The organism is Pseudonocardia ailaonensis (assembly GCF_039531635.1).
In the GTDB taxonomy this organism is placed as follows: Bacteria; Actinomycetota; Actinomycetes; order Mycobacteriales; family Pseudonocardiaceae; genus Pseudonocardia; species Pseudonocardia ailaonensis.
In genome coordinates this window covers 332,591-389,060 of the sequence record NZ_BAAAQK010000005.1, presented here as the reverse complement: position 1 = coordinate 389,060, position 56,470 = coordinate 332,591, and the positions used below count along the sequence as shown (strand labels likewise).

Below are 56,470 nucleotides of genomic sequence, written 5' to 3'. Positions count from 1 at the left end.
CGTCGTCGGTCCCGGAGAGCAGCGGGGAGAGGGTGACGACCGCGCGTCCGGTCGCGGTGGCGTGCGCGAGGACCTCGGCGAGGTCCCGGTAGGCCGAGGCGCCGACGTCGATCGGGGCGGCCCCGCCGGTGCCCGCCGCCAGCCACGAGGCCTCGAGGAACTCCTGGCCGGTGCGGACGAGATCGCGGCTGCGGGTGCGGATGCGCTCCGGATCGGCGATCAGGACGCGGCTGCCCGCGGGCAGCAGGTCGGTCAGCAGCTGCAGCTCACCGGCGACGAGCGCCGGGATCAGCGACTCCATGCCCTCGGTCGGGATGCCCTGCGCGAGGTGCTCGAGGACCTCGCGGAGCTGCGGGTTGTTCTCGTGCTCCTTCGCGAGCCGGGCCGCGCGCTCGCGCACCTCGGCGGTGAGCAGCAGTTCCCGGCAGGCCGGCGCGACGACCTCGGAGACCACCGGCTCCTCCATGGACCGCTGGTCGGCGACGGAGAAGGCGCGCAGCTCGGAGACCTCGTCGCCCCAGAACTCGATGCGGACGGGATGGTCCGCCGTGGGCACGAAGAGGTCCAGGATCCCGCCGCGCACCGCGAACTCACCGCGCGCCGTGACCATCTCGACGCGGGTGTAGGCCAGCTCGACCAGCCGCTCCAGCAGCGCCTCGAACTCGTACTCGGTGCCCACGCGCAGCGCGATCGGGTCCAGCGTGCCGAGGCCGGGGGCGATCGGCTGGATCAGGCTGCGCGCCGCGGCGGCGACGATCCGGGGCGGGTTGTCGCCGCTCAGCGCGCGGAACAGGGTGAGCCGGCGGCCCACGGTGTCCGGGCGCGGGGAGAGCCGCTCGTGGGGCAGGGTCTCCCAGCTCGGCAGGACGGCGATCTCGCCCTCCCCGATCTCCCGGGCCGCGGCGGCCAGCTCCTCGGCCTCCCGGTCCGTCGCGGTGACCGCCAGGACGGTGCCCCGGCGGGCGAGCGCGGCGGCCAGGAAGGGACGCAGGGCGGTGGGCCCCTCGACCTTCACCGCCGCGGCGGTGGGCGCGGCGGAGGCGTCGAGCGCCGCCTGCAACCCGGGATCGGCCAGGGCGGCGGTGAGCAGACCGGACAGTGGAGCAGCCACGACTTCAACCCTCGCAAGCGCACGCGGACAGACCCCTGCCCGGGACTGGTGGCCCGAAGGGGTCTCTTGCCCCCGACGATACCGCCGCCCCCTCCCACCCCCGCGAGTCGGCACTTCTCGTAGGCCGAAACACACATTCCCGACGAGTGCTCGGCTGTGCCGATGCTGCCGTCGGCCACGACATCCTGATGTTCAAGCCCCGCGGTGGTCATCAGGACCTCAGCGTCTGATGATCACGCAGAATTCGCCGTCAGGTCCTGATGATCACCGAGGTCCGAGGCCCGGGGAGCGGTTCCGGCTACGGGCGGGGCGGCAGGGGCGGGCGGGCCCGGCTCGGGCGGGTAGCGGGGTCCGGCGGGGTGACCGGAGGGTTCGTCTGCAACGCCTCCAGGGCCAGGGCGACCGCGCGGTCGAGCTGGGGGTCCGTGCCCGCGGCCCAGTCCTGCGGGCGCACCACGACCTCCACGTCCGGGTCCACGCCGTGGTTCTCCACGCCCCAGTGCAGGTCGTCGAACCAGAACGAGTAGCGCGGCTGGGTGACCCGGGTGCCGTCGACCAGGGAGTACCGGCTGTCGATGCCGATCACGCCGCCCCACGTCCGCACCCCGACGACCGGCCCCAGCCCCATCCGCTTGAACGCGGCGGTGACGATGTCGCCGTCCGAGCCCGCGTGCTCGTCGACCACCGCGACGATCGGGCCGCGCGGCGCGTCCTCCGGATAGGTCACCGGATGCCGGTGGCGCACCACGTCCCAGCCGATCACCTTGCGCGCCAGCTTCTCGATCACCAGCTGCGAGGTGTGGCCGCCGGAGTTGCCGCGGACGTCGAGCACCAGTCCGTCCCGGCGGGCCTCGCGGGCGAAGTCCCGGTGCAGCTGCGCCCAGCCGGAGGCGACCATGTCCGGCACGTGCAGGTACCCGAGCCTGCCCTCGGAGCGGTCCGCCACGAAGGCCCGGCGCCCCGCCACCCAGTCCTGGTACCGCAGCGCCTGCTCGCCCTCCAGCGGCCGCACCACCACCCGGCGGATCTCGCCGGACCCGGTGCGCACGGTGAGCTCGGTGAGCTCGTCCGCCGCGCCGAGCAGCAGCGGCGCCGGTCCCAGCTCGGGATCGACGGGCCGCCCACCCACCTCGAGCAGCACGTCCCCCTCCCGGACGTCGACGCCCGGATCGGCCAGCGGGCTTCGTGCGCTCGGCGCGGACGTCTCCGGCGGGAGGACCCGCGCGATCCGCCAACCGCCCTCGGCCGCCTCGAGGTCCGCGCCGAGGAAGCCCGGTCGGCCCGACCAGTCGCCCTTCGCCCCGGCCCCGACCACGTACGCGTGCGAGGAGCCCAGCTCGCCCTGCAGCTCCCACAGCAGGTCGACCAGGTCGTCCGTGCTGCCGACGGCGTCGACCAGGGGGCGGTAGCGGGCCAGCTCGCCGGCCCAGTCCACCCCCGCCATGTCCTCGACCCAGAAGTGGTCCCGCATGAGGCGCCCGGCCTCGTCGAACATCTGGCGCCACTCGGCCGCGGGATCGACGGTGACCGAGATCCGGTGGGTGTCGATCTCGAACTCGTCCGCGTCCCCCTCCGACGGCGCCGACGAGCCGGACCGGTCCGCGCGCAGCACCCGCAGCGTGCGCCGGTCCCGCACGACGAGCCGGTTCCCGTCCCCCGAGACGGCGTAGCCGCTGACCGGGTCCGCGATGACGTCGACCTTGCGGCGCTTGAGGTCGAACCGCTCCAGCACCGGCCGCGGGTCCTCGCCCTCGGCCCGCCCGTCGCCGAGCACGCCGGTCACGGGCACGCGCAGCCAGAGCAGGCCGTCCTTCGCCGCGCCGAGGCGGCGGTAGCGGCCCTCCGGCACGGGGACCGGGACGACGCGGGCGGTGAGGCCCTCAACGTCCACCACCGTCTCCGGCGGCGCGTCCTTCTTGTCCGGCTTCTCGGTTTTCTCGGCCTCCTCCTCGTCGTCCGGGGCCGGGAGGTCGTCCGGCTCCTCGTCCGCAGCCGAGACCGGCCGCCCGTCCGGGCTCGCCCCGAACGGCGACGGCGTGCGCGCCGCGAGCGGCACCAGGAAGGGCCGCCAGGAGGCGGGAAAAGTGAGGTCGAACGAGTGCTCGTCGTAGATCGGGTCGAAGCTGCGGCGGGACAGGAACGCGAGGAACTTCCCGTCCGCGGTGAACACCGGGTCGGTGTCGGTGAACCGCGGCTCGGTGACGGCCACGAGCTGGTCCGGCTGGTCGCCGGCCGCGAGCCGGACCAGCATGATCCTGGTCAGCTCCGGCTCCACCGGGTCCTCGTAGGCGAGCCAGCGGCCGTCCGGCGAGAAGCTCAGCCCGCCGATCTCCCCGGCGGCGCCGCGGGCCAGCTCGCGCAGGGCACCGGTGGCGGCGTCGAGGTGGAGCAGCCGGCCGTCGTGTGTGGCCAGCGCGGCTCCGGAACCGTCCGGCAGCGGGGCGAGCTCCTGCACCCGGCCGAGCTCGCCGGAGCCGTACCGGACGAGCGCGGCGGCCCCCTCCGCGTGCGGGTCGAGCGGCGAGATCGCGACGGCGTCCTCGCCCGTCGCGTCGTCCACCCAGATCGCACGGTCCTCGCCGAGCGGCTGCGCGAGCCGCGCGCGGACGCCCGGCTCGGCGAGCAGCGTGCGGGCGGGGCCGTCCCGGTGGGTCAGCCGGTGGACCGTGCCCCGGACGCCCACGACACTGCCGCGCCCGGTGCGGTCCGGCGCGGCGCCGGAGAGCCAGCGCGCGGTGGGCACCCGCTTCGGTTCGCGCGCGGTGCGCGGGCCACCGAGCCGGACGTCGATCCGCACCGGCTCCGAGTCCAGGTCCTCCAGCAGGTACAGCTCGCCCGCCGACTCGTGGACGACGCGGGTGCCGTCCGTGGCGGCGTGCCGCGCGTAGAAGGGTGGCGCGCCGGTGCCGGCGGATCCTGCAGAGCCACCGTGGTCCGTGTGCCGGCGCAGGTCGCCGAGGCTCTCGCGGTCGACCGAGTAGAGGTTGCCCCAGCCCTCGTGGTCGGACAGGAAGGCGATCCGCCCGCCCACCAGCATCGGCGAGTCCAGCTGGCCGTCCAGGTCGGACAGGATCCGCGCGAACTCACCCGAGCCCTCGGCGTCCCACCAGATCGTGCCGGCGGTGCCGCCGCGGTAGCGCTTCCACCAGGCCATCTCCCGGGACATGGTGCGGCCCAGCAGGACCCCCGGCTCGCCCGGCACGACCACGGACACCGGGCCGTACGGCAGCCGCTCGGGCCGGCCGCCCTCCGGGTCGATCGCGTAGGCCCAGGTGTTGGCGCCGGTGTGCTGCCCCGTGGCCGAAACGGCGAGCACCCGCCCGTCCGGCGTCCAGCCGACCGACCGCGTGCGCAGGTCGCCCCAGAAGGTCAGCCGCCGGGCGGCGCCGCCCTCGGCATCGGTCACCCGGACCTCGGGCGCCCCGTCCTTCCACGACGTCCACGCCACCCGGGTGCCGTCCGGGGAGAACCGGGGGCGCGCGGCGGGCACCCCGTCGGCGGTGAGCCGGACGGCGCGGCCGCCCGCCAGCGGCGCGGTCCACACGTCGTCCTCCGCCACGAAGACGACGGAGCTCTGACCGGCGGGCGAGGCGCCCGGATGGGGGAAGCGGAGGTAGCTGCGAGGCACCGGGCCACCGTATCCGGAGGGTCCGACAACCCCCGACGCGTGATCAGCGCGCGTACCGGACCGCGGCGCGCGCCTTCGCCTTCTCGGCCTCGATCTCACGGTCCTTGGGCGGCGCCGTGCTCACCAGGTCGTCGAGGAGGTGCCGGGTGACGTGGGCGATCTCCGCGACCGCCCGCTCGAACGCCTCGGCGTTCGCCTGCGACGGCCTGGTCGCCCCGCTGACCTTGCGGACGAACTGCAGCGCGGCGGCGTGCACCTCGTCCTCCGTGGCGGGCGGCTCGAAGTTGTGCAGCGTCCTGATGTTCCGGCACACGGCTCTCTCCCGGTCGACGGGCACCCGGCGCGGCACCCCTGCCCTCCGATGATGCCCGGAGAGCACCCCGGAGGCTCAGCGTGAGTACAGCAGGACCGCGACGCGGGTGACGAGCTCGCGCTGGGGCGCGCCGTACGCGGCGTCGAGCGGCCGGGACAGCGACTCCGGCAGCCCCTCGGGCTCGATGTACAGCACCCACAGCCGGGAATGGCCGGCGATCGCCGCCGACGGGTCCGCGACGTCCGGCTGGGCGTTGGTCGCCGGGATCGGGCTGCCCCACGGACGGGCCGGGGAGACGGGCTCGAGGACGGCCGGGTTCGCGGTCTGCTCCCAGTAGTAGGCGAAGGGCTCGCGGTGGTCCCGGGTCAGGATGATCCCGTCGCCCGGGCGGGCCTGCGCGGCGACCGACGCGACCGCGGCCCGCCAGTCGTCCTTGTCGCCACCGGAGTACCAGCCCAAGAGCGACACCACGGACGTCCCGACGAGGGCGGCGGCCACCACCCCGGTCACCAACGGCCGCCCGAACCGGACGAGCACCAGGGCGCAGCAGAGGAACACGCCGGGCATCGCCGGCAGCAGGTAGCGGCTCACGAGCATCGGCCGCACCAGCGACCCGGCCACCACGGCCAGCGGGAGCCCGATCGCCCAGAGCAGGGCGAGCAGGTTCAGGAACGACGGCCGCCGGCGCAGCACGAGCACGACGAATGCGGCGACGAGGACCCCGACGATCGCGAGCCCGACCGGACCGCTGTGCCCGGAGAGCAGGTACGCCGCCCCGGCCAGGTGGTAGGCGTCCGTCCCCGGCACCCAGTCCCACATCGACGGCGTGGGGGTGGTGAGCATCAGGAAGAGCTGCGGGCCGGCGATCACGACGGCGATCCCGACGGCCGTCAGCAGCCCGCGCCACGGGATCCGGGGCAGCGCCAGCGCCGCGGGCGCGACGGCCAGGGCCGCCACCACCGACATCGGATGGGTGTAGACCGTGAGGCCGGCGACGACGCCGTAGCCCACCCACCGCCCGAACCCGCCGTTCTGCACGGCGCGGACCAGCAGCAGCACCGCGACGGACACACCCAGGACGCCGAACGCGTAGGGCCGCGCCTCCTGCTGGTACTGGACGAGCGTGGTGCTGACCGCGAGCAGGCCCGCCGCGAGCGCGGCCACCCGCGGCCCGGCCAGCCGGCTCGCGATCAGCCACAGCACACCGACCGCGAGGGCGCCGGCGAGCGCCGACGGCAGCCGCAGCCACCACTCACCGGACCCGCCGATGCCCGTCCAGATCTTGAGGAACCCGTTGTAGGCGAACATGTGCGGGTCGCGGGTCGTGCTCAGCGTCCACAGCTCACCCCACGACAGGCGGGCGGCCATCGCGGAGAAGGCCTCGTCGTCCCAGAGGGGCTTGCCGCCCAGCGTGACCAGGCCGAGGACGAGGGACAGCAGCGTCAGGGCGACCGGGACCAGCCGGGCCCGGGGGGACGGGTCGTCCGCCCGGCGCAGCCCGCCGTCGCCCGGAGACGCCGACGACAGGGTCGGCGACGGCGCGATCTGCTCAGATCCGGGCAAGCCCCTCATCCCTCCGACTGCTGGCCCCGACGACTCCGCCACCCGCGACCGGAGCGGTTACGGGCGGTGTGTCACGGCACGCCCGATTGGGCGCCATTCGAGACGGGAGGCTACAGCCGGTACGCGGACCGGACGCAGCCGCGTACCTCGCCGGGGACGCCGCCGTGGTGTCAGTCCACCGGATCCGGCCCGGTGAGGGGCGCGACACCCAGCACCAGCTTGGACACGTGGAACGCCTCTGCGTAGCGGGCGTGGCACTGCACGCCACGGATCCGCGCGAGCCCCGCGAACGTCTCGTGGTCGAACCACGTCCGGTCCCGCTGGCTGCCGTAGTGCTCGTGCAGCTTCGCGATCTTCTCCCGCAGCACCGGCTCCGCCAGCGGGAGGAACGCCGACGGCTGCGCCAGGTCGCCCTCCCACTTCAGGATCTCGTAGCCCAGCGACAGGTGGTCGCGGAAGACCGTCGGGATGATCGTCGCCAGGGCCCGGTGGTCCTGGTGGGCGTCGTGCGGGGAGGGGCCCAGCACCAGGTCCGGCTCGCCGGCCCGGCGCAGGTCCTCGACCGACTGCTTGACCCGCTCCCACCGCACCGCGACCGACCCGTCCGGCAGGTCGTGCACGATCACCTCGAGCTTCGCGCCGGGGCAGAACGCCGTCAGCGCGGCCCGCTCCTCCTCCTCGCGCAGCGATCCCCCGCCGGTGAGGACCATGGCGGTGACCGTGACACCGGGATGTGCCCGGCACAGCTCGAGCAGCGTGCCGCCCGCACCGATCGCGATGTCGTTGCAGTGCGCGCCGATCAGCGTCATCCGGTCCAGGCGCTCGGGCAGCAGGCTCAGCACCGGGGGCCACCGTTCCGCCCGAGCACACGGTCGTTCCCGGAGTGGTTGAGCGGTCTGAGCACGCCGCCAGTCTTCCATGGACGGAGCCGGATCACCCCGACGTGTGCCGAGAGCGTCGCCGATCGGCGGGACTCCGCCCACCCGCGGCGCCGGCGGGCGGCTCCGGGCGCTCGGCGGCGACCCTCACATGTCAGGATGGAGGCACGATCCGCCGTGGTGTAACGGCAGCACCTCAGATTTTGGTTCTGATGGTCCAGGTTCGAATCCTGGCGGCGGAGCTGATCGGCGCTGCTACTGCTCGAGCGCCGCGTCCAGGGTGATCTCGACGCCCGTCAGGGCCTTGCTCACCGGGCAGCCCGCCTTCGCGTCCTGCGCCGCCTTCTCGAAACCGGCCGCGTCGAGACCGGTGACCTCGCCGCGGACGGTGAGGGCGATGCCGGTGAGCCGGAAGCCGCCCGCGGGATCCGGGCCGAGGCTCACGTCCGCCTTCACGTCCAGGGACTCCGTCGTGCCGCCTGCCTGGCCGATCAGGGCCGAGAGCTGCATCGCGTAGCAGGCGGAGTGGGCGGCCGCGATCAGCTCCTCGGGGCTGGTGGTGCCGCCCGCGTCGTCGGCCGCCCGCTTGGGGAAGCTGACGTCGTAGGTGCCGACCTTGCTGCTGGAGAGCTCGACCTGCCCGGAGCCCTCCTCGAGGGAGCCGTTCCAGGCGGTGCGTGCGGTACGAGTGGGCATGCGTGGCTCCCGGCGTCGTCGGATGGGTGCTCCGGGTGCAAGGAAGCCACTCGTGACCGGGCAGCACACCCGACCTCCGGGCCGGGTCGCCGACCGGTCGTCCCGGACCGGCGAACGGCGGTGGGACCCGTTCGGGTGCCCACGCCGTAGGATTCCGGTCCGGACGGCCGCGGGTGGCCCCGTCCCGCCCCGGACGTCGGACCCCGCTCGCGCAGAACCTCTCGAGGGAGCTCGCCCCATGCCCGACCGACACGCCCCGCTGGGCCGTCCTCCGCGCCCGGCGGCCTCGGTGGTGCTGGCCGCGGGTGAGGGCACCCGGATGCGCTCGGCGACACCGAAGGTGCTCCACGAGATCGGCGGCCGCAGCCTGCTGGGACACGCCGTGCACGCCGTCGCGGAGCTCGAGCCCGAGCACCTCGCGGTGGTCGTCGGGCACGGGCGCGAGGAGGTCACCGCGGCCCTGCTCGGCCTCGCCGACGAGGTGGCCCGCGAGGTGCACATCGCGGTCCAGGAGCAGCAGAACGGCACCGGGGACGCGGTGCGCTGCGGCCTCGCCGCGCTGCCGGGCGGGCTGACCGGCACCGTGCTCGTCACCTACGGGGACGTGCCCCTGCTCGACACCGCGACGCTGCGCGAGGTGCTCTCGTCCGGCGCGGCCGTCACCCTGCTCACCACCGACCTCGACGACCCGACCGGCTACGGCCGGATCGTGCGGTCCGAGAAGGGCGCCGACGGCGCCGCCCGGGTGACCGCCATCGTCGAGCAGAAGGACGCCTCGCCGGAGCAGCGCGCGATCACCGAGGTCAACTCGGGTGTCTACGCGTTCGACGCGGAGTTCCTCGCCGCGGGGCTGGGCAGGCTCGGCACGGACAACGCCCAGGGCGAGCTGTACCTGACCGACCTCGTCGCCCTCGCGGTGGCGGACGGGCTCGCGGTCGAGGCCGTGCGCACGGACGACCCCTGGCTCGTCGCCGGGGTGAACGACCGGGTCCAGCTCGCCGAGGTCCGCGCCGAGCTGAACCGCCGCGTGCTGCGCCGGCACATGCTGGCCGGGACCACGATCGTCGATCCGGCCTCGACCTGGGTGGACGTGCAGGTCCGGCTCGGCCGGGACGTCCTCGTCGAGCCGGGGACGCAGCTGCGCGGACGCACCACGGTCGCGGACGGCGCCGTGGTCGGCCCGGACACCACGCTCGTCGACGTCGAGATCGGCGAGGGCGCCTCGGTCGTCCGCACGCACGGATCGTCCGCGGTGATCGGCGCGGGGGCCAGCGTGGGGCCGTTCGCCTACCTGCGGCCCGGGGCGCGGCTCGGTGCGAAGGGCAAGATCGGCACCTTCGTCGAGGTGAAGAACGCGGACATCGGCGCGGGCTCGAAGGTGCCGCATCTCACCTACGTCGGCGACGCGTCGATCGGTGAGCAGAGCAACATCGGGGCGTCGTCGGTGTTCGTGAACTACGACGGCGTCCGCAAGCAGCGGACCGTCATCGGTTCGCACGTCAGGACCGGGTCGGACACGATGTTCATCGCCCCGGTGCAGGTCGGCGACGGGGCCTACACGGGCGCCGGCACCGTCCTCCGCGAGGACGTCCCACCGGGGGCGCTGGCGGTGTCGGGTGGGCCACAGCGCACCATCGAGGGGTGGGTCGTACGGAAGCGACCCGGCACGCCGGCGGCCGAGGCCGCCGAGCGGGCGACCGATGCAGCAGGCCAGGGAGGCTCAGCGCAGTGAGTGCCATGTCGGGTCAGCCGAAGAAGAACCTCATGTTCTTCGCCGGGAGGACGCACCCCGAGCTGGCCGAGCAGGTCGCCAAGCATCTGGACGTGACGGTCACCCCGCAGTCCGCCTACTCCTTCGCGAACGGCGAGATCTTCGTCCGGTTCGAGGAGTCGGTGCGCGGGTGCGACGCGTTCGTCCTGCAGGCCCACTCGGCACCGATCAACGACGCGATCATGGAGCAGCTGATCATGGTCGACGCGCTCAAGCGCGCCTCGGCCAAGCGGATCACCGTGGTCATGCCGTTCTGGGGCTACGCACGGCAGGACAAGAAGCACCGCGGCCGCGAGCCCATCACGGCGCGCCTGGTGGCGGACCTGTTCAAGACGGCGGGCGCGGACCGGATCATGACGGTCGACCTGCACACGTCCCAGATCCAGGGCTTCTTCGACGGCCCGGTGGACCACCTGTTCGCCCTCCCCGTGCTCGCCACGCACATCAAGGAGCACTACTCGGGCGAGGACCTCGCGGTCGTCTCGCCGGACTCCGGCCGTGTGCGACTGGCCGAGCGCTGGGCGGAGACCCTCGGCAACACCCCGCTGGCCTTCATCCACAAGACGCGCGACCCCCTCAAGCCCAACGAGGCGGTCGCGAACCGGGTGGTCGGCGAGATCCAGGGCCGCACCTGCGTGGTGATCGACGACATGATCGACACCGGTGGCACGGTCGCGAAGGCCGTCGAGGTGCTGCTGAAGGAGGGCGCGAAGGACGTGATCATCGCGGCCACCCACGGCGTCCTCTCCGGCCCGGCGGTGGAGCGGCTGTCGACCTGCGGGGCGCGCGAGGTGATCTTCACGGACACCCTGCCGATCCCCGACGACAAGCGCTTCCCGTCCATGACTGTGCTCTCGATCGCCCCCCTGCTCGCCGAGGCGATCCACCAGGTCTTCGACGACGGCTCGGTCACCAGCCTCTTCGACGGCAACGCGTAGTCATCTCCGCGCCACCCCGCGACACCCTCCGCGGTGATCATCAGGACCTCACCGCGAATTCTTCATGATCGAACAGCAGTCGGGCCCTGGTGATCACCTCTCGTGGTGATCACCAGGGCCCGAGTGCGTCCGTCAGACCTTCGTCCAGGTGCAGCCGCCGGAGAGCTTGGCGAACTCGCCCTGCTTGACGGTCACCGAGCCCGGGCCCTGCACGATCTCGTTGGCGATGATCGCGTCGAACTGGCCCGAGTCGTTCTTGTCGCGCTCCCAGTAGCACATCTTCATGATGCTGTCGGCGGGCGGACCGGCGGTCTTGTAGCGGCCGGCGGCCAGGTCGACGCCCACCTCGTAGGTGCCGTCGGAGGCCTCGGTCGCCGGGCCGGCCGGGGCCGCGGCCCGGGCGGCAGGGGCTGCGGCCTGCGCGGGCTCAGCCGGGCCCGCGGCCGCGCCGGCCGGCGTGGACGCCGCCGGCGCGGCGGTGGTGGCCGCCGTGGTGGTGCTGCCGGAGCCGGCGTGGCCGACGAGGAAGCCGATCAGGAAGCCGACGGCGACACCGGCGGCGACCAGCGGCCAGCGGCGGCGCTTCTTCCCGGCGTTGCCCTGCTCGGCGGACCCGGCGTGACGGCCCTGCATCGTCGAGGGCCACGGCTGCGCGGAGCCGGCCCCGGCACGGCCCGCGGCGGCGACCGCGGGGCGGGCCCCGGATCGGGCATCGGCGGCGGGACGGGCCGCCCCCGTCCCGGGCGCGGCGTCGAAGAGCGGCGCCGCGACCGGCACGGACGGGGACCACGTCCCCTGGCGCGACCATGCCGCGGCCGGCTCGGCGGCCCGCTGGGTGGGGACCACCGGGAAGATCTCGGTCACCGGCTCGATGTCGTCCTGCTGCGTGGTCATGGCGTTCCCCCGAATGCGCTGTCGTCGTGCGGACATTCGGCTCATCGCGCCGAGGCGGGAGGCCCATTAGCCACGCTCACGACCTTTCATCGATTCTGACGAGAATCGATCTCCGAGACCTCGAGCAGCAGCGCCTGGTCCGGGTGCAGCACCGGGCTCGCGAGGCCCGCGTGCTCCAGCGCCGCGCCCGTCACCACCACGCCCTCCGCGGCCCATCCCGGCAGGCCCGCGGGCGCATCGCCGATCACCAGCGGCCGCACCCGGTAGGACCGCTCCGGATCGAGCCCCCGGAAGCGCAGCGGCGGCGTGTGCGCGGTCGCCGAGGTGGCGGTCCGCACCAGCGCGATCAGGGCCCGAGACCGGTCCGGCGCGACCACGCCGTGGACCAGCAGGTCGTCGCCCGCCACGTCCATCCGCACCAGGTCCCCGCCCAGCAGCAACTCCCGATTGGCCTTCCACCAGGCGATCCACTCCTGCAGCCCGGCGAGCTCGGCCTCCGGCACCGCGGCCAGGTCCTGCTCGATCCCGAGGTGTCCGAACACCGCCGTCGCCGCGCGGAAGCCCAGATCGTGGACCCGGCCCGTCGAGTGGGAGCGCGCCGCGCCGATGTGGCTGCCGAGGTACTCGGGCGGGAGGAGCTGCGCGGTCCAGCGCAGCATCCGCTGACGCTCGTGCGGGTCGAGCTGGTCCGAGACCCACACCCGGTCCGTGCGCTCCAGGATCCCGAGGTCCACGCGCGCTCCGCCGGACGAGCACGACTCGATCCCCAGGCCCGGGTGCGCCGCGCGCAGCTCGTCGAGCAGCCGGTACAGCGCGAGCGTCTGGGCGTGCACCCCGGGCCGGCCGCCGGTCCCGCCCGCCTCCACGAGGTCGCGGTTGTGGTCCCACTTCAGGTACCCGATGTCGTACTCCGCGAGCAGGGCGAACAGCGCGTCCCGGATGTGGACGTACGCCCGGTCGAGGTCCAGGACCTGCTGGAACCGCGACTCCGGGGGCAGCTCGGAGCGCGCCGCCATGATCCACTCCGGGTGGACGCGGGCGAGGTCGGAGTCCGGGTTGACCATCTCCGGCTCCACCCACAGCCCGAACTCCATCCCGAGCGAGCGAACCCGGTCGACGAGCGGATGCAGCCCGTCCGGCCAGACCTCGGGGGACACCGTCCAGTCCCCCAGCCCGGCCCGGTCGTCCCGCCGTGCGCCGAACCAGCCGTCGTCCAGCACGAAGCGTTCGACGCCGAGCGCCGCCGCCCGCTCCGCGAGGTCGACCAGCCGGGCGGGATCGTGGTCGAACCAGACCGCCTCCCACACGTTGAGCGTGACCGGGCGGGGACGGCCGGTGCGCAGGTGCCGGTGGAAACGCGCGGCGAGCTCGTCGAGCCCGGTCCCGCAGGAGCCGTACAGCCAGGGCGAGGTGTAGGCCTCGCCGCGGCCGAGCCGGATCTCCCCCGGCAGCAGCAGCTCCCCGCCGCCGAGCACGCGCTCGCCGGAAGCGGCCTGCTCGGCGAGGTGTACGTGGTTGCCACTCCACGCCGTGTGGACGGCGAACACCTCGCCGCGGGCGAACCCGAAGCCGGGCGTCCCGGCGTGCAGCAGGAATGCGCTGTCCGCCCCGGTGCGGCCGCGCCGGTTCTCCCGCAGGTGCGTGCCGACGGTGAACGCGCGCCGCTGCGGAACCCGTTCGTGCTCGTGCCGCCCGGCGAAGTCGAGCAGCTCCGCGGCCTCGGCCGGGACGGGCAGGGCGAGCAGCAGCCCGCCCAGCTCATACGGCTCGTCGGCCAGGTTGGTCAGCGTGGCCCGGCAGCGCAGCAAGCCGCCCGCCAGCAGCTCGACGACGACGTCGAGGCCGAGGGCTGCGTCGTCGTCCCTGCTCTCGACGTCGAGGCGGCCCGCACCGGTGACGGCCTCGGTCACCTCGATCCCGTCGAGCAGCACCCGCCGGGGGGTGAACCGCGGCGCCCAGCCCCGCCCGGCCCGCGAGCCGAGGACGCCGGGCCGACCCGTCCAGCCGTCGTGCGGCTCCGGGAGCAGGGCGAGGCGCAGCGGGCGGTCCGGGGCGTTCGTGCCCGGCACCGGACGGCGGGCGTCGCGGAGCGCAGCGGGAGCGGTTCCGGCCAGGTCCGGTCCCCAATGGACGATCGCGGGGAGACCACCGTCGACGTCGACGACGACCGTCACCCCGCCCGCGGACAACACGATCACGGGTTCCTCCTGGCAGGATCGGGCCGGTGCTGCGGTTGGCGGACCACTGGATCTGGGACGCCTGGGCGGCCGACGACGGCGAGCGTCACCACCTGTTCTTCCTGCAGGCCCCGCGCTCGCTCGGCGATCCGGAGCGCCGCCACCTGCACGCCCGGGTCGGCCACGCCAGCTCGGCGGACCTGGTCCGCTGGGAGTACCACGGCGAGTGCCTCACGCCCGCGGTCACCGGTTTCGACGACCGCGCGATCTGGACCGGCTCGGTCGTGCGTGCCGCGGACCGCTGGTGGATGTTCTACTCGGCGATCTCGTGGGCGGGGCCGCGGATCGGCCAGCGCATCGGCGCGGCGACCTCCACGGACCTGCACACCTGGGAACGGCTGCCCGAGCCGCTCGTCACCCCGGATCCCCGCTGGTACGCGGGCGACGGCGACTCCTCGCCGACGTGGCGGGATCCCTTCGTCCTGCCCGGCCCGGAGGGCGGCTGGCACATGCTGCTGACCGCCGCCGCGGCCGGCACCGATCCGGCCGGGGCCGGGGTGATCGGCCATGCCACCAGCCCGGACCTGCGCACCTGGCGGGCGCAGCCGCCCCTGTCGGCGCCCGCCGGGTTCCGTCATCTCGAGGTCGCCCAGTCCGTCGTCGTCGGCGGACGACCGGTGCTCACCTTCACCTGCCATCCCGACGAGCAGGTGGCCCCACGGCCGTGGTGCACGTGGTCGGTCCCCGCCGACGGCCCGCTCGGGCCGTGGGACGTCGCCGCCGCGCGCCCCTTCGAGGCCGATCCGTGGCTCTTCGCGGCGCCGGTGGTCAGCGGCCGGGACGGCCGCGCGGTGATCCTCGGCTTCCGCAACCGCGAGGACGGCCTGCAGATCCACGACCCGATCGCGGTCACGCTCGACCGGGCGGGATACCTGGCGGCGCGCTGACCGAGCCGCGGGCGACGACGTCGCAGCTCAGCAGGGTCCTGGGCGGCAACGGCTCGCCGCCCAGCAGGCTGCGGACCGCCCACCGGCCCATGTCCTCGTACGGGAGCCGGACGGTGGCGAGCCCGGCCTCGGCGGCGAGCTCCGGCTCGTCGTCGTACCCCATGATCGAGACGTCGTGGGGCACCCGGAGTCCGGCCTCCGCGGCGGCGAGGCGCGCCCCCAGAGCCATCCGGTCGTTGCCGCAGAGCAGGCCGGTCGCGCCCTTGGCCAGCAGGTCGCGGGCCAGGGTCCGGCCGCTGCCGAGCCGGTAGTCGCCGTAGCGGACCATGCCCTCGTCGACCTCGACGCCGGCCTCGCGCATGGCGCGGCGGAAGCCCGCGACCCGCTCGGTGGTCGCCCACATCCCGCGCACCCCGGCGAGGACGCCGATCCGGCGGTGGCCGTGGTCGAGGAGGTTCCGGGCCGCGGCGTGGCCGCCGCCCTGCTCGTCCGGCAGCACGCAGGGCGGGCCGGAGACCACCGGGAAGCAGTTGACGAGCAGGATCGGCGTGCCGTCGCGGACCTCGGGCAGCGCGACGCGCCGGGTCCCCGAGACGGCGACGACGATCGCGTCGACCTGCCGCCCGAGCAGCTCGTCGAACGCGAGCCGGAAGCCACCGCGGGTCCCGTACGCGTTCGTGACCAGCAACGACTGGCCGAGGGCCTGCGCCTCGGCGTGCGCCCCGGCCATGGTCCCGACCGGCGGCGGGGTGCGCGGGACCTCCCCCAGGACGAGCCCGATGATCCCGTTGCGGTCCGAACGCAGCGCCCGGGCGGCGCTGTTCGGGCGGTAGCCCAGCTCGGCGGCGGCCTCCCGGACCCGGCGCGCGGTGTCCGGCGCGACGCCCGGCCGCCCGTTGAGCACGTACGAGGCCGCTGCCCCGGACACGCCGGCCAGCCGGCCGACGTCCTGCAGGGTCGGTCGCGAACGCCGGATTTGTCCGGATCCTTCCACAGCACCACCGTATCGCCGCGCAACTTCAGCTTGACGGTCCTCACTCCGACGAGGATCGTCCCGAGCTTAAGCGTAAAAGTGAATGGGGTCACACCCGCAAAGGGGCGGAGGCAGCTCGTGACCGCGAACGTCATGGTCATCGTCGAGAGACAGTTCGACTTCCCGCGACCGGAGGTCTTCCGCGCCTGGACCGAGCCCGCGGAGATGGCCGCGTGGCGCGGCAGCCCGGGCTGGCACGTCGAACAGGAGTCGGTGACCTCCGAGCTGCAGCTCGGGGGGCGCCACCACCACGTCAAGGTCCGGGACAACGACCCGTCGACCCGGGTCACCACGGACGCGGTGTTCACCGAATGGTTCGAGCCGGACGTCTTCGTGGCCCGCCAGCGGATCACCGGCGATCCCGGCATCGACCCCGATCAGCCCCTGGAGCTGCGTGTGGAGTTCACGAGGATGGGCCGCGAGGGAACGCTGGTCCGGATCATCCAGGGCCCCTACGACGCGGAGGTCGCCGGCTACCACTCGCGGGGCTGGGAGCTCGAGCTCGAACGGCTGCAGGACTTCATGACGAGGACGAGCGCATGAACACCGCCGAGATCAAGGCGGCGGTCGTGCACGCCGCCGTCGTGCGCGAGAAGCCGCTGATGAACATGCGGCAGATCCTGCTGATGAACCTGGGGTTCTTCGGGATCCAGTACAGCTTCGGGATGCAGCAGACCGCGGTCAACCCGATCTACAGCTTCCTCGGGGCCAGCCCGGACAGCCTGCCGCTGCTCAACCTGGCGGGCCCGATCACCGGCCTGCTGATCCAGCCGCTGATCGGCGCGATGTCCGACCGGACCTGGAGCTCGCGGTTCGGCCGCCGCAAGCCGTTCTTCCTGGTCGGCGCGATCGGCTGCAGCATCTGCCTGTTCTTCTTCCCGTTCGTGGCGGCGGTCTGGATGGCCGTGCTGCTGATGTGGCTGCTCGATGCCAGCAACAACACCGCGATGGAGCCCTACCGGGCGTTCATCGCCGACCGCCTGCCGCCCTCGCAGCTGGCCAAGGGCTTCCTGGCGCAGAGCTTCTTCACCGGGCTCGGCATCACCCTCGCCAACATCTCACTGTTCGTCTTCCAGACGCTGATCACCGGCGCCACCACCGCCGGCATCCCGTACTGGGTCGTCGGCTCGTTCATCCTCGGCGCGATCTGCTCGATCGGCACGGTGCTCGTCTCGGTGATCAGCACCAAGGAGCTGCCGCCGAGCGACGAGGAGCTGGCCCGGTTGCGGGCGAAGAAGACCGAGCGGGGCGGGGCGCTCAAGGAGATCTGGGAAGCGATCGTCGAGATGCCGCCGGAGCTGCGCAAGCTCGCGTTGGTCTACCTCTTCCAGTGGTACGCCATGGCCTGCTACTGGCAGTACATCTCGCTGTCCATCGCGAAGTCGATCTATAACGTGACCTCGGAGGACCCGGGCTACGACGAGGCCGTGTCGTGGACCGGCCTGGTCAACGGCTGGTACAACATCGTCACGTTCCTGGTGGCGTTCCCGCTGGTGGCGATCGCTCGCCGGCGCGGGGCCAAGTGGGTGCACATCGGCGCGCTGCTCTGCGCCACCGTCGGGCTGCTGATCTTCCCGCACCTGACGAACAAGTACCTGCTGTTCATCCCGATCATCGGGCTCGGCATCGCGTGGGCGTCGATCATGGGGGTGCCGTACATCATGGCCGTGCGCATGATCCCGTCGTCGCGCTACGGCGTCTACATGGGCATCATCAACATGATGATCGTCGTCCCGATGCTCATCCAGACGCTCACCTTCGGGCCGATCTTCAAGCACGTGCTGGGCGACGACCCGAACAACGCCATCACCTTCTCCGCGATCTTCCTGGGGCTCGCCGCCGTGGCGATGCTCTGGATTCGGGAGCCCCGCATAGTCCGGGACGTCGACGCCGTCCTCGAGATGCCCGCCGGGGCCACGTCATGACGGGCGACTACCGCACGATCGTCGTCGGCACCGACGGCTCGCTGCTGGCGGCCCCGACGGTGGCCCGGGCCGCCCGGATCGCCGTGCACGACGGCGCCGGCCTGGTGGTCGTCTGCGCGTACGGCGAGCTGAGCCGGCGGCAGGAGGCCCGCAACGTCGCCACCCTGGGCGGGGACACCCGCATCGGGTTGGTGACGGGCCGGGGCGCGGCCGACGAGGCCGTCGCGGCAGCCGTGGAGGTGGCCCGGGAACAACGGGCGACGGTCACCGCGGCGCTGCTGGTCGAGGGCGAGCCGGCGGCCGCGCTGCTGGAGACGGCGCGGGAGCGGGCGGCGGACCTCATCGTCGTCGGGGCGCTGCGGGACACGAGCATCGCGGACCGGCTGCTCGGGACCGTCGCGGGCGAGGTGGTGCGGCGGGCGGCGTGCGAGGTGCTCGTCGTCCGGCCGGGCACCGGCTGAACGGACCCGGCGCGGCCAGGCCCGGGGGCTCGCGTACCCTTGGACCATTCCGCGGCGAGGGCGGGTGCACGACTGGCCCGCCGTCATCGACGCAGGACGGCCCTCCCGGCTGCCTCCTCGCCGCGCGCAGGGAAACCGCAGTTCCGAGGAGAGAGACCCACCGTGGCCCAGTCCAAGATCGCCGCCGAGACCCGGACCGAGTTCGGCAAGGGCGCCGCGCGCCGCACCCGCCGCGCGGGCAAGATCCCCGCCGTCCTGTACGGGCACGGCACCGACCCGCAGCACCTCTCGCTGCCGTCGCTCGAGTTCGCCGCCGTCGTCCGTGAGCAGGGCCGCAACGCGATCCTCGAGATCGACATCGCCGGCAAGCCGCAGCTCGCGCTGACCAAGACCGTCACCTTCCACCCGCTGCGCCCGTACGTGGAGCACGTGGACCTGCTGGTGATCCGCCGCGGCGAGAAGGTCGTCGTCGAGATCCAGGTGATCGTCGAGGGCGACGCCCAGCCGGGCTCGCTGGTCACCCAGGAGCTCAACACGATCGAGGTCGAGGCGGATGCGCTGAACATCCCCGAGAACGTGGTCGTCTCCGTCGAGGGCATCGCGATCGGCACCCAGATCCTCGCGAGCGACGTCGTCCTCCCCGAGGGCGTCGAGCTGCGCACGGAGCCGGAGTACCTGGTCGCCAACGTCGTCCCGGCCCCGACCGAGGCCGACATCGAGGCCACCGAGGACGCCGAGGGCGCCGGTGTGGTCGAGGACGCCCCGGAGAGCGCCGAGGAGCCCGCCGCCGAGGCGGAGACCTCCTCCGAGGACTGACCGATGGCACCGGGTGCCGGGACCGCCCTCGTGGTCGGGCTCGGCAATCCCGGGCCCGGCTACGCCGACACCCGGCACAACATCGGGTTCGGCGTCGTCGAGCTGCTGGCGGCGCGGGCCGGGGCCCGGTTCTCGCTGCACAAGCGGTCCAACTCCGAGATCGCCGAGGGCCGGCTCGCCGGCCGCAAGATCGTGCTGGCCAAGCCCCGCACGTACATGAACGAGTCCGGCGGCCCCGTCGCCGGGCTCGTCCGGTACTTCTCGGTCCCGGTCGAGGACCTGATCGTCGCCCACGACGACCTGGACCTCGGCTTCGGCGTGATCCGGCTGAAGCGGGGCGGGGGCGAGGGCGGGCACAACGGCCTGCGCTCGATCACCCGCTCGCTCGGCAGCAAGGAGTACCTGCGGGTCCGCTTCGGCATCGGCCGCCCGCCCGGCCGTCAGGATCCCGCGGACTACGTGCTCAAGAACTTCTCGGGCGCGGAGCGCAAGGAGCTGGAGTTCGGGATCGACCTGGCCGCGGACGCCACCGAGGCGCTCCTGGACGTGGGCCTCGAACCGACCCAGAACCGCTTCCACGCCCTCTCCGGCTGACCCGGCGAACGGCACTCTCGCTCACACCTACTGAGCGAGAGTGCCGTTCGTGCATTCGGGGCCGGTGTGAGCGAGCGGCGCGCCGGCTCACCAGGTATGAGCGACGGTGCCGTTCGCTCAGGTCTGCAGGAGGGCCGCGGTGGCGGCGCGGCGGAGCTTGCCCGAAGGGGTCTTCGGGAGGGTGCCGGGTGGGAACACCTCGACCCTGGCCGGCCGGACCCCGACCGCCGAGACGACCCGGCTGGTCACGTCCTTGCGGATCACCGCGGCCTCCGCCTCGTCGTCGGCCTTGCGGGACTCGACGGCCACCGCGAACGACTCGCGCCGCTGCCGCTGCCCCGCCATCAGCCGGACGGCGACGGCGTTGCCCGCGCGCACCCCGTCGGCCTCCGCGGCGGCCCGCTCGATGTCCGTCGGGTAGATGTTGCGGCCGCCCATGATGATCACGTCCTTGGTGCGCCCGCACACCACCACCTGGCCGTCCTCCACCAGGTAGCCCTCGTCGCCGGTGTCGAACCAGCCGTCCGCGTCCTGTGTGGACACCGGGCCGTCGACGGTGAGGTAGCCGGGCGTCACGGACTCGCCGCGCAGCTGGATCGCGCCCACCCCGCGCATCCCGAGCACCTGGCCGTCGTCGCCGACGATCCGGGCCTCGATGCCCGGCAGCGGCGGGCCGAGCAGCGGGAAGGACCGGCCGGAACCGGGGACGGCGCGGCGGCCGGACTCCAGCTCGTCCGGGTCGATGTCGTCCACGGCCAGTCCGGTCTCGACCGGCGCGAACGCCACGCCGAGCGCCGTCTCGGCCATGCCGTAGGCACAGAGGACGGACTCGGGGCGCAGCCCGAACTGGGCTCCGGCGTCGAGAAAGGACTGCACCGCAACGGGATCGACGGGCTCGGCGCCGTTCAAAGCGATGCGCAGCGTGGACAGGTCGAGATCCGTGGCGCGCGCGAGCTGCCGGGCGAGGACGGCGTAGGCGAAGTTGGGTGCGGCCGTGACGGTCCCGCCGTGCCGGCTGATCAGCTCGGCCCAGACCAGTGGGCGGGACAGGAAGTCCAGCGGCGTGACGATCACGCACTCCAGCCCGGAGACCATCGGGATGGTCAGGAAGCCGACCATGCCCATGTCGTGGAAGAGCGGCAGCCACGAGATCATCACGTCCTGCCCGACCACCAGGCGAGCCGCCTCGCGCATCGCGGTGATGTTCGCGTGCAGGTTGCCGTGGGTGATTCGCACGGCCTTGGGCTCGGCGGTCGATCCGCTCGTGAGCTGCAGCAACGCGGTGTCGTCCTCGCCCGCCACGCTCGCGTCCGCGGTCACCGCCGCGGGATCGCCGGCGAGCTGTTCGACGATCCGGAACGGGATGCCGCGCTCGGTGAGCACCGGTGCGAGACCGTCGAAGGGGGCACCGAGGAGCACCATCCGGGCGTCGATCATGCCGAGGACCGTGACGGTCTCCTCGGCCCAGTGCATCAGGTCGGTGCGCGCGGTCGGCTGGTGCAGCATCGTCACGCTGGCCCCGGTGAGCCACACGCCCTGCGCCAGCGGGGCGATCGAGGCGGGCGCCCCGGCGAGCACCCCGACCGCGTCCCCCGGGCGGAGCCCCGGCACGGCCCCGTCCGGGCGACGGAGCGCGTCGGCGAACCCGCGGGCCCTCTCGTGCACCTCCGCCCAGGTGTGGTGCTCCGGCGCGGTCGGATCGCCCGTCGACATGCCGCGGGCGGTGGTGACGGATTCCAGCAGCGTCGCGAGGAACCGGGACATACCGCCACCCTACGCAGACCGCACGATCACCCCGCGAGTCGGCACTTTCAGGCCCGCGAGTCGGCACTTTCCGGAGGCTGAATGTGACGCCGGCGACGTCGCAGATGTGTGTTTCGGCCTACCGATAGTGCCGACTCGCGGGGGTGAGGGCGGGCGGCTCGCCGGGATCGGGGGCGGGCGTCCGGGAGTACGGTGGCGGCCGTGACCTCCTCCCGTGACTCGATCGCCGCGGCCGTCGAGGCCGTGATCCCGGGCGCCCGCGCCGACCTCGAGCGGCTGGTGCGGATCCCCAGCATCTGGGCCGATCCGGCGCACGCCGCGGACACCGAGGCGAGTGCCGCCGCCGTGGCCGAGCTCGCCGGGGCGCTGAACCCCGCGTCCGTGCAGATCATCCGGGCGGATGGTGGGGCGCCCGCCGTCGTCGCGCAGTGGCCCGCGCCCGAGGGTCAGCCGACCGTGCTGCTCTACGCGCACCACGACGTCCAGCCCACGGGTGGGGACGAGCAGTGGACCAGCCCGCCGTTCGAGCCCACCGGGCGCGACGGCCGGCTCTACGGCCGCGGCGCCGCGGACGACAAGGCCGGCGTGATGACCCACCTCGCGGTGCTGCGCGCCTACGAGGGGAGGCCGCCGGTCGGCGTCACGCTGTTCGTCGAGGGCGAGGAGGAGTCCGGCTCCCCCACCCTGCCGGCGCTGCTGGCCGAGCATCACGAGCTGCTCGCCGCGGACGTCATCGTGATCGCGGACTCCGCCAACCCGGCCGTCGACGTCCCCGCGTTGACCACGAGCCTGCGCGGGCTGGTGGACGTGGTCGTCGAGGTGTCGCTGCTCGAGCGCCCGCTGCACTCCGGCGTGTTCGGCGGCCCGGTCGGGGACGCGCTCACCGCGCTCACCCATGCCCTGGCCAGCCTGCACGACGAGAAGGGCGAGGTCGCTGTCGACGGCCTGCAGCGCAACGAGGGCACCGACGCGGCCGCGGTGACGATGCCCGAGGAGGCCTTCCGCGCGGAGGCCGGGCTCGTCGAGGGCGCGGAGCTGCTGGGCACCGGCACGCTGGCCGAGCGCGTGTGGCACAAGCCCGCGATCGCCGTCCTCGGGATCGACGCGCCGTCGGTCGCCGAGTCCGCGAACGTGCTGCTCCCGAAGGCCCGCGCGATGGTCAGCATGCGGCTCGCCCCCGGCGAGGACACCCTCGGCGCCCGCGAGAAGCTGTCCGCGCACCTGCGCGCGCACGTGCCGTGGGGTGCGAAGGTCGACATCACGCCGGGCAGCGGGGTGGCCGAACCCGTCGCACTCGACGCCACCGGCAGCGCCTACGACGCCGCCCGGCGCGCGTTCACGGAGGCCTACGGGAACACCACCGTCGAGACCGGGATCGGCGGCTCGATCCCCTTCATCGCCGAGTTCGCCCGGACCTTCCCCGGTGCCGCGGTGCTGGTCACGGGGGTCGGGGACCCGTCGAGCCGCTGGCACGGGATCGACGAGAGCCTGTCGCTGTCGATGTTCGCGACCGGTGTCCGGGCCGAGGCGTTCTTCCTCGAGGAGCTGCGCGTCACCGATATGTGACGATATATCGGTGGATGGTTCCGTCGCGACACGGCAGACTGGACCGATGCGGATCGGCGTGCTGGGACCGGTGGCGGCGTGGGATGCCACCGGGGCCGACGTCGCGCCCACCGGCCTGCGCCTGCGCGGCCTGCTGGCGCGGCTCGCCCTGAGCCCCGGCCGGACCGTGCCCGCGGACACCCTGGTCGACGACCTGTGGGGCGACGAGCCACCCGACGGCGCGGGCAACGCGCTGCAGTCCCTGGTCTCGCGGCTGCGCCGGGCGCTCGGGCCTGAGCTCGTGGCCACCGTGCCCGGCGGGTACCGGCTCCAGGTCGCCCCGGACGACGTCGACGCCGTCTGCGCCGAGCGCCGGCTCGCCGAGGCCCGCGCGGCCGATCCCACGACCGCCCGCCGGCTGGTCGGCGAGGCGCTGGCGCTGTGGCGCGGGCCCGCTCTGTCCGACGTCCGGCGGCTGCCCTTCGCCGACGCCGCGGCGGCGCGGCTCACCGACCAGCGGTCCGGCGCGATCGTGCGCGCGGCCGAGCTCGACCTCGCCGCCGGCCGGACCGGCCCGATCGGCCCGCTCACGGCCCTGCTCGACGAGCAGCCCCTCAACGAGAACGCCGCCGCGGCGCTCGCCCGGAGCCTGCACGCCGCGGGCCGGCAGGCGGACGCGCTGGCCGTCCTGGACCGGACCCGGGACCGGCTGGTCGACGAGCTGGGCGTGGATCCCGGCGAGGAGCTGCAAACCGCGCGGCTCGACGTCCTGCGCACCGCCCCCGCGCGCCCGGCCCGCGCGGGCGCACCGCACTCGTTGACCAGCTTCGTGGGCCGGGACGCGGACGTCACCCGGCTCCGCCAGGCCGTGGACGACGCCCGACTGGTCACCCTGGTCGGCCCAGGAGGGGCGGGGAAGACCCGGCTCGCCCGCGAGGCCGTCGGCGAGGTGCGGTACCCGGTCGTCGTCGCCGAGCTGGCGCCCCTCACGGGCGCCGAGCAGCTCGCGGACACCGTGCTCGCGGCCGTCGGCACGCCGGAGCTGCTGATCCGCACCGAGGACCGGGTCCAGGACGGGACCGAACGCCTCGCCGGTGCGATCGGGCGGCGCGAGCTGCTGGTCGTGCTGGACAACTGCGAGCACCTGATCGACGCCGCCGCCACGCTCGCCGCGACCCTGCTGGACCGCTGCCCCCACCTGCGGGTGATCGCCACCAGCCGCGAGCCGCTGTCCGTGCCCGGCGAGCGGCTTCATCCCGTCCAGGCACTCGACGACGTCGCCGCCGTGCGGTTGTTCACGGACCGCGCGGTGGCCGTCGATCCCACCTTCACGTCGGACGACGAGGTCCTGCGCGAGATCTGTCGCCGCCTCGACGGCCAGCCGCTGCCGATCGAGCTCGCCGCCGCCCGGCTGCGCACGCTCTCGCCCGAGGAGATCCTCGCCCGGCTCGACGACCGGTTCCGGCTGCTCACCACGGGTGCCCGCACCGTCCTGCCGCGACATCAGACCCTGCGCGCGGTCGTCGACTGGAGCTGGGACCTGCTCGACGAGGGCGAACGCGCGATCGCCCGCCGGCTCGCCACGTTCTCCGGCGGCGCCACCCTCGCCGCGGCCGAGGAGGTGTGCGGCGCGGGTGACCTGGACGTGTTCGAGCTGCTCACCGGGCTCGTCGACAAGTCGCTCGTGGTCGCCGTCCCCCAGCCGGACGGCGCGCCCACCCGCTACCGGATGCTGGAGACGATCCGCGAGTACGCGACCGAGCGGCTCGCGGAGTCCGGCGAGCGGGCGGCGACGGTCGCCGCGCATGCCGCCTGGGTCGTCGCGCTGGTGGAGGAGGCCGAGCCGAAGCTGAGGACGGTAGACCAGCTGCGGGCGGTGGGCGTCCTGCGGGCCGAGGCCGGCAACATCACCGGCGCCCTGCGCCGCGCGATCACCGAGGAGGACGTCGACACCGCCTACCGGGTCGCGGCCGGGATGTTCTGGTCCTGGCTGATCCGCGGGGCCGTCGACGAGTCCGTGACGTGGATCCGCGAGGTCGCACGCCTGGAGGGACCGGCGCCGCGGGACCCGCTGGCGAGGGTCACCGCGTTCCGGGCCCTCGAAGCCGTCGGGCGCGGGAGCGTCGAGGACGCGATCCGGCACGTCGCGGCCGCCCTCGAGCTCGCCGAGACGCTCCCGCGGCCGCGTCATCCGATCCTGGAGCTGATCGGGCCGGTCAGCGAGGCCTTCACCGTGGAGAACGACGGCCCGATGGTCGACGTGTCCGAGCACCACCCGGATCCCTGGGTGCGGGCCTTCGCCCTGCAGGTGCGCAGCGCGATCGCCGAGAACCTGGGCGAGATCGAGGCGCAGCGCAGCCACCTGCGCCGGGCCCACGCGCTGTTCTCGACGCTCGGCGACCGCTTCGGCCTCGGCGTCGCCCTGAACTCACTCGGCGAGCTGGAGGCCCTCGGGGGCAACTCCGAGGCCGCGATCACCGCCTACGAGGAGGCCATCGCCCTGGCCACCGAGCTCGCCAACGACGACGACCTGCCCCAGTTCATGATCCAGCGCGGCGGCCTCGCGATGCGCCTCGGCGACCTGGCGCTGGCCCGCAAGCTCCTCACCGAGGCGCTCGGGATGGTGCGCGAGGGAACCTTCGAGTCCGTCGAGATGGTGCACGTGTCGCTGGCGGAGCTGGAGCGGCGCGAGGGCGACCTCGACGCGGCCCGGCGGCGGCTGTCCCGGGTGGACCCGGTGCGCGGCGGCGGGATGGCGATCCCGCAACGCAAGGCGTTCTGCCTGGTGCAGCAGGCCCAGGTCGAGCTCGACGCCGGCGACCCGGCCGCGGCGTCGAAGTACCTGATGGACGCGGTGCGGTTCGCCGGCGAGAGCCGCGACGGCCCGGTCATCGGGGCGGTCGCGGAGGTCGCGGCCCGCTACCTGCTCCTCACCGGCGACGTGCCGGGGGCGGCGCGCGCCCTGGCCGTCGCCGAGGACCGGCGGGGGACCCTCGACCTGGGGAACCCGGACGTCGTCAGCACCGTGGAGACGGTCGGTGCGCTGCCCGCGCGGCCGGACCGGGACCGCCGGGCCGCGGAGCTCGACTGGCTGCTCGACGCCGTGACGCACGGGGCCGCGCCCGTCGGGTGACGGGCGCGGCCGGTATGCAGACGGACGAGTGCGGGTACTCCGTGCGGGGCGCCGGTGGCGTCCACCGCCCGCCGCCGGCCCCCACCTCCTCCTAGGTCCGGCGGCGGTACAGGAACACGGCGAGCGGGGCGAAGACCAGCGTGATCACCGCGGCGGAGATCAACGCCGTCAGCGCCGGGCCCGCGACCGGGCCGCCGAGCAGCAGCCCGCGCACGGCGTCGGCCGTCTTCGAGACGGGGTTGATGTTGACCCAGCCCCGCAGCCAGCCCGGCATGGTGCTGGCCGGCACGAACACGTTGCTGCCGAAGGTCAGCGGCAGCGAGATCATCGCGCCGATGCCCTGCACCGAACGGGGCTCCTTGACGACCATCGCCAGCGCCGTGAACACCCAGCAGAGGGCGAACGCGAAGGCCATCACCAGCAGCAGCGAGGCGACGATGGCGAGCGGACCCGCCGACGTCCGGAAACCCAGGATCGCGCCGAAGCCGAGCATGATCAGCCCGGAGGTGGCGTAGCGGGAGATGTCCGCGCCGATCGCGCCGATCAGCGGGGCCGACCGGGAGATCGGGAGGCTGCGGAAGCGGTCGAAGATGCCGGTGTGCAGGTCGTCGGCCAGCCCGGTGCCGGTGCCCGCCGAGGCGAAGATGACGGTCTGCACGAGCACGCCGGGCAGCGCGAACTGCAGGTAGGCGGAGGTGTCGCCGGCGATCGCGCCGCCGAATACGTACACGAACAGCAGCAGGAAGATGACCGGCTGCAGGGTGACGTCGATCAGGGCCTCGGGCGAGTGGATCGTCTTGACGATGCCGCGCCAGGCCAGCGTGAGGCCGTGGCGCAGGGTCGACGGCCCGTGCCTGGCTCCGGTTCTCGGAGCGGGTTCGGGCAGGGAGCTGGGGGCGGGAGCGGTGGTCGTGGTGGTGGCGGTCATGCCGCGACCTCCTCTTCTTCTGCGGGGCGGCCGGTGAGGGTGAGGAAGACGTCGTCGAGGCTGGGCAGGCGCAGCCCGAGCTCGGCGACGGGGATGCCGGCCTCGACCAGCCCATTGCCCAGGCCGTTGAGCAGCAGGGGATCGCCGGCGACGGTCAGCTCGCCGGTCGGGTCGATCGCCGGGGCCTCGGCCGTGAACTGGGTGAGCAGGGTCGCGACGGCGGCGACATCGGTCCGGTGCAGCGGCCGGACGTGCAGCAGCTGCCCGCCGATCTCGGCCTTCAGCGACGCCGGGGTCCCCGAGGCGATGATCCGGCCGTGGTCGAGGACGGTCAGGTCCTCGGCGAGCTGGTCGGCCTCCTCGAGGTACTGCGTGGTGAGCAGCACGGTGGTGCCCTCGGCGGCGAGCTCGCGGACCTGCTCCCACACCTCGTTGCGGTGCCGCGGGTCCAGGCCGGTGGTCGGCTCGTCGAGGAACAGCACCTCGGGGCGCCCGACGAGGCTCGCCGCCAGGTCGAGCCGGCGCCGCATGCCGCCGGAGTAGGTCTTGACCCGGCGCGACGCCGCCTCGGCGAGGCCGAAGCGCTCGATCAGCTCGTCGGCGCGGGCCTTGGCGTCGCGGCGCGAGAGGTCGAGGAGCCGGGCGATCAGCCGCAGGTTCTCGATGCCGGTCAGGGCGTCGTCGACGGCGGCGTACTGGCCGGTCAGCCCGATCAGGCCGCGGACCGAGGACGCGTCGGAGACGACGTCGTGCCCCAGCACCTCGGCCTTCCCGCCGTCGGGGCGGAGCAGGGTCGCGAGGATGCGGACGGTGGTGGTCTTGCCGGAGCCGTTGGGCCCCAGCAGGCCGAGGACGGATCCCCGGCGGACGGCCAGGTCGATCCCGGCCAGCGCGGTCGTGGAGCCGAAGGTCTTCACCAGACCCTCGACCCGGATGACGGTGTCGTTCATGCTGCCGAGACTGCAGGCCCCCGCTGCCATCGGGCTGACAGCGCCCTGTCATCCCTGTGCGCCCCCTGTCAGAGCGCTGTCACCGACCCCCAACTCGGGGTCAGGCCTCGGCGCGTTGGGCCGCCTCGAGCCACTCCAGTTCGACGGTTCCCTGTTCGGCCTCGACGCTCTTCAGCTCGGCGCCCAGCTCCATCAGCTTCGCCGGGTCGGTCGCGGCCTCGAGGAGCTTGGCGTGCAGCTGCTCGGCGCGCTTGGTCAGCTGCGTCATCTTCCGCTCGAGGCGGGACGCCTCCTTCTGGGCGGCCCGCTGGTCGGCCGCGCTGACCGTCTTCGGGGCCGGGCCGACCTGCGGCGCGCTGGTGTCCACGCCCGCGGCCGCCCGGCGGCGCAGGTACTCCTCGATCCCGCCGGGCAGGTGCGTGATCCTGCCGTCGCCGAAGAGCGCGACAACCGTGTCGCACACCCGCTCCGTGAGGTACCGGTCGTGGCTGACCACGATCAGCGTGCCCGGCCAGCCGTCGAGCAGGTCCTCGAGGTTGGTGAGGGTGTCGACGTCGAGATCGTTCGTCGGCTCGTCGAGCAGCAGGACGTTCGGCTCGGCCATGAGCAGCCGGGTGAGCTGCAGCCGGCGGCGCTCGCCACCCGAGAGCCGGCCGACGGGAGTCCACTGCCGCGCGGGCGGGAAGCCGAGGCGCTCGGCGACCTGCGAGGCCGTCATCTCCTCCTTGCCGAACCGCACGTACTTGGCCACGGCCTCGACCGCCTCCAGGACGCGCATGTCCTTGGGGAGGTCCACCAGGTCCTGGGTCAGCTGCGCGAGCTGCACCGTGGTGCCCTGCACGCGCTTCCCACCGTCGAGCGGGCGCTCGCCGGTCAGAGCCCGCAGCAGCGTGGTCTTCCCGGAACCGTTCACCCCGACGATCCCGATCCGGTCGCCCGGGCCGAGCCGCCAGGTCTGGTGGTCCAGCAGCGTGCGGTCCGCGATCGTGACGGTCGCGTCCTCGAGCTCCAGGACGGTGCGGCCCAACCGGTTCGTGGCGAAGTTCAACAGCTCGACGGAGTTCCGCGGCGGCGGCACGTCCGCGATCAGGGCCTCTGCGGCCTCGATCCGGTACCGGGGCTTCGACGTCCGGGCGGGCGGCCCGCGGCGCAGCCAGGCCAGCTCCTTGCGCGCCAGGTTCCGACGACGGGCCTCCGCCGCGTCGGCCTGCTTGGTGCGCTCCGCGCGGGCGTACACCCAGTCCTGGTAGCCGCCGAGGTAGCTCTCCACCTGCCCGTTCGCGACCTCCCAGGTCCGGGTGCAGACGGAGTCGAGGAACCAGCGGTCGTGCGTGACGACCACGACGCCGCAGCGCCGGGCGATCAGGTGCTCCGCGAGCCAGGTGACGCCCTCGATGTCGAGATGGTTCGTGGGCTCGTCGAGCACCACGAGATCGGGCTCGCCGAGCAGCGCGCGGGCCAGCGCGACCCGGCGCTTCTCCCCGCCGGACAGCCCGTCCGTCGACCGCTCCAGGTCCCGGATGCCCAAGCCGCCCAACACGTCCCGCGCCTTCGCGTCCGACGCCCACTCGTGGTCCGCCTCGTAGTGGGCGAGCACGATGTCGCGCACCGTGGAGCCGGGCGGGAAGTCGTCCCCCTGCGTGAGGTAGGCGAGCTTCAGGCCGCCGAGGCGGGAGACGCGGCCGTCGTTCGGCGCGCGGCGCCCGGACAGCACCTCCAGCAGCGTGGTCTTGCCGCCACCGTTGAGCCCCACGACGCCGACGCGCTCGCCGCGCTCCACACCGAGCGACACGGCGTCGAGCAGTACGCGCGACGCGTCCCCCGGCACGTGCGCGGTGACGCTCTCGAGGTTGACGAGGTTCTGGCCGGCCATCAGGACTCCACCTTCATGCTCGGGCAGGGGGCCAGGAGGATCCACCGGGCGCCGGTGGCGCGGGTGGCGGTTCGTCCGCGTCGACCACCCGCGCGCCGGGGACCGGGCCGTGGGCCACCCGGACCGTTCGGCAGACGCCGACGCCGGCGAGCTCGGCCGCGACCTCGACCGCGGACTCCGCGTCCGGGCAGAGGAACGCGCAGGTCGGCCCCGATCCGGAGACGATCCCGGCGAGCGCCCCGGCGTTGACCCCGGCGCGCAGGGTGCGGCGGAGGTCCGGCGCGAGGCTCACGGCGGCGGCCTGCAGGTCGTTGCCCAGCGACAGCGCGAGCTGGCGCGGATCGCCCTGGGCGAGCGCGCCGAGCACCGGCTCGACGGGCCGCTCGGGCGGCTCCTCGTCTCCCCGCAGCCGGTCGAGCTCGCCGAAGACGGTGGGGGTGGACAGCCCGCGGCGGGCCAGCGCGATCACCCAGTGCAGCGGGTGCCGGGAGAGCACCGGGACGATCTGCTCGCCCCGGCCCGTGCCCAGCGCCGTGCCGCCGTGGAGCGCGAACGTGACGTCGCTGCCCAGCTGCGCGGCCATCTCGCCGAGCTCGTCCCGGGAGAGGTCGAGCTTCCACAGCGTGGACAGCGCGACCAACGTGCCCGCGGCGTCGGCGCTGCCGCCGGCCATCCCGCCCGCGACCGGGATCCCCTTGCGCAGCACCACCCGGACGTCCGGATCGTGGCCGGAGTGCCGGGCCAGCAGGTCGACGGCGCGCCAGGCCAGGTTGGTGTCGTCGACGGGCACCTCGGAGACGCCCTCGCCGTGCACCTCCAGCCCCGGCTCGTCCGAGGCCGACACCGCCACCTCGTCGAACAGGCTCACCGCGTGGAAGACCGTGACCAGGTCGTGGAAGCCGTCCGGGCGCACGCCGCCGACCGCCAGATGGAGGTTGATCTTGGCGGGCACGCGGACGGTGACCGGGGGCCGGACGGCGGAGAGCACCACCCAACCCTACTGACCGCGATCGGGCCTCAGACTCACGGTGAAGGTGAGGGCCGCCACGAACCCGATGAGCAGCACCCCCGCGGGCAGCAGCAAGGCCTGCGACATCGCGGTGGTGAACTGGCCGTGCAGCGCGGGCGGGATGGACGAGATGGTCTCCCCGGCCGGTGCGCCGGCCCCTCCCCCGAGCTCCGCGGTGATCCGCGACTGCATGAGCACCGCGATCCCGGCGCTGCCCAGTACCGCACCAATCTGGCGGGTGGTGTTGTAGATGCCGGCGCCCCCGCCCGCCTGCTGGGGCGGCAAGTTGCGGTTGGCCGTGGTCGCCAGCGGGCCCCAGACGAACGCGCTGCCGATGCCGAGCAGCGCGATCGGCAGCTCGAGGGTCCAGATCGCGGCACTCGGCTTCATCACGGCGGCCAGCCACACCAGGGACACGGCCCACGCGAGCAGGCCGAAGCCCGCGATCCACCGGGGGTGCGCCCGGTCGGTCAGCCGGCCGACGAAGGGCGCCAGGATCCCGGAGAACACCGCCATCGGGATCAGCAGCAGCGCCGAGCGGGTGGGGGTGAGCCCGAGCACGCCCTGCGAGTAGAAGGTGATCGGGAAGGACATGGCGGTCACGCTGAACCCGACCGTCGTGATCGCGATGTTGGACAGGCTGAAGTTGCGGTCCCGGAACAGCGACAGGGACATCAGCGGCTCGACCCGGTTGCGCTTCTGCCACCACACGAAGGCGGCGAGCACCAGGACGCCGGCGGCGATCATCGCCCACACCCCGACGGCCCAGTCGTAGCTCTGCCCCTCCTGGATGCCGAAGACCAGCAGGAACATGCCGACCGCGGACAGCCCCACGCCGATCCAGTCGAACCGCCGCACGTGCGTCGGCAGGGCCGGCACGAGCCGCAGCGCCAGCACGAAGGCGATCACGCCGATGGGGACGTTGATGAAGAAGATCCACTCCCAGCCGAGCCCGTCGACCAGGACACCGCCCAGGATCGGGCCCACCAGCGTGGCGACGCCCGCGACCGCGCCCCACAGGCTCATCGCCTGGCCGCGCTTGTTCGGCGGGAACGTCCGGGTGATCACGGCCATGGTCTGCGGCGTCATCATCGAGGCGCCGAGGCCCTGCACCGCGCGGGCGGCGACCAGCATCCCGATCGACGTGGTCAGCCCGCACCACAGCGAGGCGAGGGTGAACACCGTGAGCCCGACGAGGTAGATCCGCAGCGGGCCGAACCGGTCCCCGAGCCGGCCGGTGATCAGCAGCGGCACGGCGTAGGCCAGCAGGTACGCGCTGGTCACCCACACCACGGAGTCGACGCTCGCGCCCAGGTCCGCCTGGATGGCCGGCGTGGCGATGGACACGATCGTCATGTCGATGAGGATCATGAAGAAGCCCACCACCAGCGCCCAGAGCGCGGGCCAGGGACTGGGGGTGGACGTCTCCGTCCGGATGCCGCTCTCGCTGACGGCCATGAGTCACCTCATCGGGTTCGGTTCGCCGCGAAAGCGTAAGCCCGACCCCCGACAGTTTCCGCCCGGGTTGTCTACGGGCGCGCGGCCGCGATCCGCGCGAACGCCCCGACGTCGATCGTCTCCGCCCGCGCCATCGGGTCCACCCCGGCCGCGCGCAGGGTCTCCTCGGCGGCCGCGGCGGAGCCCGCCCAGCCCGCCAACGCCGGGCGCAGCGCCTTGCGCCGCTGCGCGAAGGCCGCGTCGACCAGCGCGAACACCGCGGCCCGGTCCGCGCCCGGTGGTGGTTCGCGGCGGGTGAAGGCGAGCAGCCCGGAGTCCACGTTCGGGACCGGCCAGAACACCGCACGCGGCACCGGCCCTGCCTTGCGGGCGGCGGCGAACCAGGCGAGCTTGACGCTCGGCACCCCGTAGGTCTTGCTCCCGGGCCCCGCGGCGAGGCGGTCGACGACCTCCTGCTGCATCATCACGAGCCCCTTCTCCAGGCTCGGCAGGGCCGTGAGCAGGCTCAACAGCACCGGGACGCCGACGTTGTACGGCAGGTTGGCCACGACGGCGGTGGGCGCGGGATCCAGGCTCGCGACCTTCATCGCGTCCAGGTTGGTGACGGTCAGCCGGTCGGTGAGCGCCGGCGCGAACTCCGCCACCGTGCCGGGCAGGGCCGCGGCCAGCGCCGGGTCGATCTCCACCGCGTGCACGTGCGCGGCCACGGGCAGCAGGGCCAGCGTGAGCGAGCCCAGGCCCGGCCCGACCTCCACCACCACGTCGTCCGGGGTGAGATCGGCGGCCTTCACGATCCGCCGGACGGTGTTGGGGTCGTGCACGAAGTTCTGCCCGAGCCGCTTGGTCGGGCGGATCCCGAACCGCTCGGCCAGCGCCCGAACCTCGGCGGGACCGAGGAGGCGGGAGGTTTCGGGCGTGCTCACGCCCACATCATCCCCGCTGGTCTCGACGCCACCCCCGGCACCCGGTAATACGGATGCATGAACGAGCGGACGGCCGTGATCTTCGACTTCGGCGGCGTGGTCACCACGTCGCCGTTCGAGGCCTTCAACCGGATGGAGGCCGAGCGCGGCCTGCCCCACGACCTCGTCCGCCGGATCAACACCCTGAACCCGGACGGCAACGCCTGGGCCCTGTTCGAGCGGGCCGAGATCGACGCGGACACCTTCGACGTCGTGTTCGCCGAGGAGGCCCGCGCCCTCGGCTACGAGCTCCCCGGCCGGGACGTGCTCGCCCTGCTCTCCGGCGACCTCCGGCCGCGCGTGGTCGAGGCGATCGACCGGCTGCGCGCCGACGGCTATCGGCTCGGCTGCATCACCAACAACATGCCGACCGGGCACGGCGCCCAGATGTCCGCCACCGCCGCGAAGGCGCAGGCGATCGCGGACGTCATCGCACGGTTCGACCACGTCGTGGAGAGCAGCAAGGTCGGCGTGCGCAAGCCCGATCCGCGGATCTACGGCCTGGCGTGCGACGGCCTGGGCGTCCGGCCCGAGCAGTGCGTCTACCTCGACGACCTGGGCATCAACTGCAAGCCCGCCGCCGCGCTGGGCATGAGGGCGATCAAGGTGACCGGCGAGGACCAGCTGCTGCGGGACCTCGCCGCGGCCCTGACCTAACGCGGCAGGCCGAGCTTGCGCGCACAGGCGGGCCAGGCGCCGTAGCCGCCGCCCCGCGCGTCCCGCATCTTGGTCGCGACCGCGATCTGCTGCTCCCGGGTGGCCTGGTGCGGCAGCGGCGCGTACTGCGTGCCGCCGTAGGCCCGCCAGGTGGAGGCGTCGAACTGGATGCCGCCGTAGTAGCCGTTGCCGGTGTTGATGGCCCAGTTCCCGCCGGACTCGCACTGCGCGAGCTTGTCCCAGACCGCGCCGTCGGAGATCGCCGGGACCTCGGGCTTGGTGTCGTTCGTACCGATCTTGACGATCTTCGGCTTCGGCGGGGTGCTGACGCCGGCGCGGATCTGCTCCCGCCGGACCTCCTGGCCGTTCTGCACGTGCACCCGCATGATCACGGTCTGCTCGCCGGGCTTGCCCGGGTCCACGACCTGCTTCTGCCCACGGGGCAGGTCCGGGTCCTCGATCTCCTGCACCGGCGCGTCGGTCTTGCGGACCTCGACGACCTCGCCGACGCCGTTGCGCACGATCTGGACGGCCAGGCCGTCCGTGACGGGGGTGTCGCTGCTCGGCACGGACACGTCGTTCGGGCCGAGCGAGATGCCCTTGTCCGCGAGCAGGCCCGCAACCGTCCCGGCGTTGGTGGTCAGCTGTTGCGGGGCGCCGGTGCCGTCCGTGAGCGTGACGGCGCGGGTGACCTCGATGCGCACGTCCAGCCCGTTCATCGGGATGGCGGTGTCCGGCGCGAGCGACATCTGGATCGGCTTGACGTTCACGCCGAGGCCGGCGAGCGCGTCCTGCACCGACGACGCGGTGGTCCAGACGTTGCGGGTCTGGTCGCCCTCGGTGAGCGTCAGCATCCGGGCCCGGTTGACGATCACCTGGTCGCCGCTGGCCAGCCGGGTCGCCGGAGCGGGCTCGACGCGGTCCTGCGGCGAGGTCGAGACGCCGGCGGCCGCGAGGACGCCCTGCACGTCGCCCGCGAAGGTGTGCAGCGTGCGGTCGTGCCCGTCGACGGTCACGGTGATCGACTTGTCCATCGCGAGCGCGGAGGCGCTGCCGCCCACCAGGACGAGGAGCACCGCGAGGACGAGGGCCCGGCCGCCGACGCCGCCGGACCGGCGGGTGGTGGCCCTGCGGGGCTCGGGGAGCCGCCGGGCCGGCTTCGCGACCGGCTCGGCGATCGACTCGGCGGCCTCGGGCTGCCCGGCGAGTCCCGCGGGAACGTCGGGGACGTCGGGGAGGACCGGGATCGCCTCGGTCTCCGGCTCCACCAGGTCGACGACCGGGGCCGGGGCGGGAGCAGCAGCCGGGACGACGGGAAGGGCGCCGGTCTCCGGCTCGTCCACGGCGGGCAGGGCCACGACGGGAGCCGCGACGTCCGGGGCGGAGATCCGGCCGGTGTTCTCGGTGATCCGCGGCAGGTCACCGGTGGGGGTCTCGTCGAACCAGCGGCCCGGCTCCAGCGTCGGCGGGTCGAGCGCCGGGCGCTCCACCGGACCTGCGGGGTTCAGCCCGGTCCGGTCCAGCACCCAACGGTTCGCCGACGCCCGGTCGAGGGCCGCCCGGCCGGAGGCCGCGCCGTCGAGTGCCGCCCCGAGCCCAGTGCGCGTGAGGTCCCGCGGGACCTCACGCGGCACGACCGGCAGGGGCGCGGTGAAGGGCTCACCGGGGAGCGCCGGATCCGGCCCCTGCTCGCGGAGCTGCGCCTCGGCGTCCTCCCACCAGGAGCCCGGGACGTACTCCGCGGCCTCGTCCGACGCGTCGTCGGTGGCCTCGTCGTACTCGAGCCAGGGTCCCGCGGGAGCCCCGTCGACGGCCTCGGGCCGGTCGACGGGCTCCAGTCCGAGGCGCACTCGGACCGCGCGGCGTCGCGCGCGCGCAGAAACGTCGACCACTGGCATCCAGACGCTCGTCGGACCGGGCAGGAGGTGACGTCGCGACGGTGACCGTGCATCGGGGAGCACACGGTCACACGTCGCGCCGCCGATGCTGGGGAGCGGCCCCATCCCGGCTGGGCGATCACGGAACCGTAACGGGCTGCGACGTTCGGGGACGGCTCACGACACGCGGCCAGCGCCGAACGGCGCCGTCCCTACGCCGAGCGTGATCTCGTTCCGCCGGATGCGGGACGCGGATCGACGGGCGGTAGGCCCGAGAGGCCGAACACGCGCTCCGCGTTGCGCTCCGTGACCGACGCGAGCGTGTCCGCGTCCGACCCGCGGAGCTCCGCGAGCCCCCGCACCGTCCACGGCAGGCAGTACGGCTCGTTGGCGCGGCCCCGGTTCGGGTGCGGGGTGAGGAACGGCGCGTCCGTCTCGACCAGCACCAGCTCGTCCGGCGGCACCACGGCGGCCTCCCGCAGCGCCCGGGAGTTCTTGAACGTGACGGGCCCGGCGAAGGACAGCACGTAGCCGGCGTCGGCACACTCCCGGGCCATCGCGGCGTCGCCGGAGAAGCAGTGGAACACCACCGTCTCCGGGGCGCCCTCCTCGCGCAGGATCCGCAGGACGTCCGCGTGGGCGTCCCGGTCGTGGATCATCAGCGGCTTGCCGAGCCGCTTGGCGAGGTCGATGTGCCAGCGGAACGCGGCCTGCTGGGGTTCGGGCGGCGAGTAGTCCCAGTAGTAGTCCAGCCCGGTCTCCCCGACCGCCACCACGCGGGGATCGGCGGCGAGCCGCTCGATCTCGGCGAAATCGTCCTCGGTGACGGCGGCGGTGCGGGTCGGGTGCAGGGCGACGGCGGCGACCACGCGGGCGTCCCAGTGCGCCGCCTGCACGACCCAGCGGGCGGCCGGGAGGTCGTCGGCGACGGTGACCGCGCGGGTGACCCCGACGGCGGCGGCCCGGTCCATCGCCGCGGCCACATCGGACGCGTCGGTGCACCCGCACGCGTCGAGATGGGTGTGCGCGTCCACAGTGGGCGAACCCAGCGGCTCGGGCGGCTCCGGCCGCTCCCGCCGCGTCATACCCTCCCCCACCCACGCGTCATGGATCCATGACGCGCGAATCGGGGACCGGAAATCGCGTTATGGATCCATGACGCGAGCAGGGTGGCGCTCACTTCTGGATGGGGGCCCACTCCGGGCCGTCCTCGCCGAGGCTCGGGTCGAGCTTGGCGAACAGCGGGCTGGGCTTGCGCAGGGGCTTGCCCACGTCGATGGGACGGGACTCCCACACGGCCTGCTGCTCCGTGTAGTCGCCGGTCAGGACCGTGTAGTCCGGGCCGTCGCCCAGGTCCTCGACGGACTTGAGCTCCGGCTGCGCGGACCAGACACCCTCGCCGCCCAGCGCCTCGTGCACCTGCTGCGAGGCGTGCGGGAGGAACGGGGTGAGCAGCGTGTTCGCGTCGGACACCACCTGCAGCGCGGTGTGCAGGATCGTGTCCCGGCGGTCCGGGTCGTCCTTGCGCTTCCACGGCTCCTGATCGGAGATGTACTTGTTGGCGGCACCCACGACCCGCATGGCCTCGCTGATCGCCTGCTTGAACCGGTTGCGGCGCAACAGGTCCCCGACGGTGTCGAAGCTCGCCCGGGAGATTGCGAGCAGCGCGGCGTCGTCCGCGTGCGGCGCCACCGGCTTCGGGATCGCCCCGACGTTCTTGTGCGCCATGGAGACCGAGCGGTTCACCAGGTTGCCCCACTCGTTGGCCAGCTCGAAGTTCGTGCGCCGCACGAACTCCTCCCAGGTGAAGTCCGTGTCCTGGTTCTCCGGCCCGGCGACGGCGATGAAGTAGCGCAGCGCGTCCGGCCCGAACTCGCGCAGGAAGTCCCCCACGTAGATCACGGTGCCGCGCGAGGTGGAGAACTTCGAGCCGCTCATCGTGAGGTACTCCGACGACACGATCTCGTTGGGCAGGTTCAGCGTGCCGTAGGTGCCGGGCTCGCCGCCACGGTCGCCCTGACCGTTGTGCCCCAACAGGATCGCCGGCCACATCACCGAGTGGAAGGTGATGTTGTCCTTGCCCATGAAGTAGTAGCCCTGGGCGGCGGGATCGGTCCACCACTCCTTCCAGGCGTCCGGGTCCGGGCCGCGGCGCGCCCACTCGACCGACGCCGAGAGGTAGCCGATCACCGCGTCGAACCACACGTAGATGCGCTTGAGCGGATTGTCCGACCACCCGTCGAGCGGCACCGGGACGCCCCAGTCCAGGTCGCGGGTGATGGCGCGGGGCTTGAGGTCGTCGATCAGGTTCGCCGAGAACTTGAGGACGTTCGGCCGCCAGTCCGTGCGCGTGGACAGCCACTGCCCCAACGACTCCGAGAACGCCGGCAGGTCGAGGAAGAAGTGCTCGGTCTCGACGAACTTCGGCGTCTCGCCGTTGATGCGCGACCTCGGGTTGATCAGGTCCGCGGGGTCGAGCTGGTTGCCGCAGTTGTCGCACTGGTCGCCGCGCGCGCCGTCGTACCCGCAGATGGGGCAGGTGCCCTCGACGTAGCGGTCCGGCAGGGTGCGGCCGGTCGACGGGCTGATCGCGCCCATCTGCGTCTTCGAGACGATGTACCCGTTCTTGTACAGCGACCGGAAGATGTTCTGCGTGACCTCGTAGTGGTTCGTGGTCGTGGTGCGCGTGAACAGGTCGTAGGACAGGCCGAGCCCCTGCAGGTCCCGGGTGATCACGCCGTTGTACTTGTCCGCGAGCTGGCGCGGGGTGAGACCCTCGGCGTCCGCCTGCACCTGGATCGGCGTGCCGTGCTCGTCCGTGCCGCTGACCATGAGCACCCGGTCGCCCGTCATTCGCCGGAAGCGGCTGAAGACGTCGGAGGGCACACCGAAGCCGGAGACGTGGCCGATGTGCCGGGGGCCGTTGGCGTAGGGCCACGCCACGGCGGTCAGCACGGAGGAACTCATGTGACCAGCGTAGGCCGCGAGCGGAACGGGGTTTCCCCCGCCCGGGATGCTCCGTCCGGTCTACCGTGTCCCCCCATGGATCGAAGGGCGGCGCTGCTCGACGCCGGGCTGCAGCTGTGGGCGGACACCGGCTGGGCCGCCGTCACCGTCCCGGCGCTGTGCGCGGCCAGCGGACTGTCCGCGGACGACGTCACGGCCGAGTTCGACTCCGCCGAGGACCTCCTCTGCGAGGTCTTCGACGACGGCACGGAGGAGCGCGCCGCCGAGGTGCTCACGGCGATGGAGGCGGCCGGGACGAACCGGTTCGCGCAGATCAGGGCCGCGCTCGAGGCCGTCGCGACCTGCCTGGACCGGGACCCGCGGCACGCCGTCGTGCTGGTCGAGGCCGTCGGCTGCCCCGCCCTGCGGGCCCGGCGCCGGGCCGCCAACCGCGGGTTCGCCGCCGTGATCGGCGCCGAGACGCTGAGACTGCACAACCCGCCGTCGCCGGAGGAGGTCAGCGCCGCCGCGCAGTTCTGCCTGGGCGGCCTCGCCGAACTCGTCCTCGCCTGGCAGGACGCGGGCTCGCCCGTCGACCGCGAGCTGCTCGTGGAGCACGGCGCCAAGCTCTTCGAGGCCTCCCTGCTCGCCCGCTGACCGGCGCGCTCACGCGCCGGATTCGTCCGGGTTACCGTGGTCGGGTGAACGTGGAGGTCACTCCCCTGCCGGGGATCGGTGTGCGTAAGGACTTCGCGCTGCGCAACGGGCGGCGCATCGGCGTCGTGACGCATCGCGACGGCCGCACCGATCTCATCGTGTCCAAGTCCGACGACCCGGACGCCTGCCTCGCCGAGCTGCCGCTCACGGCGGACGAGGCCTCGGCGCTGGCCAACCTGCTCGGGGCCCCGCAGCTCGTGGCGCGGCTCGACGAGGAGCTCCCCGGGGTGCGCACCAAGCAGCTCCCGGTGCTCGAGGGCAGCCCCTACGACGGCCGCACGCTGGGCGACACCGCCCTGCGCACCCGGACGAGCGTGTCGGTGGTCGCGGTGATGCGCGCCGGCCACGCCCATCCGTCCCCCACGCCCGACTTCACCCTGACCGCCGGGGACCTGCTGGTCACCGTCGGCACGTCCGAGGGGCTCGACAACGCCGTCAAGATCCTCAAGAACGGATAGCCCGTGGACCACACCGCGCTCGAACTCCTCGAGCTCGGCGCCGTCTTCTTCGGGCTCGGCCTGCTGGGCAGGTTGGCGGGGCGGATCGGGCTCTCCCCGATCCCGCTGTACCTGATCGGTGGCCTCTGCTTCGGGCAGGGCGGGCTGATCCCGCTCGGCGACATCGGCGAGTTCACCTCGCTGGCCAGCGAGGTCGGCGTCGTCCTGCTGCTGTTGCTGCTCGGGCTGGAGTACTCGGCCGCCGAGCTGCTCACCGGGCTGAAGCGCTCGTGGATGGGCGGCATCGTCGACATCGTGCTCAACGCCGCACCCGGCGTGGCGGTGGCGCTGATCCTCGGCTGGGGTCCGGTCGGCGCGATGGTGATGGGCGGCGTGACGTACATCAGCTCGTCCGGGATCGTCGCCAAGGTGCTGTCCGACCTGGGCCGCCTCGGCAACCGCGAGACGCCGGTCGTGCTGTCGATCCTCGTGTTCGAGGACCTCGTGATGGCCCTCTACCTGCCCATCCTCACCGCGCTGCTGATCGGCGTGACGTTCCTCGGTGGGCTCGAGGCGGTCGGGATCTCGCTCGCGGTGATCGCCGTCGTCCTGGTCGTGGCGCTGCGCTACGGCCGGTACGTGTCGATGATCGTCGACTCGCCGGACCGCGAGGTCTTCCTGCTCAAGGTGCTCGGCGCGGCACTGCTGGTGGCCGGGTTCGCCTCGGCCCTGCAGGTGTCCGCGGCGGTCGGGGCCTTCCTGCTCGGCATCGCGATCTCCGGCTCCACCGCCCACAACGCGACCCGGCTCCTGGAGCCGCTGCGGGACCTGTTCGCGGCGGTGTTCTTCGTGGTCTTCGGGCTGAACACGGACCCCCGCGAGATCCCGCCGGTGCTGGCCTGGGCGGTCGTCCTGGCCCTGACCACCACCCTGACCAAGATCGCGACGGGCTGGTGGTCGGCGAAGCGGCAGGGCATCGGGAAGCTGGGCCGGGCCCGGGCCGGTGCGGCGCTGATCGCGCGCGGGGAGTTCTCCATCGTCATCGCCGGGCTGGCGGTGTCCTACGCGGCGGTGCCGGACGAGCTCGCCGCCCTGGCCACGGCCTACGTGCTGCTCATGGCGGTGCTCGGGCCGATCGCGGCGCGGTACGTCGAACCCGTGGCACGGGCCCTGCAACGCAGAACGGCCCCCAGCCCCGCAACCAGCTGACCCGTGAGTGGCGATAGTCGCCATAGCGATGATCGCCACTCACGACACGCTTCGCGAACGGTGTACGCTAAATAGGCGAACGCTGATCGCGAAGGAGGGACCATGTACGCGTCGAACGGTGCGGTGGAGATCGCCTACGACGACCTCGGGGGTGCCGGCGGCGAGCCGTTGCTGCTGGTCATGGGCCTGGGCGCCTCCCGGGTCTGGTGGCCGGCGGGGTTCGTGTCGGCGCTGGTGGCCGGCGGGTTCCATGTCGTCGCCTACGACCAGCGGGACTCGGGCGAGTCGACCCACTTCACGGACGCCCCGACCGTCAGCCCCCTCGCCGGACTGTTCCGGCGCAGGGCCGTCGCCTACACCGCCGAGGACATGACGGACGACGCGATCGCGGTCATGGACGCGGTCGGCTGGGACTCCGCGCACCTCTTCGGCCACTCGCTCGGCGGCCTGCTCACCCAGCGGATCGCGCTGCGGCACCCGGCCCGGGTTCGGACGATCACGGTGTCGGCCTCGATGCCGAGCGACACCCGGGGCCTCGCGCAGCTGCGGTACGTGCAGCTCAGGTTCGTGAAGTTCGCGGCGGGACTGGGCACGGAGGACCACGTGGCCTCGGGCGTCGCGCTGTCGCGGTACATCTCGTCGCCGGGCTATCCGTTCGACGAGGAGCACGCCCGGCAGGCCGTCGAGCGGGAGATCGCCGTGTCCGCCGGGATCCAGGACGCCGGGGCGCAGGGCCGGCAGACGGGGGCACCGTGGAGCGGGGGCCGGCTCCGCGAGATCGCGGCGCCGACGCTGGTCCTGCACGGGGAGCAGGATCCCGTGGTGCAGGCGTCGGCGGCCCGCACGACCGCCGCCGCGATCCCGGGAGCGAGGCTCGTGACCTTTCCCGGGGTGGGCCACGACCTCCCGGCCGCCCTCTGGCCGAGGATCACCGAGGAGATGAAGGCCCTGGTCAACACTCGTGAGTGGCAATAGTCGCCAGAGCGACCATTGCCACTCACGGGGACTGGAGGACGGCGTTGTACAGCTCCCGGGTGGAGACGCCCGCCGCCTTGGCCACCTCCGCGGCGGCGGCCTTGAGGCGCTCCCCGTCCGCGACCCGCTCCTGCACCGCCCCGACCAGCGACTCCAGGGACGGTGCGCCCGTGGACGCCGCGCCCGCCAGCACCACCGTGATCTCGCCCTTCACGCCGGCGTCCGCCCAGTCGGCCAGCTCCGGGAGGGAGCCCCGGCGGACCTCCTCGTAGGTCTTGGTCAGCTCCCGGCACACCGCCGCGGCGCGGTCGGGGCCCAGGATCTCGGCGCCGATCCGCAGTGTGTCGGCCAGCCGGTGCGGGGACTCGAAGAACACCGCCGTGCGTGGCTCGGCGGCGAGCTGGGTGAAGAACCGGCGCCGCTCGCCGTCCTTGCGCGGGGCGAAGCCCTCGAAGCAGAACCGGTCGCAGGGCAGTCCCGAGAGGACGAGCGCGGTGGTCACCGCGGACGGGCCCGGCAGGCACGTCATCGGCAGGTCCTCCGCGGCCGCGGCCGCCGCCAGCCGGAACCCGGGATCGGAGACCGACGGCATGCCCGCGTCCGTGACCACCAGGACCGTGCCGCCTTCGCGCACGGTTTCGAGCAGGCGGGGCATCCGGGCGATCTCGACCGAGTCGAAGTGGCTGACGATCTTCCCGGTGATGGTGACGTCCAGGGCGGCGGCGAGCGCACGGATCCGCCGGGTGTCCTCGGCGGCCACGACGTCCGCGGTGGCCAGCGCCTCGCGCAGCCGGGGTGAGGCGTCGCGGGCGTCGCCGAGCGGGGTGGCGGCGAGAACGAGCATGGGGCTGAGCCTACGATCGACCGGTGACCGTGCGGCGGGCCGACCGGATCGTGACCGACGAGGCGGACGTCCCGGGTACCGCCACCGTCGGCATCCCGCCGCCGCTGCAGCCCCCCGTGCCCGATCCCGTCGTCCGGCTCGGGCCGCCGATGCCCGCGGACCGGGCGCGCGGCTGGATCCTCGCGATCACCCTGGCCGTCCTCGGCGGGGTCCTGCGCTTCGCCGGCCTCGGCTACCCCACGGACTCGGGCACCCCGGTCTTCGACGAGAAGCACTACGTCCCGCAGGCCTGGCAGATGCTGCGCAACGGCGGCGTCGAGGACAACCCGGGGTACGAGCTCGTCGCCCATCCGCCGCTGGGCAAGCAGCTCATCGCGCTCGGCGAGTGGATCTTCGGCTACGACTCGGTCGGCTGGCGGGTGGCCGCGGCGCTCTGCGGCACGCTGATGATCCTGATGATCGTCCGGGTCGCGCGCCGGCTCACCCGCTCCACGCTGCTCGGCGGCATCGCCGGGGTGCTCCTGATCTGCGACGGCGTGTCGCACGTGCAGTCGCGCATCGGGATGCTGGACATCTTCCAGGCCTTCTTCGTGCTCGCCGCGTTCTGCACGCTCGTCCGGGACCGCGACGACGTGCGGGACCGGCTCGCGGGCGCGCTCGACCGGATCGGCGAGTCGCCCTTCGGGCCGCGTCTCGGCGTCCGCTGGTGGCGGCTGGGCACCGGCGTGCTGCTCGGCATGGCGTGCGGGGTCAAGTGGTCCGGCATCTACTGGGTCGCGTTCTTCGGCGTCCTCGTGCTGGTCTGGGACGCGACGGCGCGCAAGGCCGCGGGCGTGGAACGGCCCTGGGTCGGGGCGCTGCGCCGCGACCTGCTCCCCGCGCTGTGGGCGCTGCTCCTCGTGCCCGTCCTGACCTACTTCGCCTGCCTGTGGGCGTGGTTCGGCAGCGAGGTGGGGATCGACCGGCACGCCGTCGGCAACCAGGTCGGGACGGGCGGGAGCTGGTCCTTCATCCCCCCGGCACTGCGCTCGCTCTGGTACTTCAGCGGCCACGTGCTCGCGTTCCACGAGAGCCTGGACACCCCGGTCGGGCACCCGCACCCGTGGGAGTCGAAGCCCTGGACCTGGCCGATGGGCCTGCGCCCGATGCTATACTACTACGAGTCGAACGCGTCGGTGGGCGGCTGCGGCAGCTCCGAGTGCACCAGCGCGGTGATGCTGGTCGGCACCCCGGCGCTCTGGTGGCCGGCGATCCCGGTCCTCGCCTGGGGGATCTGGCGGGCGGTCACGAAGCTGGACTGGCGCTACGCCGCCGTGCTCGTCGGCTACGCCGCGGGCTTCCTGCCGTGGTTCGTCAACATCAACCGGCAGATGTACTTCTTCTACATGACGCCGGTGGCGCCGTTCCTCGTGCTGGGCACCGTGCTCGTCATGGGGGACGTGCTGGGACGCGCGCGGCGGGCCTCGTCCGAACGGCGGCGGACCGGCCTGCTGGTGGTGGGGCTGTGGGTGGGGCTGGTCGTCGCCAACTTCGCCTGGCTGTGGCCGATCCTCGTGGGCCTGCCCATCACCCCGGCCCACTGGCAGGCCGAGCTCTGGCTCCCGTCCTGGCGGTGAGCCTCAGGCGCTCATGGCCACACTCGCGCCGACGGCCATCACGACGCTCGCCAGCTGCACCGGGCTGAGCCTCTCGCGCAGGACCATCCGGGCGAGCAGGACCACCGCGACCGGGTAGAGCGAGACGATCACGGCGGTGACCCCCAGCGACCCGCTCCGCGTCGCCAGCAGGAAGAACACGTTCGCCGCCGAGTCGAGCACGCCGCTCACGATCATCAGCCAGGGGCGGCCGGGCAGCCCGGGCCGACGGATCGCCGCGAGCAGCAGCAGGAGGGCGACGGATCCGACCCGGCCTGCGACCAGCGGCCACAGGCCCGAGTCGGCCGGCGTCAGGTCCAGCAGCACGAAGAACAGCCCGAACCCGCAGCCCGAGGCGAGCCCGAACAGCACGCCCGACAACGCCGCCCGTTCGCGGCGGGACCCGCCGGTGGCCAGCACGATCGCCAGCAGCGCGACGACCATCCCGGCGATCGTCAGCGGACCCGGACGACTCCCGCGCACGACGTCGACCAGCAACGGGAGCCCCGCGGCGACCACCGCGGACAGCGGCGCCACCGCGCCCATCGGGCCGACGGACAGGCCGCGGAAGTACAGCAGCAGGCCGGAGGCACCGGCCAGCCCGGCGAGCACCCCGACGCCCGCCGCGCCCGCGCTGAACGTCCCCGGCAGCAGCAGGACCGCGGGGACCAGGACGGTCAACCCGGAGAGCTGGGCGACGGCCGTGACCGTGAGGACCGGGGCGCGCCGGGCGGCGAGCCCGCCCGCGAAGTCGGCGAGACCGTAGGTCGCCGCGGAGGGCAGGGCGAAACCGGCGGACATCAGCGAGGTCCAGCAGAATGGACGAGCAGGATCACGTCAGTGGACTGTACGGAGCGTCCAACAGAATGTCCATCGAGGTACGGCATGATGGACCTCATGCAGTCCCCCGACGCCGTCGCCACCGCGATCGGCCGCAACGTCCGCGCCCTGCGCCGGCAACGGCGCATGACGATCGAGGCGCTCGCCGCCGCCGCCGGCGTCAGCCGGGGGACCGTGATCCAGATCGAGACGGCGCGCGGCAACCCGTCGATCGGCACGCTGGTCCACCTGGCCGAGGCCCTGCGGGTCGGCGTCACCTCCCTCGTGGACGGCGATGCCTCACCCCGCGTCGTCGTCCGCCGGGCCGAGCAGGCCGTGCCGCTGTGGAGCAACGAGACCGGGAGCACCGCGGTGTTCCGGATCGGGACGGACCCGCCGGACGTCGTCGAGCTGTGGGAGTGGACGCTGCAGCCGGGCGACGCCTTCGACGGCGAGGCCCACGCGACCGGCACCACGGAGGTGCTGTCCGTCCTCTCCGGCCGCCTGGGACTGCGGGTCGGGTCGACGGAGCACGAGCTGGCCGAGGGCGACACGGTGATGTTCCAGGCCCACGCCCCCCACCGCTACGCCGGCGCCGGCCCCGATCCCGTCCGCTTCACGATGGTCGTCCTGCAACCGGGGGACGCCGGTCTGGTCCCGCCCAGCGCGATCGCGCCCGCGGAGCCGGATCCCCCGAACTGACGAAGTCCGCGCTCCCGCGCAACGCTCCATCCGGCCCCGCCGACAGTCCTGGCGTGCGGCCGGACGGCCGTAGCCAGAACGGCCACAAGGAGCAGCGACGATGGCGCGACGGACCGACCGGACGCTCGCGGCGCTCGCGATGGGCGCTGTGGTCGCCGGCCTCGTCACGACCGTGCCGGGCGCCGCGGCCTCCGCGGCCGGAGCGGCACCGGCCGTCGTCGGCCACGTGCTGGCGCCGGCGGATCCGCAGGTCGGCGGCTTCGACGTGGCGGCCCCGCTCAGCGCGGCGGTCGTGGCCGCGAGGAGCCGGGCCACGGTCGTCGCCACGCCGCGGCCGGCTCCCCGCCCGCGCGTGCCGACCACGGTCCGGGCTCAGCGGGACTCCGTGGGCGAGGCCGCTCTCCGTGCCTGCACGGCCCAGACCGGCATGACCCGCGCCGAGTGCATCGCCGACGCGAAGGCCGGCAACGCGAGCTAGGAGCGCGCGGAGATGCTCCGGCCGAAGCGAGCGACGTCCTGGTGGGGGCCTCGCGCAACGCCGCGAGGGCGCCGGCTGGGCGGCGCGCAGTATGCCCGAGCTTCGGCACGCACTTAGCAGCCGTCGAGGCGCAGGGGGCGGTGGACCGGGTCGACCGCGAGGGTCACCGGGCTCACCGTCGAGCGGTAGCCGCAGCCACCGCTCCCGATCACCTCGACCGTCGTGTCGCCGGCGAAGCGGACGTCCCGCGGCGCGGCGCCCTCGCTCAGCCCGACCCACACCGGCGAGTCCTGGGTGAGCAGGCCCGAGCCCGCCCGCAGCCGCACCGAGTAGGTGGGGCCGTCCACCGCGATCGTCTGCACCTCGACGATCGCCAGCCGCAGCCGCGAGCCCGGCGGGCCGGGAACCTCCCGGATCACCGACAGCCCCGGCGAGATCACGATGGACGCCCAGGTGAAGGCGCCCCACACCAGCACCACGAGCCCGCCGGCGACGGCGACCAGCGCCCGCGCGAGCCGCCTGGTGATCGCGAGCGCGATCCAGACGGTCAGGAGCACGACCCCCAGCCCGACCGTGATCCCCGCGAACCACGGCGCGACGAGCAGGTGGAACGGGTCGACGACGGCGAACGCCGCCACGGCGGCCACCACGAGGGTCACGACGGCGAGGGTGGGGTGGCGGATCACGCCCTCAGTCTCCGACGGGTTCCGCCTGCGGCCGCGGGCCGGGGTGCTTGCGCCAGACCAGTGCGTACCGCCACATCGGCAGCAGCCGCCATCGCGCACCCGGCAGCTCCGCCAGCGCAACCCGCTTGACCTGGGCATACGTGTGCGCCGGCGGCCAGATCATCGGCGCGGTGTGCTCCCAGAACGTGTGCCGCCGCCTCAGGTACCGGTGCTGCACGGCCCCGACGACCTGCATCAGCGCCTCGGGTGGGCGGGAAATCCGGGCGACCCCGATCGTCACGACGACGCCACCCGGCGCGGTCAGCTCGGCGAAGCGCCGGAACGCCTGGGCGAGATCCGGCAGGTGGTGGACGGTGGCCACGGAGGCGACGACGTCGAACGATCCCGGCGCGAGATCCTGGGTCAGGACGTCGCCCTGCACCCAGTGGACGGCCGGGTCCTCGCGCCGCGCTCCACGGAGAACGTCCGCGTCGCGGTCGATGCCCGTGACCTCGGGAACGATCTTCCTCAGGTCCACGGCGAGCAGCCCGTTCCCCGTGCCCACGTCCAGGGCGGTGCGGGCGCCGACGGGGACGGCGTCGAGCACCACCCGGTGATAGTGGATGTTGTGGTTCCAGCGCTCCACTAGAGCGCGGCCGCCGCGGGATCGGTCGGGAGCAGCGAGTACATCACCACGTCGATCCGCTCACCCCGCACGAGGAGCCGCTGCCGCAACGTCCCCTCCGCGGTGAAACCGGCCGCCTCGGCCACCCACGCCGACGCCCGGTTCCCCGGGTCCACCACCAGCTCGACCCGGGCCACCCCGGCCTCGCGCAGGCACCAGCGGACGACCGTGCGGAGCGCATCGCTGGTCAGCCCCCGACCGCGGGCCGCCGCACCCGTCCAGTACCCGATGTGGGCCACGCCGTCGCGGACCCCGTGGGCGCCGATGCACCCCACCGGCTCGCCCCCACCCCCGTCGAGCACCGCGAACACCGGATCACCCTTCGCCCAGGCCTCGGGTACGAACTTCCCGACGAAGGCCTCGGCGTCCTCGTGCCGGTAGGGCGACGGAAGCGTGGTCCACCGCTGGATCTCGGGATCCTGACAGAGCGCGAAGACGGTCTCGACGTCGTCGGACGCCCACGGCCGGAGCCGGACCCGGGCACCCTGCAGAGTCGGCTGGCTCACGAGAACAGTCTGCCCGAGAACACGAACGGCCCGGCACCCACGAGGGGAACCGGGCCGGCACCATGCCGAAGTAGCCGACCACTGCGTTGGGGTCCCGGCGCTCCGGCGCCTGGCCGACGACGTCGATCTCGTCGTTCTGCCGATCGACCGCTCCTGTCGTTCCTGGCACTGCTGCTGATAGCGGTACTTCGCCTGCTCGAACCGCCGGAGCCGCTGCTGCTCACGACCAGCCTTCTGACGAGGAAGCGGCGACAAGTCAGTTCTGGTCTCGCTGGGGTAGATGCGCCTGCGGTCTCAGGGGCGGAAGGTCATGTCCCCCGGCGCCAGGGATTGATCAGGTCGACCCCGGTACCGTCGAAGTCCTTGGTGTTGCGAGTGGCGAGTCGGTGTCCTCGAGCCAGGCAGATGGCGGCGATCTGGGCGTCGGCCATCGCGATGGGGCGACCGAGCCGTTCCCGGCCAACCACGATCTCCGCATATCGCGTGGAGGCGTCCGAGTCGAAGGGCTCGACGCGTCCCGCCAGGTCCTCACCCAACACACCTTCGATCGCCCCGACGAGCATCGTCCGGCGCTGACCCGTGGGCAGCCGCGCGACGCCGTATCGCAGTTCCGCGGCGGTGACGGCTGTTGTGGCGAGCTCCGATGCCGGTGTCGTGTCCAGCCAGGCCAGGACGACGGGATCCGGATCCGCCCTCATCAGCTCCGAGAGGACATTGGTGTCGAGCACGATCATGTGTCGAGGTCGGCAGCGCGGGGTCGGTCGGGAGCCCGCGCGAACTCGACGTCGTCACCAGCGATGTCGGCGAAGCGGGCGTGGACACGACTCCCCCAGCCGGTTGCCGCCGGCTCGGGAGCTCGGAGCTGCTCCTCCAGGATGGCCCGTACCTCGGCTTCCATCGAGCGGCCATGACGGGCCGCCCTGATACGCAACAGGGCGTGCAGATCAGCCGCCAGGCCGCGCACGGTCAATGTCGCCACGAGCCCTCCTCAAAGCAGTGCAAGCAATGCTAGCACTGCCAGCGCCAGGCGCGCGCATACCAACCGCTGCTCACACCAAACGGCCCGGCACCCACGAGGGGAACCGGGCCGGGTGACGAGGAGTGGAGCTGAGGGGAATCGAACCCCTGACCTTCTCGATGCGAACGAGACGCGCTACCAACTGCGCTACAGCCCCAGGCCTGCAGGCCTTCCGGCCGTGCAGGAGGAACCTTATCAGCCGCTATTCGCCCACCGCACGGCGGTAGGCGGTTGCCGGCCTGCCGGTCCCGACGGCGAGCTCGTCCTCGTCCTCGTCGACGTCCACCAGCTGCGTTCCCGCAGGCAGCGGAGGTGGCGGGGCCGGCTCGAGGCGGGGTAGCGCGGGCTCGAAGGAGTCGTCGGGCGCCTCCCCCACGGTGCGGCGGCGGGCCGGGAGCACGCCGATCGGCTCGCCGGTGCCGCGGACCCGCTCGGGTTCGCCGTCGTCGGCGGTCCAGTCCTCGGGATCGTCGGCGTCGGACTCGTCGGAGTACTCGTCGTCGTACTCCAGCTCGTCGGCCTCGTACGCGCCGGCCTCCTGGCCCTTCCGGGCCCACTCGTCCAGCTCGGGATCGTCCGCGGCCGAGGCACGCCGGGTGCCGGCCATCCGGGCGGCCCGCCGGGCGCGGATCGACTCCTCCATCCGCACCTGGCGGCGCAGGTAGGCCAGATATCCGACGAGCGCGAGGTCGACCAGGCCGTGCACCCACCAGAAGGCGGCCGAGGCGAACAGCGCCACGCCGGCGGTGACCACGGCCAGGACCAGCAGCCCGACCACCACACGCTGACGGAACCCGTAGCGCGCGCGGGCGGCCAGCGCGGCGGCCTCGGCGTCGAACCCGCCGCGGCCGGGACGGAAGGCCGCGGGCGGCCGCTCCCAGCGGCGCTCCTCCGCGACCGGCCGGTCGCCCTCGTCCAGCTCGTCGATCTCGTCCAGCTCGTCGAGTGCCTCGATGTCGTCGAGGTCCTCGGCGTCGTCGACCTCGGGCTCGTCCGCGTAGTCCTCGGCCGCCTCGACATCGTCGACGTCATCGATCTCGTCGTCGCGGTCGAGGTCGTCGAGATCCGGGCGTTCGTCACGCAGCTCGGGATCGGGCCCCGAGTCTCCGTCGCGCGCCGCCGGCACGCTCGCCGTCGATCCGGTCCGGGTCGCGACGGCGCCGCCGCGCGGCTCGTCCCGCTCGTCGTCCGTGTCCATCCCGTACACCTCCAGGGTCCGGTTCCGCACCGGTCGCGCCAGCACGCGCCCGGAGAGGGCGGCCTCGCTCGGCCGCACCACCTCCTGCTGCCGGCGGGCGACCGCGGGGACGAGGATCAGCAGCCACAGCACCACCAGGCCCGCGAAGATCAACGAGCTGGGCACGGCGGCCTCCTCCCCCGAAACGGCGCAGTCCCGGGCGGAGCTCGCAGAGCCAAGATCACGCCCGGACTCCCCACGGTAGTGAGCACGAACGTGGGAATCCGACAGCGACGCGCCGTCATCACGCCGTTGCGCGTGTTTCTGCCGGGACGAGTGTGACTATCGGTGTACGGGTGAGCACACCGTGTCGATCAGGCCCGTGACGCCCTGCCTTCGGCCACCAACCGGGCCGTCAATCCACCCGGAGGGAGCTCCTCCTGGGTGAGCGCGAAGCACAGATGGTCGCGCCACTCGCCGTCGACATCGAGATAGCGACGGAACAGCCCCTCCTCGCGGAACCCGAGCTTCGCGAGCACCCGCAGGCTGGGCCCGTTCTCCGGCCGGACGGTCGCCTCCAGCCGGTGCAGGCCGACCGGCCCGAAACAGTGGTCGACGGCGAGGGCGACCGCCGCCGTCGTCACCCCGAGTCCGTTGAGCCGCGCGTCGCACCAGTAGCCGACGTACGCCGACAGCAGCGGCTCCCGGATCACGTTGCCGATCATGACCTGGCCGGCGAGCCTGCCGTCCACGGTGATCGCGAACGGCAGCGCCGCCCCGCGCCGGGCGGCGCCGCGCAGCAGCCACCAGCGACCGGGCCACTCGGCCGGCGAGTTGCGGCGGGCCCAGCCACCCGGCGTCGAGGGCTCCCAGGGGATGAGGTTCTTCTCGTCCCGGATCCGGATGTCCGACCACGCCCCGCCGTCGCCGAGCTTGACCGGGCGCAGCTCGACCTGCCGCCCGGAGACGGTCAGCGGCCCGAGCCGCGTCGGCCAGCCGGGATGGCGCCCGGCGTACTCGGGCAGCGAATGGGCCACCTCTACCGGCGTGCGGACAGCAGCGCCACGTCGACCTGCTCGTCGACGGTGACGTCCGTGGCGCCCTCGGGCACCGTGATCATGGCGTTCGCCTCGGCCAGCGTGGCCAGCAGGTGGGTGCCACCGGTGGCCAGCGGCTGCACGAGGTAGTCCCCGGAGGAGACCTCGCGCAGCAGCCGTCCCCGCAGGTAGGAGCGCCGACCCTCCGGGGAGGAGACGGGCGAGGTGAGCCGCGCGGACACGGTCCGGCGGTGCGGCTCGGTGATGCCCAGGCCGAGCCGGATCAACGGCCGGACCAGCACCTCGAACAACACCAGCGCTGTCGCCGGGCTCGACGGGAACAGGAAGGTGGGCACCGAGTCGCGCCCCAGCCGTCCGAACGCCTGCGAGGAGCCGGGGGACATCGCGACGCGCGTGGCGTCGACCTCGCCGAGCCCGGCGAACGCGGCCTTGGCCTCGGCACCCGAGCTGCCGCCCGCGGCCCCGCAGATCACCACGAGCTCGCTGAACGGCAGCAGGTCCTCGACGGCCGAACGCAGCTCCCGGGCGTCGCTGCGCACGAGCCGGGGCGGGCGGGGGATCTCGGCGCCGGCCTCCCGGGCGGCGGCCGCGATCGCGTACGAACAGACGTCCGGGACGTGGCCGGCCGAGGCCGCGCGCGAGACGTCGACCAGCTCGTCCCCCATGGAGACGACGGACAGCCGCGGCCGCGGATGGACCAGCACCTTGTCCCGGCCGGCGGCGGCGAGCAGCGCGATCTGCGCGGCGCCGATCACCGTGTCCCGGTGGACGGCGACGTCGCCGGGCTGCACGTCCTCGCCGATCCGGCGGACGAAGGCCGCCGACGGCACGCCGCGGTCCACCCGCAGCCGCGCCGAGCCGCCGTCCGTGAAACCGGCGGGCAGCACCGCGTCCGCGAGGGTGGGCAGCGGCGCGCCGGCCGAGACCTTGACCGCCTGGCCGGGCTGCAGCCGCAGCGGCTGCCGGGACCCCGCGGGGATCTCACCGACGACCGGCAGGTCGGGCGGGCCCTCACCGTTCCCGGCGACGTCGACGCTGCGCACCGCGTAGCCGTCGATCGCCGCCTGGTCGAAACCGGGCAGCGCCCGGGAGGCCACGACCTCCTCCGCGCTGCGCAGGCCCTGGGCGTCGGAGATCGCGACCCGGACCGGCGCCGGACGCACGGCGATCTCCAGCACCCGCTTGAGCTGCTCGTCGACACTGCGCACGGGCGTCAGTTTTCCAGGCGTTCGGCCAGCCAGGTGCGCAGCGACGCGCCGTAGTCCGGGTGCTGGAGGGCGAAGTCCACGAACGCGCGCACGTATCCACCCGGGTTGCCGAGGTCGTGCCGGCCCCCGCGGTGGACGACGATGTGCACCGGATGCCCCTCGTCGACGAGCAGCTGCACGGCGTCCGTGAGCTGCAGCTCGCCGCCGGCACCGGGGGTGATCCGGCGCAGCGCGTCGAAGATCGCCCGGTCCAGGACGTACCGCCCGGCCGCCGCGAACGTCGAGGGCGCGTCCTCGGCGGAGGGCTTCTCCACCATGCCGTGGACCTGCTTGACGTCCGGGTCGTCCGTGTCGCTGACGTCGAACACCCCGTACGGCGAGATCTCGGCCTTGGGGATGTCGAAGGCGCACAGCACGCTGCCGCCCTTCTCCGCGCGGACCGCGATCATGCGGTTCAGCACGCCGGTGGGTAGCACGATGTCGTCCGGCAGCAGGACCGCGAACGCGTCCTCGTCCGCGTCGAGCGCCGACTCGGCCTGCGCGACGGCGTGCCCGAGGCCCTTGGGCTCGTACTGGTAGACGGTCCGCACGTCGAGCAGGCCGGGGCCGCGGCGGACCTTGGCCAGCAGCGCGTCCTTGCCGCGGGCCTCGAGCGTCTTCTCCAGGTCCGGCGAGGCCTCGAAGTAGCCGGCCACGGACTCCTTGCCCGGCGACGTGACGATCAGCAGCTGGCGCGCACCGGCCTCGGCGGCCTCGGCGGCGATCAGCTCGACCCCCGGGGTGTCGACGACGGGCAGCAGCTCCTTGGGCACGGCCTTCGTGGTCGGGAGGAAACGGGTGCCCAGACCGGCGGCGGGGACCACGGCCGAGCGCAGGACGGAGGGCTGCGTCATCGGGCGAGCCTATCGGCGCCGGTAGCGTGCCCCGCGTGCAGCCGGACGAAGTACCCGGGACGGGCGCCCGCCATGACCGGATCCCCGCGCACGGGAAGGACGCGCTGCGGGCCCGGATCATCGCCGCGCGCCGCGCGCTGACGCCGGTCGCGCGCGCCGAGGCCGCGGAGTCCCTGCGCGGACACGTCCTGGAGCTCGCCGCCGACCTCGAGGACGGTCCGGTGTGCGCCTACCTCCCGATCGGCACCGAACCCGGTTCGGTGGAGCTCCTGGACTCGCTGCGGGCGACCGGCCGGTCGGTGCTGCTCCCGGTGGTACCCGCCCGGCCCGGCCCGCTGGACTGGGCGCCCTACCTCGGTGCGGGTGCCGTGGGGCCCGGGCCGCACCGCCTCCTCGAGCCGACGACCGCGCGGTTGGGACCGGCCGCGCTGCGAACCGCCGTGCTGGTCCTGGTGCCCGCGCTGGCCGTGGACCGCCGCGGCAACCGGCTCGGCCGGGGCGCCGGCTACTACGACCGGACGCTCGGTGCCGCGACCCGCGGCACGCTGCTGGCCGCGCTGCTGCACGACGGCGAGCTGCTCGACGACCTGCCCGCGGATCCGCACGACCGGCCGGTCGCGGCCGTGGTGCAGCCCTCGTCCGGCACCCTTGCGCTGGGGAACAACTCGCGGCCGTGACGGGTTATGCTGGCACTCGCTCACCCAGAGTGCCAGTTCGCGGAGGATCACGTGCCGACCTACCAGTACGCCTGTACCGAGTGCGACCACCGGTTCGAGGCAGTGCAGTCGTTCTCGGAGGACGCTCTCACCGAGTGCCCCGCTTGTGGCGGCAAGCTGCGCAAGGTCTTCTCCTCCGTGGGCATCGTGTTCAAGGGCAGCGGCTTCTACCGCACGGACAGCCGTTCGGGCTCGAGCAGCGTCACCTCGGCCAACGGCTCGTCGGAGGGCTCCTCGTCGACCTCCTCCTCGGACTCGGGTTCCTCGAGCACCAAGACCGAGTCGAGCAGCAGCTCCTCGAGCTCGTCCTCCGGATCCTCGTCCTCGTCATCCTCCTCCAGCGCGCCGGCGGCCGCGGCTTCCTGAGGCCGCCGGGGCGGGAGTTGTCCACACCCCGCCCGATCCATCCACAGGTTCGAGATGCACCGGTCCGGGAGCGCCGCGGTCGCCTAGCGTCCGCCGCATGACGACCACGCGACCGGCCGGCGCCGCCTCTACCGACGAGCGCACGCCCGGGCTCCAGGGCGCACTCGGCGCGGTGCTGGGCCGGGCCCGATGGCGGCGCGGGCTCCTGCTGCGCCGAGCCGGTGCCCTCGCACTGCTCCTCCTCGCCGCCGTCCTCGCGGTCCGGCCCTCCGCCTCCGACGCGGTCGAGGTGGTCGTCGCCGCGCGTGACCTCGCGCCGGGCCGGGTGATCGCGCCGGGCGACCTGACGGTCCGGACCTGGCCGAGTGACGTGGTCCCGTCGGGTGCCGTCGCCACCGGGGTGGCCGAGGGCCGTGTCCTCGCCGGCGCGCTGCGAGCCGGGGAGCCGGTCACCGACCTGAGGCTCGCCGGACCCGCGCTCGCCGCGGCCGCCGCGGGCGTCCCGGATGCCGCGGGCGTCCCCGTGCGGCTCGCCGACGCGGACGTCGCCGCCCTGCTCTCCCCGGGGACCCGGGTCGACGTCGTCACGGCGGCACCCGCGGGCGGGGCACCGACCGTCCTCGCCGCGGCGGCCGTGGTGCTGACCGTGCTCGAACCCGGGGCCGGGCCCGCCGGGAGCTCCACCCGGGGGCGGTTGGCGCTGGTCGCGCTCCCGCGCGATCTCGCGACTCGCGTGGCCGCTGCCTCGCTCTCCGACCAGGTCGCCGTTACCCTGCGCTGACGTCAGCGATCTTCAGTGTCGAGATCTCCAGTGCCGAAAGGGCCGTGCCCGGCCACAGAGGGGGAACCGTGCTCAAGGGTTTCAAGGACTTCATCCTGCGCGGGAACGTGGTCGACCTCGCGGTCGCGGTCGTCATCGGCGCCGCGTTCACCGCCATCGTCACGGCGTTCACCGGCGGCATCATCGAGCCCCTGCTCAACGCGATCACGCCACCGGACGTGCCCGCCCTCGGCATCCAGCTGCAGGACGGCAAGCCCAGTACACTGATCAACTTCTCGACCGTCATCACCGCGGCGATCAACTTCGTCATCGTCGCGGCGATCGTCTACTTCGTCTTCGTGCTCCCCATCCAGACGATCAAGAACCGGCGCAAGCGCGGCGAGGAGCCGGGCCCGTCGGAGCCGACGGACGTCGAGCTTCTGTCCGAGATCCGGGACCTGCTCAAGGCGCAGGCCGCCGGACAGGGCGACGGCAAGCACCAGGCCTGACCGGCCGTCAGTCGTCCCGGTCGTGGTGGGGCGGCCGGTTCGTGCGGTACCACTCCTCGTCCCGGCCGCCGCCCTCACCGGCGCGGGCGGGTTCGTCGAGCTCGTCGCTGGTCACGTCCGGCATCGTGTCGCCGAAGATCTCGGCCAGCCGTCGACGCTCCCGCTCCGTGGGTCCCGGCCCGCTCTCCGCCATCCCCCCATGGTGCACCAGCCTGTGCCCGGCCGACGTCAGGGCCGGATCGGTGCC

The 56,470-nt window shown here is 73.5% G+C and carries 53 protein-coding genes and 2 tRNA genes (1 of these 55 only partly in view); 23 read left to right on the top strand and 32 right to left on the bottom strand.

Annotation, left to right across the window (positions count from 1 at the left end):
• The 5 genes from mfd to ABD324_RS10495 all read right to left on the bottom strand — a co-directional run.
• A protein-coding gene (mfd, locus tag ABD324_RS10515; RefSeq protein ID WP_344415020.1) for a transcription-repair coupling factor crosses the window boundary here: on the bottom strand, window positions 1–1,111 show its beginning. Its footprint begins 2,447 nt before the window's first position; only the first 1,111 of its 3,558 coding nucleotides appear in the window; its start codon is at window positions 1,109–1,111; its stop codon lies off the left edge, out of view.
• Between the two features lie 298 nt (window positions 1,112–1,409).
• Window positions 1,410–4,739, bottom strand: coding sequence for a S41 family peptidase (locus ABD324_RS10510; RefSeq protein ID WP_344415017.1), 3,330 nt, complete (start codon window positions 4,737–4,739; stop codon window positions 1,410–1,412).
• A gap of 43 nt (window positions 4,740–4,782) precedes the next feature.
• On the bottom strand, window positions 4,783–5,052 hold the full coding sequence (locus ABD324_RS10505; RefSeq protein ID WP_344415015.1) for a DUF2277 domain-containing protein: 270 nt from the start codon (window positions 5,050–5,052) through the stop codon (window positions 4,783–4,785).
• A 75-nt stretch (window positions 5,053–5,127) separates the two neighbouring features.
• Window positions 5,128–6,615, bottom strand: coding sequence for a glycosyltransferase family 39 protein (locus ABD324_RS10500; RefSeq protein WP_344415013.1), 1,488 nt, complete (start codon window positions 6,613–6,615; stop codon window positions 5,128–5,130).
• A gap of 170 nt (window positions 6,616–6,785) precedes the next feature.
• Window positions 6,786–7,457 (bottom strand): PIG-L deacetylase family protein, encoded by a 672-nt coding sequence (locus tag ABD324_RS10495; protein ID WP_344415011.1) that lies wholly within the window; start codon window positions 7,455–7,457, stop codon window positions 6,786–6,788.
• A gap of 207 nt (window positions 7,458–7,664) precedes the next feature.
• On the opposite strand from ABD324_RS10495, the gene ABD324_RS10490 reads away from it, so the two are divergent.
• A tRNA-Gln gene (locus ABD324_RS10490) sits at window positions 7,665–7,735 on the top strand.
• Window positions 7,736–7,748: 13 nt separating this feature from the next.
• Here the strand turns inward: ABD324_RS10490 and ABD324_RS10485 are convergent.
• On the bottom strand, window positions 7,749–8,189 hold the full coding sequence (locus ABD324_RS10485; RefSeq protein ID WP_344415009.1) for an OsmC family protein: 441 nt from the start codon (window positions 8,187–8,189) through the stop codon (window positions 7,749–7,751).
• 238 nt (window positions 8,190–8,427) lie between these two features.
• Here ABD324_RS10485 and glmU point away from each other — a divergent pair, with 238 nt between their 5' ends.
• Window positions 8,428–9,921 (top strand): bifunctional UDP-N-acetylglucosamine diphosphorylase/glucosamine-1-phosphate N-acetyltransferase GlmU, encoded by a 1,494-nt coding sequence (glmU, locus tag ABD324_RS10480; RefSeq protein ID WP_344415007.1) that lies wholly within the window; start codon window positions 8,428–8,430, stop codon window positions 9,919–9,921.
• Window positions 9,922–9,926: 5 nt separating this feature from the next.
• Window positions 9,927–10,898 (top strand): ribose-phosphate diphosphokinase, encoded by a 972-nt coding sequence (locus ABD324_RS10475; protein WP_344416321.1) that lies wholly within the window; start codon window positions 9,927–9,929, stop codon window positions 10,896–10,898.
• Between the two features lie 132 nt (window positions 10,899–11,030).
• Here ABD324_RS10475 and ABD324_RS10470 read toward each other — a convergent pair whose 3' ends face one another.
• Both ABD324_RS10470 and ABD324_RS10465 read right to left on the bottom strand, forming a co-directional pair.
• Window positions 11,031–11,792 carry an Rv1352/Rv1906c domain-containing protein gene (locus ABD324_RS10470; protein WP_344415005.1) on the bottom strand — a complete coding sequence of 254 codons (762 nt, stop codon included), beginning with the start codon at window positions 11,790–11,792 and terminating at the stop codon, window positions 11,031–11,033.
• Window positions 11,793–11,878: 86 nt separating this feature from the next.
• Window positions 11,879–13,990, bottom strand: a complete 2,112-nt coding sequence (locus ABD324_RS10465) for an alpha-galactosidase (protein WP_344415003.1) — start codon at window positions 13,988–13,990, stop codon at window positions 11,879–11,881.
• A 26-nt stretch (window positions 13,991–14,016) separates the two neighbouring features.
• Between ABD324_RS10465 and ABD324_RS10460 the strand changes: the two genes are divergently transcribed.
• Window positions 14,017–14,916, top strand: a complete 900-nt coding sequence (locus ABD324_RS10460) for a glycoside hydrolase family protein (RefSeq protein WP_344415001.1) — start codon at window positions 14,017–14,019, stop codon at window positions 14,914–14,916.
• Here the strand turns inward: ABD324_RS10460 and ABD324_RS10455 are convergent.
• On the bottom strand, window positions 14,879–15,910 hold the full coding sequence (locus ABD324_RS10455; protein WP_344414999.1) for a LacI family DNA-binding transcriptional regulator: 1,032 nt from the start codon (window positions 15,908–15,910) through the stop codon (window positions 14,879–14,881). The two genes, ABD324_RS10460 and ABD324_RS10455, sit on opposite strands and share 38 nt — an antisense overlap.
• Window positions 15,911–16,027: 117 nt before the next feature.
• On the opposite strand from ABD324_RS10455, the gene ABD324_RS10450 reads away from it, so the two are divergent.
• The 5 genes from ABD324_RS10450 (at window position 16,028) to pth (ending at window position 19,745) form a co-directional block, all read left to right on the top strand.
• On the top strand, window positions 16,028–16,492 hold the full coding sequence (locus tag ABD324_RS10450) for an SRPBCC family protein (protein ID WP_344414997.1): 465 nt from the start codon (window positions 16,028–16,030) through the stop codon (window positions 16,490–16,492).
• Window positions 16,489–17,874 carry an MFS transporter gene (locus tag ABD324_RS10445; protein ID WP_344414995.1) on the top strand — a complete coding sequence of 462 codons (1,386 nt, stop codon included), beginning with the start codon at window positions 16,489–16,491 and terminating at the stop codon, window positions 17,872–17,874. Before ABD324_RS10450 ends, ABD324_RS10445 begins: the two co-directional genes overlap by 4 nt.
• The gene (locus ABD324_RS10440; protein WP_344414993.1) at window positions 17,871–18,335 is read left to right on the top strand and encodes a universal stress protein; all 465 of its coding nucleotides are present in this window, start codon (window positions 17,871–17,873) and stop codon (window positions 18,333–18,335) included. Before ABD324_RS10445 ends, ABD324_RS10440 begins: the two co-directional genes overlap by 4 nt.
• A 162-nt stretch (window positions 18,336–18,497) precedes the next feature.
• Window positions 18,498–19,151: a 50S ribosomal protein L25/general stress protein Ctc gene (locus tag ABD324_RS10435; RefSeq protein WP_344414991.1), complete on the top strand. Its 654-nt coding sequence runs from the start codon at window positions 18,498–18,500 to the stop codon at window positions 19,149–19,151.
• A 3-nt stretch (window positions 19,152–19,154) separates the two neighbouring features.
• Window positions 19,155–19,745, top strand: coding sequence for an aminoacyl-tRNA hydrolase (gene pth, locus ABD324_RS10430; RefSeq protein ID WP_344414989.1), 591 nt, complete (start codon window positions 19,155–19,157; stop codon window positions 19,743–19,745).
• A gap of 117 nt (window positions 19,746–19,862) precedes the next feature.
• On the opposite strand, the gene ABD324_RS10425 is transcribed toward pth, so the two are convergent.
• A complete protein-coding gene (locus ABD324_RS10425) occupies window positions 19,863–21,509 on the bottom strand; it encodes a fatty acyl-AMP ligase (protein WP_344414987.1) in 1,647 nt (548 codons plus the stop codon).
• A 201-nt stretch (window positions 21,510–21,710) separates the two neighbouring features.
• Here ABD324_RS10425 and ABD324_RS10420 point away from each other — a divergent pair, with 201 nt between their 5' ends.
• Entirely contained in the window at window positions 21,711–23,075 is a 1,365-nt protein-coding gene (locus ABD324_RS10420) for a dipeptidase (RefSeq protein WP_344414985.1), read from the top strand.
• Between the two features lie 46 nt (window positions 23,076–23,121).
• Window positions 23,122–26,187, top strand: a complete 3,066-nt coding sequence (locus ABD324_RS10415) for an AfsR/SARP family transcriptional regulator (protein ID WP_344414983.1) — start codon at window positions 23,122–23,124, stop codon at window positions 26,185–26,187.
• A 91-nt stretch (window positions 26,188–26,278) separates the two neighbouring features.
• Here the strand turns inward: ABD324_RS10415 and ABD324_RS10410 are convergent, their stop codons facing one another.
• From ABD324_RS10410 to rsmA, 6 genes are all read right to left on the bottom strand, one after another.
• On the bottom strand, window positions 26,279–27,115 hold the full coding sequence (locus ABD324_RS10410) for an ABC transporter permease (RefSeq protein ID WP_344414981.1): 837 nt from the start codon (window positions 27,113–27,115) through the stop codon (window positions 26,279–26,281).
• Window positions 27,112–28,065, bottom strand: a complete 954-nt coding sequence (locus ABD324_RS10405) for an ATP-binding cassette domain-containing protein (RefSeq protein WP_344414979.1) — start codon at window positions 28,063–28,065, stop codon at window positions 27,112–27,114. Before ABD324_RS10405 ends, ABD324_RS10410 begins: the two co-directional genes overlap by 4 nt.
• Before the next feature lie 100 nt (window positions 28,066–28,165).
• On the bottom strand, window positions 28,166–29,938 hold the full coding sequence (locus tag ABD324_RS10400) for an ABC-F family ATP-binding cassette domain-containing protein (RefSeq protein WP_344414977.1): 1,773 nt from the start codon (window positions 29,936–29,938) through the stop codon (window positions 28,166–28,168).
• Window positions 29,939–29,951: 13 nt separating this feature from the next.
• Window positions 29,952–30,926 carry a 4-(cytidine 5'-diphospho)-2-C-methyl-D-erythritol kinase gene (locus ABD324_RS10395; RefSeq protein WP_344414975.1) on the bottom strand — a complete coding sequence of 325 codons (975 nt, stop codon included), beginning with the start codon at window positions 30,924–30,926 and terminating at the stop codon, window positions 29,952–29,954.
• Window positions 30,927–30,935: 9 nt separating this feature from the next.
• Window positions 30,936–32,405: a DHA2 family efflux MFS transporter permease subunit gene (locus ABD324_RS10390; protein ID WP_344414973.1), complete on the bottom strand. Its 1,470-nt coding sequence runs from the start codon at window positions 32,403–32,405 to the stop codon at window positions 30,936–30,938.
• A 71-nt stretch (window positions 32,406–32,476) separates the two neighbouring features.
• Entirely contained in the window at window positions 32,477–33,328 is an 852-nt protein-coding gene (gene rsmA / locus ABD324_RS10385; protein ID WP_344414971.1) for a 16S rRNA (adenine(1518)-N(6)/adenine(1519)-N(6))-dimethyltransferase RsmA, read from the bottom strand.
• 57 nt (window positions 33,329–33,385) lie between these two features.
• Between rsmA and ABD324_RS10380 the strand changes: the two genes are divergently transcribed.
• Window positions 33,386–34,024 (top strand): HAD-IA family hydrolase, encoded by a 639-nt coding sequence (locus ABD324_RS10380; protein ID WP_344414969.1) that lies wholly within the window; start codon window positions 33,386–33,388, stop codon window positions 34,022–34,024.
• Here ABD324_RS10380 and ABD324_RS10375 read toward each other — a convergent pair.
• The 3 genes from ABD324_RS10375 to metG form a co-directional block, all read right to left on the bottom strand.
• Window positions 34,021–35,874, bottom strand: a complete 1,854-nt coding sequence (locus ABD324_RS10375) for a transglycosylase family protein (RefSeq protein WP_344414967.1) — start codon at window positions 35,872–35,874, stop codon at window positions 34,021–34,023. The genes ABD324_RS10380 and ABD324_RS10375 overlap by 4 nt on opposite strands.
• A 239-nt stretch (window positions 35,875–36,113) precedes the next feature.
• The gene (locus ABD324_RS10370) at window positions 36,114–36,986 is read right to left on the bottom strand and encodes a TatD family hydrolase (RefSeq protein ID WP_344414966.1); all 873 of its coding nucleotides are present in this window, start codon (window positions 36,984–36,986) and stop codon (window positions 36,114–36,116) included.
• 91 nt (window positions 36,987–37,077) lie between these two features.
• The gene (metG, locus tag ABD324_RS10365; protein WP_344414964.1) at window positions 37,078–38,868 is read right to left on the bottom strand and encodes a methionine--tRNA ligase; all 1,791 of its coding nucleotides are present in this window, start codon (window positions 38,866–38,868) and stop codon (window positions 37,078–37,080) included.
• A 75-nt stretch (window positions 38,869–38,943) separates the two neighbouring features.
• Between metG and ABD324_RS10360 the strand changes: the two genes are divergently transcribed.
• The 4 genes from ABD324_RS10360 to ABD324_RS10345 all read left to right on the top strand — a co-directional run bounded on the left by ABD324_RS10360 (window position 38,944) and on the right by ABD324_RS10345 (window position 42,185).
• Window positions 38,944–39,504, top strand: a complete 561-nt coding sequence (locus ABD324_RS10360) for a TetR/AcrR family transcriptional regulator (RefSeq protein WP_344414962.1) — start codon at window positions 38,944–38,946, stop codon at window positions 39,502–39,504.
• A 44-nt stretch (window positions 39,505–39,548) separates the two neighbouring features.
• On the top strand, window positions 39,549–40,022 hold the full coding sequence (locus tag ABD324_RS10355; protein WP_344414960.1) for a cation:proton antiporter regulatory subunit: 474 nt from the start codon (window positions 39,549–39,551) through the stop codon (window positions 40,020–40,022).
• A 3-nt stretch (window positions 40,023–40,025) separates the two neighbouring features.
• Complete coding sequence (locus ABD324_RS10350; protein WP_344414958.1) at window positions 40,026–41,210, top strand: cation:proton antiporter; 1,185 nt, start codon at window positions 40,026–40,028, stop codon at window positions 41,208–41,210.
• Between the two features lie 102 nt (window positions 41,211–41,312).
• The gene (locus ABD324_RS10345) at window positions 41,313–42,185 is read left to right on the top strand and encodes an alpha/beta fold hydrolase (RefSeq protein ID WP_344414955.1); all 873 of its coding nucleotides are present in this window, start codon (window positions 41,313–41,315) and stop codon (window positions 42,183–42,185) included.
• A 22-nt stretch (window positions 42,186–42,207) separates the two neighbouring features.
• Here ABD324_RS10345 and rsmI read toward each other — a convergent pair whose 3' ends face one another.
• Window positions 42,208–43,029: a 16S rRNA (cytidine(1402)-2'-O)-methyltransferase gene (rsmI, locus tag ABD324_RS10340; protein ID WP_344414953.1), complete on the bottom strand. Its 822-nt coding sequence runs from the start codon at window positions 43,027–43,029 to the stop codon at window positions 42,208–42,210.
• 50 nt (window positions 43,030–43,079) lie between these two features.
• Here rsmI and ABD324_RS10335 point away from each other — a divergent pair, with 50 nt between their 5' ends.
• The gene (locus tag ABD324_RS10335) at window positions 43,080–44,645 is read left to right on the top strand and encodes a dolichyl-phosphate-mannose--protein mannosyltransferase (RefSeq protein WP_425565842.1); all 1,566 of its coding nucleotides are present in this window, start codon (window positions 43,080–43,082) and stop codon (window positions 44,643–44,645) included.
• Window positions 44,646–44,648: 3 nt separating this feature from the next.
• Here ABD324_RS10335 and ABD324_RS10330 read toward each other — a convergent pair whose 3' ends face one another.
• The gene (locus ABD324_RS10330) at window positions 44,649–45,464 is read right to left on the bottom strand and encodes an EamA family transporter (protein WP_344414951.1); all 816 of its coding nucleotides are present in this window, start codon (window positions 45,462–45,464) and stop codon (window positions 44,649–44,651) included.
• 96 nt (window positions 45,465–45,560) lie between these two features.
• Between ABD324_RS10330 and ABD324_RS10325 the strand changes: the two genes are divergently transcribed.
• The gene (locus ABD324_RS10325; protein ID WP_344414949.1) at window positions 45,561–46,184 is read left to right on the top strand and encodes a helix-turn-helix domain-containing protein; all 624 of its coding nucleotides are present in this window, start codon (window positions 45,561–45,563) and stop codon (window positions 46,182–46,184) included.
• Window positions 46,185–46,284: 100 nt separating this feature from the next.
• Window positions 46,285–46,662, top strand: coding sequence for a hypothetical protein (locus ABD324_RS10320; RefSeq protein WP_344414947.1), 378 nt, complete (start codon window positions 46,285–46,287; stop codon window positions 46,660–46,662).
• A gap of 113 nt (window positions 46,663–46,775) precedes the next feature.
• On the opposite strand, the gene ABD324_RS10315 is transcribed toward ABD324_RS10320, so the two are convergent.
• From ABD324_RS10315 to ABD324_RS10270, 10 genes are all read right to left on the bottom strand, one after another.
• The gene (locus ABD324_RS10315; RefSeq protein ID WP_344414945.1) at window positions 46,776–47,348 is read right to left on the bottom strand and encodes a hypothetical protein; all 573 of its coding nucleotides are present in this window, start codon (window positions 47,346–47,348) and stop codon (window positions 46,776–46,778) included.
• 4 nt (window positions 47,349–47,352) lie between these two features.
• Complete coding sequence (locus ABD324_RS10310) at window positions 47,353–47,937, bottom strand: class I SAM-dependent methyltransferase (RefSeq protein WP_344414943.1); 585 nt, start codon at window positions 47,935–47,937, stop codon at window positions 47,353–47,355.
• A 35-nt stretch (window positions 47,938–47,972) separates the two neighbouring features.
• Window positions 47,973–48,518, bottom strand: a complete 546-nt coding sequence (locus tag ABD324_RS10305) for a GNAT family N-acetyltransferase (RefSeq protein ID WP_344414941.1) — start codon at window positions 48,516–48,518, stop codon at window positions 47,973–47,975.
• A gap of 308 nt (window positions 48,519–48,826) precedes the next feature.
• Window positions 48,827–49,252, bottom strand: a complete 426-nt coding sequence (locus tag ABD324_RS10300) for a type II toxin-antitoxin system VapC family toxin (protein WP_344414939.1) — start codon at window positions 49,250–49,252, stop codon at window positions 48,827–48,829.
• The gene (locus ABD324_RS10295) at window positions 49,249–49,497 is read right to left on the bottom strand and encodes a FitA-like ribbon-helix-helix domain-containing protein (RefSeq protein WP_344414937.1); all 249 of its coding nucleotides are present in this window, start codon (window positions 49,495–49,497) and stop codon (window positions 49,249–49,251) included. Before ABD324_RS10295 ends, ABD324_RS10300 begins: the two co-directional genes overlap by 4 nt.
• 123 nt (window positions 49,498–49,620) lie before the next feature.
• A tRNA-Ala gene (locus ABD324_RS10290) sits at window positions 49,621–49,693 on the bottom strand.
• Window positions 49,694–49,738: 45 nt separating this feature from the next.
• Entirely contained in the window at window positions 49,739–50,899 is a 1,161-nt protein-coding gene (sepX, locus tag ABD324_RS10285) for a divisome protein SepX/GlpR (protein ID WP_344414935.1), read from the bottom strand.
• Between the two features lie 188 nt (window positions 50,900–51,087).
• Window positions 51,088–51,750: a GNAT family N-acetyltransferase gene (locus ABD324_RS10280; RefSeq protein ID WP_344414933.1), complete on the bottom strand. Its 663-nt coding sequence runs from the start codon at window positions 51,748–51,750 to the stop codon at window positions 51,088–51,090.
• Window positions 51,751–51,752: 2 nt separating this feature from the next.
• Window positions 51,753–52,979: a molybdotransferase-like divisome protein Glp gene (glp, locus tag ABD324_RS10275; RefSeq protein ID WP_344414930.1), complete on the bottom strand. Its 1,227-nt coding sequence runs from the start codon at window positions 52,977–52,979 to the stop codon at window positions 51,753–51,755.
• Window positions 52,980–52,984: 5 nt separating this feature from the next.
• Window positions 52,985–53,872, bottom strand: a complete 888-nt coding sequence (locus tag ABD324_RS10270) for a UTP--glucose-1-phosphate uridylyltransferase (protein ID WP_344414928.1) — start codon at window positions 53,870–53,872, stop codon at window positions 52,985–52,987.
• A 35-nt stretch (window positions 53,873–53,907) separates the two neighbouring features.
• Here ABD324_RS10270 and ABD324_RS10265 point away from each other — a divergent pair, with 35 nt between their 5' ends.
• The 4 genes from ABD324_RS10265 (at window position 53,908) to mscL (ending at window position 56,223) form a co-directional block, all read left to right on the top strand.
• A complete protein-coding gene (locus tag ABD324_RS10265) occupies window positions 53,908–54,549 on the top strand; it encodes a 5-formyltetrahydrofolate cyclo-ligase (protein ID WP_344414925.1) in 642 nt (213 codons plus the stop codon).
• A gap of 51 nt (window positions 54,550–54,600) precedes the next feature.
• Window positions 54,601–54,954, top strand: coding sequence for an FmdB family zinc ribbon protein (locus ABD324_RS10260; protein WP_344414922.1), 354 nt, complete (start codon window positions 54,601–54,603; stop codon window positions 54,952–54,954).
• A gap of 97 nt (window positions 54,955–55,051) precedes the next feature.
• Window positions 55,052–55,735: an SAF domain-containing protein gene (locus ABD324_RS10255; protein ID WP_344414919.1), complete on the top strand. Its 684-nt coding sequence runs from the start codon at window positions 55,052–55,054 to the stop codon at window positions 55,733–55,735.
• 68 nt (window positions 55,736–55,803) lie between these two features.
• Window positions 55,804–56,223, top strand: a complete 420-nt coding sequence (gene mscL / locus ABD324_RS10250; RefSeq protein ID WP_344414915.1) for a large conductance mechanosensitive channel protein MscL — start codon at window positions 55,804–55,806, stop codon at window positions 56,221–56,223.
• A 7-nt stretch (window positions 56,224–56,230) separates the two neighbouring features.
• Here mscL and ABD324_RS10245 read toward each other — a convergent pair whose 3' ends face one another.
• Window positions 56,231–56,416: a hypothetical protein gene (locus tag ABD324_RS10245; RefSeq protein WP_344414913.1), complete on the bottom strand. Its 186-nt coding sequence runs from the start codon at window positions 56,414–56,416 to the stop codon at window positions 56,231–56,233.
• Window positions 56,417–56,470 lie beyond the last annotated feature (54 nt).

Bases quoted from the DNA above. Each gene is read 5' to 3' on its own strand.
- ABD324_RS10485 (WP_344415009.1), bottom strand. From the start codon at position 8,189: ATGCCCACTCGTACCGCACGCACCGCCTGGAACGGCTCCCTCGAGGAG.
- rsmI (WP_344414953.1), bottom strand. From the start codon at position 43,029: ATGCTCGTTCTCGCCGCCACCCCGCTCGGCGACGCCCGCGACGCCTCA.
- ABD324_RS10360 (WP_344414962.1), top strand. From the start codon at position 38,944: ATGGATCGAAGGGCGGCGCTGCTCGACGCCGGGCTGCAGCTGTGGGCG.
- ABD324_RS10405 (WP_344414979.1), bottom strand. From the start codon at position 28,065: ATGAACGACACCGTCATCCGGGTCGAGGGTCTGGTGAAGACCTTCGGC.
- glmU (WP_344415007.1), top strand. From the start codon at position 8,428: ATGCCCGACCGACACGCCCCGCTGGGCCGTCCTCCGCGCCCGGCGGCC.
- ABD324_RS10425 (WP_344414987.1), bottom strand. From the start codon at position 21,509: ATGTCCCGGTTCCTCGCGACGCTGCTGGAATCCGTCACCACCGCCCGC.
- ABD324_RS10320 (WP_344414947.1), top strand. From the start codon at position 46,285: ATGGCGCGACGGACCGACCGGACGCTCGCGGCGCTCGCGATGGGCGCT.
- ABD324_RS10390 (WP_344414973.1), bottom strand. From the start codon at position 32,405: ATGGCCGTCAGCGAGAGCGGCATCCGGACGGAGACGTCCACCCCCAGT.
- ABD324_RS10325 (WP_344414949.1), top strand. From the start codon at position 45,561: ATGCAGTCCCCCGACGCCGTCGCCACCGCGATCGGCCGCAACGTCCGC.
- ABD324_RS10445 (WP_344414995.1), top strand. From the start codon at position 16,489: ATGAACACCGCCGAGATCAAGGCGGCGGTCGTGCACGCCGCCGTCGTG.
- ABD324_RS10380 (WP_344414969.1), top strand. From the start codon at position 33,386: ATGAACGAGCGGACGGCCGTGATCTTCGACTTCGGCGGCGTGGTCACC.
- ABD324_RS10255 (WP_344414919.1), top strand. From the start codon at position 55,052: ATGACGACCACGCGACCGGCCGGCGCCGCCTCTACCGACGAGCGCACG.
- ABD324_RS10410 (WP_344414981.1), bottom strand. From the start codon at position 27,115: ATGACCGCCACCACCACGACCACCGCTCCCGCCCCCAGCTCCCTGCCC.
- ABD324_RS10330 (WP_344414951.1), bottom strand. From the start codon at position 45,464: ATGTCCGCCGGTTTCGCCCTGCCCTCCGCGGCGACCTACGGTCTCGCC.
- ABD324_RS10415 (WP_344414983.1), top strand. From the start codon at position 23,122: ATGCGGATCGGCGTGCTGGGACCGGTGGCGGCGTGGGATGCCACCGGG.
- ABD324_RS10475 (WP_344416321.1), top strand. From the start codon at position 9,927: ATGTCGGGTCAGCCGAAGAAGAACCTCATGTTCTTCGCCGGGAGGACG.
- ABD324_RS10345 (WP_344414955.1), top strand. From the start codon at position 41,313: ATGTACGCGTCGAACGGTGCGGTGGAGATCGCCTACGACGACCTCGGG.
- ABD324_RS10400 (WP_344414977.1), bottom strand. From the start codon at position 29,938: ATGGCCGGCCAGAACCTCGTCAACCTCGAGAGCGTCACCGCGCACGTG.
- ABD324_RS10470 (WP_344415005.1), bottom strand. From the start codon at position 11,792: ATGACCACGCAGCAGGACGACATCGAGCCGGTGACCGAGATCTTCCCG.
- ABD324_RS10440 (WP_344414993.1), top strand. From the start codon at position 17,871: ATGACGGGCGACTACCGCACGATCGTCGTCGGCACCGACGGCTCGCTG.
- pth (WP_344414989.1), top strand. From the start codon at position 19,155: ATGGCACCGGGTGCCGGGACCGCCCTCGTGGTCGGGCTCGGCAATCCC.
- ABD324_RS10270 (WP_344414928.1), bottom strand. From the start codon at position 53,872: ATGACGCAGCCCTCCGTCCTGCGCTCGGCCGTGGTCCCCGCCGCCGGT.
- metG (WP_344414964.1), bottom strand. From the start codon at position 38,868: ATGAGTTCCTCCGTGCTGACCGCCGTGGCGTGGCCCTACGCCAACGGC.
- ABD324_RS10245 (WP_344414913.1), bottom strand. From the start codon at position 56,416: ATGGCGGAGAGCGGGCCGGGACCCACGGAGCGGGAGCGTCGACGGCTG.
- ABD324_RS10370 (WP_344414966.1), bottom strand. From the start codon at position 36,986: ATGACGCGGCGGGAGCGGCCGGAGCCGCCCGAGCCGCTGGGTTCGCCC.
- ABD324_RS10300 (WP_344414939.1), bottom strand. From the start codon at position 49,252: ATGATCGTGCTCGACACCAATGTCCTCTCGGAGCTGATGAGGGCGGAT.